At 51.9% G+C, this 57,671-nt stretch carries 52 protein-coding genes and 1 tRNA gene (1 of these 53 running past the window's edge); 19 read left to right on the top strand and 34 right to left on the bottom strand.

All coding sequences use genetic code 11. From position 1 onward, the window contains the following. The 27 genes from BT142_RS16270 to BT142_RS16150 all read right to left on the bottom strand — a co-directional run. Positions 1–156 carry part of the coding region annotated (locus tag BT142_RS16270; RefSeq protein WP_139275813.1) for a hypothetical protein on the bottom strand (this coding region is incomplete at its 3' end). Its footprint begins 33 nt before the window's first position, so 156 of the 189 annotated nt are shown. A gap of 475 nt (positions 157–631) precedes the next feature. Further along, on the bottom strand, positions 632–964 hold the full coding sequence (locus tag BT142_RS16265) for a NifB/NifX family molybdenum-iron cluster-binding protein (protein WP_072419234.1): 333 nt from the start codon (positions 962–964) through the stop codon (positions 632–634). Between the two features lie 52 nt (positions 965–1,016). Next, a complete protein-coding gene (locus BT142_RS16260) occupies positions 1,017–2,357 on the bottom strand; it encodes a nitrogenase component 1 (protein ID WP_072419233.1) in 1,341 nt (446 codons plus the stop codon). Between the two features lie 96 nt (positions 2,358–2,453). Then, a complete protein-coding gene (locus tag BT142_RS16255) occupies positions 2,454–3,920 on the bottom strand; it encodes a nitrogenase component 1 (protein WP_072419232.1) in 1,467 nt (488 codons plus the stop codon). A gap of 102 nt (positions 3,921–4,022) precedes the next feature. Then, positions 4,023–4,880, bottom strand: a complete 858-nt coding sequence (gene nifH, locus BT142_RS16250) for a nitrogenase iron protein (protein ID WP_072419231.1) — start codon at positions 4,878–4,880, stop codon at positions 4,023–4,025. A gap of 38 nt (positions 4,881–4,918) precedes the next feature. Further along, positions 4,919–5,800: a radical SAM protein gene (locus BT142_RS16245; RefSeq protein WP_072419230.1), complete on the bottom strand. Its 882-nt coding sequence runs from the start codon at positions 5,798–5,800 to the stop codon at positions 4,919–4,921. Further along, positions 5,776–6,147 (bottom strand): NifB/NifX family molybdenum-iron cluster-binding protein, encoded by a 372-nt coding sequence (locus tag BT142_RS16240; RefSeq protein ID WP_072419237.1) that lies wholly within the window; start codon positions 6,145–6,147, stop codon positions 5,776–5,778. The genes BT142_RS16245 and BT142_RS16240 overlap by 25 nt, the downstream gene beginning before the upstream one ends. Before the next feature lie 10 nt (positions 6,148–6,157). Beyond that, positions 6,158–7,066 (bottom strand): PLP-dependent cysteine synthase family protein, encoded by a 909-nt coding sequence (locus BT142_RS16235; RefSeq protein ID WP_072419229.1) that lies wholly within the window; start codon positions 7,064–7,066, stop codon positions 6,158–6,160. A gap of 1 nt (position 7,067) precedes the next feature. Beyond that, a complete protein-coding gene (locus tag BT142_RS16230) occupies positions 7,068–8,225 on the bottom strand; it encodes a trans-sulfuration enzyme family protein (protein ID WP_072419228.1) in 1,158 nt (385 codons plus the stop codon). Between the two features lie 120 nt (positions 8,226–8,345). Beyond that, the gene (locus BT142_RS16225) at positions 8,346–9,419 is read right to left on the bottom strand and encodes a LacI family DNA-binding transcriptional regulator (RefSeq protein WP_072419227.1); all 1,074 of its coding nucleotides are present in this window, start codon (positions 9,417–9,419) and stop codon (positions 8,346–8,348) included. A gap of 215 nt (positions 9,420–9,634) precedes the next feature. Next, positions 9,635–10,540 (bottom strand): ornithine carbamoyltransferase, encoded by a 906-nt coding sequence (argF, locus tag BT142_RS16220; protein WP_072419226.1) that lies wholly within the window; start codon positions 10,538–10,540, stop codon positions 9,635–9,637. A gap of 21 nt (positions 10,541–10,561) precedes the next feature. Further along, a complete protein-coding gene (locus tag BT142_RS16215; RefSeq protein WP_072419225.1) occupies positions 10,562–11,740 on the bottom strand; it encodes an aspartate aminotransferase family protein in 1,179 nt (392 codons plus the stop codon). A gap of 80 nt (positions 11,741–11,820) precedes the next feature. Continuing rightward, entirely contained in the window at positions 11,821–11,946 is a 126-nt protein-coding gene (locus BT142_RS19935) for a hypothetical protein (protein ID WP_278277336.1), read from the bottom strand. Between the two features lie 32 nt (positions 11,947–11,978). After that, positions 11,979–12,101: a hypothetical protein gene (locus BT142_RS19930; RefSeq protein WP_278277337.1), complete on the bottom strand. Its 123-nt coding sequence runs from the start codon at positions 12,099–12,101 to the stop codon at positions 11,979–11,981. A gap of 19 nt (positions 12,102–12,120) precedes the next feature. Beyond that, entirely contained in the window at positions 12,121–12,693 is a 573-nt protein-coding gene (locus BT142_RS16210; RefSeq protein ID WP_072419224.1) for a hypothetical protein, read from the bottom strand. 14 nt (positions 12,694–12,707) lie between these two features. After that, positions 12,708–13,565 carry an acetylglutamate kinase gene (gene argB, locus BT142_RS16205; RefSeq protein ID WP_072419223.1) on the bottom strand — a complete coding sequence of 286 codons (858 nt, stop codon included), beginning with the start codon at positions 13,563–13,565 and terminating at the stop codon, positions 12,708–12,710. An 11-nt stretch (positions 13,566–13,576) separates the two neighbouring features. After that, entirely contained in the window at positions 13,577–13,906 is a 330-nt protein-coding gene (locus BT142_RS16200) for a putative quinol monooxygenase (protein ID WP_072419222.1), read from the bottom strand. Between the two features lie 9 nt (positions 13,907–13,915). Beyond that, positions 13,916–14,761 carry a hypothetical protein gene (locus tag BT142_RS16195; protein ID WP_072419221.1) on the bottom strand — a complete coding sequence of 282 codons (846 nt, stop codon included), beginning with the start codon at positions 14,759–14,761 and terminating at the stop codon, positions 13,916–13,918. Further along, positions 14,761–16,044, bottom strand: coding sequence for a bifunctional glutamate N-acetyltransferase/amino-acid acetyltransferase ArgJ (gene argJ, locus BT142_RS16190; protein ID WP_072419220.1), 1,284 nt, complete (start codon positions 16,042–16,044; stop codon positions 14,761–14,763). The genes BT142_RS16195 and argJ overlap by 1 nt, the downstream gene beginning before the upstream one ends. 65 nt (positions 16,045–16,109) lie before the next feature. Then, the gene (locus tag BT142_RS16185) at positions 16,110–16,502 is read right to left on the bottom strand and encodes a hypothetical protein (protein ID WP_072419219.1); all 393 of its coding nucleotides are present in this window, start codon (positions 16,500–16,502) and stop codon (positions 16,110–16,112) included. Positions 16,503–17,059: 557 nt separating this feature from the next. Continuing rightward, on the bottom strand, positions 17,060–18,004 hold the full coding sequence (gene argC / locus BT142_RS16180; protein WP_072419218.1) for an N-acetyl-gamma-glutamyl-phosphate reductase: 945 nt from the start codon (positions 18,002–18,004) through the stop codon (positions 17,060–17,062). Between the two features lie 54 nt (positions 18,005–18,058). Beyond that, positions 18,059–18,523: a hypothetical protein gene (locus BT142_RS16175; RefSeq protein ID WP_072419217.1), complete on the bottom strand. Its 465-nt coding sequence runs from the start codon at positions 18,521–18,523 to the stop codon at positions 18,059–18,061. Then, positions 18,510–19,895, bottom strand: a complete 1,386-nt coding sequence (gene argH / locus BT142_RS16170; RefSeq protein ID WP_072419216.1) for an argininosuccinate lyase — start codon at positions 19,893–19,895, stop codon at positions 18,510–18,512. The genes BT142_RS16175 and argH overlap by 14 nt, the downstream gene beginning before the upstream one ends. 61 nt (positions 19,896–19,956) lie before the next feature. Beyond that, a complete protein-coding gene (locus tag BT142_RS16165) occupies positions 19,957–20,397 on the bottom strand; it encodes a pentapeptide repeat-containing protein (protein ID WP_072419215.1) in 441 nt (146 codons plus the stop codon). Between the two features lie 25 nt (positions 20,398–20,422). Beyond that, the gene (locus BT142_RS16160; RefSeq protein WP_072419214.1) at positions 20,423–21,649 is read right to left on the bottom strand and encodes an argininosuccinate synthase; all 1,227 of its coding nucleotides are present in this window, start codon (positions 21,647–21,649) and stop codon (positions 20,423–20,425) included. Between the two features lie 360 nt (positions 21,650–22,009). Next, entirely contained in the window at positions 22,010–24,790 is a 2,781-nt protein-coding gene (locus tag BT142_RS16155) for a leucine-rich repeat protein (RefSeq protein ID WP_072419213.1), read from the bottom strand. Positions 24,791–25,137: 347 nt separating this feature from the next. After that, positions 25,138–26,661 carry a sodium:solute symporter family protein gene (locus BT142_RS16150; RefSeq protein WP_072419212.1) on the bottom strand — a complete coding sequence of 508 codons (1,524 nt, stop codon included), beginning with the start codon at positions 26,659–26,661 and terminating at the stop codon, positions 25,138–25,140. A gap of 242 nt (positions 26,662–26,903) precedes the next feature. Here BT142_RS16150 and BT142_RS16145 point away from each other — a divergent pair. Then, a tRNA-Met gene (locus tag BT142_RS16145) sits at positions 26,904–26,980 on the top strand. 88 nt (positions 26,981–27,068) lie between these two features. Here the strand turns inward: BT142_RS16145 and BT142_RS16140 are convergent. Next, complete coding sequence (locus tag BT142_RS16140; protein WP_072419211.1) at positions 27,069–27,335, bottom strand: hypothetical protein; 267 nt, start codon at positions 27,333–27,335, stop codon at positions 27,069–27,071. 379 nt (positions 27,336–27,714) lie between these two features. On the opposite strand from BT142_RS16140, the gene BT142_RS16135 reads away from it, so the two are divergent. The 3 genes from BT142_RS16135 to BT142_RS16125 all read left to right on the top strand — a co-directional run bounded on the left by BT142_RS16135 (position 27,715) and on the right by BT142_RS16125 (position 30,683). Further along, entirely contained in the window at positions 27,715–28,614 is a 900-nt protein-coding gene (locus BT142_RS16135; protein ID WP_072419210.1) for a hypothetical protein, read from the top strand. A 7-nt stretch (positions 28,615–28,621) separates the two neighbouring features. Beyond that, entirely contained in the window at positions 28,622–30,031 is a 1,410-nt protein-coding gene (locus BT142_RS16130) for an alpha-L-fucosidase (protein WP_072419209.1), read from the top strand. Positions 30,032–30,152: 121 nt separating this feature from the next. Beyond that, positions 30,153–30,683, top strand: coding sequence for an amidase domain-containing protein (locus BT142_RS16125; RefSeq protein ID WP_242872017.1), 531 nt, complete (start codon positions 30,153–30,155; stop codon positions 30,681–30,683). 33 nt (positions 30,684–30,716) lie between these two features. Here BT142_RS16125 and rfbD read toward each other — a convergent pair whose 3' ends face one another. From rfbD to rfbA, 4 genes are read right to left on the bottom strand one after another with little or no spacing between them, the layout of a single operon-like run. After that, positions 30,717–31,613: a dTDP-4-dehydrorhamnose reductase gene (gene rfbD, locus BT142_RS16120; protein WP_072419208.1), complete on the bottom strand. Its 897-nt coding sequence runs from the start codon at positions 31,611–31,613 to the stop codon at positions 30,717–30,719. Further along, positions 31,613–32,641, bottom strand: coding sequence for a dTDP-glucose 4,6-dehydratase (gene rfbB / locus BT142_RS16115; protein WP_072419207.1), 1,029 nt, complete (start codon positions 32,639–32,641; stop codon positions 31,613–31,615). The genes rfbD and rfbB overlap by 1 nt, the downstream gene beginning before the upstream one ends. 11 nt (positions 32,642–32,652) lie before the next feature. Continuing rightward, positions 32,653–33,204 carry a dTDP-4-dehydrorhamnose 3,5-epimerase gene (gene rfbC / locus BT142_RS16110; protein ID WP_072419206.1) on the bottom strand — a complete coding sequence of 184 codons (552 nt, stop codon included), beginning with the start codon at positions 33,202–33,204 and terminating at the stop codon, positions 32,653–32,655. Positions 33,205–33,216: 12 nt separating this feature from the next. Next, a complete protein-coding gene (gene rfbA, locus BT142_RS16105; RefSeq protein ID WP_072419205.1) occupies positions 33,217–34,104 on the bottom strand; it encodes a glucose-1-phosphate thymidylyltransferase RfbA in 888 nt (295 codons plus the stop codon). Positions 34,105–35,123: 1,019 nt separating this feature from the next. Here rfbA and BT142_RS16100 point away from each other — a divergent pair. Further along, positions 35,124–36,278, top strand: a complete 1,155-nt coding sequence (locus tag BT142_RS16100) for a hypothetical protein (RefSeq protein ID WP_072419204.1) — start codon at positions 35,124–35,126, stop codon at positions 36,276–36,278. A gap of 416 nt (positions 36,279–36,694) precedes the next feature. Then, a complete protein-coding gene (locus BT142_RS16095) occupies positions 36,695–37,849 on the top strand; it encodes a hypothetical protein (protein WP_072419203.1) in 1,155 nt (384 codons plus the stop codon). Positions 37,850–38,155: 306 nt separating this feature from the next. Here the strand turns inward: BT142_RS16095 and BT142_RS16090 are convergent, their stop codons facing one another. Both BT142_RS16090 and BT142_RS16085 read right to left on the bottom strand, forming a co-directional pair. Further along, the gene (locus tag BT142_RS16090; protein WP_072419202.1) at positions 38,156–39,310 is read right to left on the bottom strand and encodes a glycosyltransferase; all 1,155 of its coding nucleotides are present in this window, start codon (positions 39,308–39,310) and stop codon (positions 38,156–38,158) included. Positions 39,311–39,329: 19 nt separating this feature from the next. Further along, on the bottom strand, positions 39,330–40,337 hold the full coding sequence (locus BT142_RS16085) for an acyltransferase family protein (RefSeq protein ID WP_072419201.1): 1,008 nt from the start codon (positions 40,335–40,337) through the stop codon (positions 39,330–39,332). A gap of 568 nt (positions 40,338–40,905) precedes the next feature. Between BT142_RS16085 and BT142_RS16080 the strand changes: the two genes are divergently transcribed. The 13 genes from BT142_RS16080 to BT142_RS16015 all read left to right on the top strand — a co-directional run. Next, complete coding sequence (locus tag BT142_RS16080) at positions 40,906–41,625, top strand: sugar transferase (protein WP_072419200.1); 720 nt, start codon at positions 40,906–40,908, stop codon at positions 41,623–41,625. A 160-nt stretch (positions 41,626–41,785) separates the two neighbouring features. Next, positions 41,786–42,925 (top strand): polysaccharide pyruvyl transferase family protein, encoded by a 1,140-nt coding sequence (locus BT142_RS16075; RefSeq protein WP_072419199.1) that lies wholly within the window; start codon positions 41,786–41,788, stop codon positions 42,923–42,925. Between the two features lie 22 nt (positions 42,926–42,947). Continuing rightward, entirely contained in the window at positions 42,948–45,269 is a 2,322-nt protein-coding gene (locus tag BT142_RS19745; RefSeq protein ID WP_242872018.1) for a Coenzyme F420 hydrogenase/dehydrogenase, beta subunit C-terminal domain, read from the top strand. An 86-nt stretch (positions 45,270–45,355) separates the two neighbouring features. After that, positions 45,356–46,528 (top strand): glycosyltransferase family 4 protein, encoded by a 1,173-nt coding sequence (locus tag BT142_RS16060; RefSeq protein WP_072419198.1) that lies wholly within the window; start codon positions 45,356–45,358, stop codon positions 46,526–46,528. Between the two features lie 23 nt (positions 46,529–46,551). Then, positions 46,552–47,370, top strand: a complete 819-nt coding sequence (locus BT142_RS16055; RefSeq protein ID WP_072419197.1) for a glycosyltransferase family 2 protein — start codon at positions 46,552–46,554, stop codon at positions 47,368–47,370. Positions 47,371–47,386: 16 nt separating this feature from the next. Then, complete coding sequence (locus BT142_RS16050) at positions 47,387–48,343, top strand: glycosyltransferase (RefSeq protein ID WP_072419196.1); 957 nt, start codon at positions 47,387–47,389, stop codon at positions 48,341–48,343. Between the two features lie 320 nt (positions 48,344–48,663). Beyond that, entirely contained in the window at positions 48,664–49,707 is a 1,044-nt protein-coding gene (locus BT142_RS16045; RefSeq protein WP_242940042.1) for an EpsG family protein, read from the top strand. A gap of 15 nt (positions 49,708–49,722) precedes the next feature. Further along, entirely contained in the window at positions 49,723–51,222 is a 1,500-nt protein-coding gene (locus BT142_RS16040) for a lipopolysaccharide biosynthesis protein (RefSeq protein ID WP_072419194.1), read from the top strand. A 20-nt stretch (positions 51,223–51,242) separates the two neighbouring features. Continuing rightward, positions 51,243–52,442: an ATP-grasp domain-containing protein gene (locus tag BT142_RS16035; protein ID WP_072419193.1), complete on the top strand. Its 1,200-nt coding sequence runs from the start codon at positions 51,243–51,245 to the stop codon at positions 52,440–52,442. After that, a complete protein-coding gene (locus tag BT142_RS16030; protein ID WP_072419192.1) occupies positions 52,443–53,402 on the top strand; it encodes a hypothetical protein in 960 nt (319 codons plus the stop codon). Next, complete coding sequence (locus BT142_RS16025; protein WP_072419191.1) at positions 53,399–54,661, top strand: ATP-grasp domain-containing protein; 1,263 nt, start codon at positions 53,399–53,401, stop codon at positions 54,659–54,661. Before BT142_RS16030 ends, BT142_RS16025 begins: the two co-directional genes overlap by 4 nt. Continuing rightward, positions 54,648–55,775 (top strand): DegT/DnrJ/EryC1/StrS family aminotransferase, encoded by a 1,128-nt coding sequence (locus BT142_RS16020; RefSeq protein ID WP_072419190.1) that lies wholly within the window; start codon positions 54,648–54,650, stop codon positions 55,773–55,775. The genes BT142_RS16025 and BT142_RS16020 overlap by 14 nt, the downstream gene beginning before the upstream one ends. A 490-nt stretch (positions 55,776–56,265) precedes the next feature. After that, positions 56,266–57,671 (top strand): autotransporter outer membrane beta-barrel domain-containing protein (locus BT142_RS16015; RefSeq protein WP_139275812.1); only part of this gene is annotated, 1,406 nt, incomplete at its 3' end.

Here is a 57,671-nt window from a genome sequence, read left to right as displayed (position 1 = left end):
GATATCCTCGGGCACAGCGCCGTTCCACTTGCTCTGTATCGTGTAATCTTCTTTGGAATAGATCTCGTCTATCACATTGCCCAGTACTCTGACCGGTGAGCTTTCTTCGATGTAGATCTCATAATTTATGTTAAGACGTACTTGACAATTTCTCATTTTTATGGTACAATCCTTTCGTGGGTTATTTTTTTCGCAATTAAATTATACCACAAAACGAAGAGCTTAGCTATACCTTTCGGGGTTCGCTAAGCTCTTTTTCTTTCTTTTTGGGGTGCAACAGCCCCTTCCCCCAAACCCCCTCACTAAAACTTTTAATACTTTTTGGCTTTTGGGTGTTTCTTCATTAGTTTGTGCAGGTCGGGAAGTTTGTGATTCTATTTTTCAATAGTTCGACCCTTGCCAAAAAGACGTTCAAAAGCGTTTCACGCATCATTTGCGGTATTTTTCAGACGGTCTCTCTTGAAACGTCAAGAGCCTATCTACTAAAACACAACTATCGTCCAACATATTAAAAGTCTTTGGAAGGGGGTCTGGGGGAGAACCTTTCTTCAGAAAGGTTTCCCCCAGCAAAAACCCGCACTCAATGGAGTAAAAAAGCAAAGCCCGAAACGCGTCTCGGGCTTTGCTTTTTTCAGATTATTTTGTCTGCTATGAACTTTTGGAGTACTGCGTCGATGGGGCCGCTGACCTCGAATACGCGGACGTTTTTGGCTATGAGGTATGCAGCCGCGCCCTCGCCGATCTTCTGGACGAGGAGAGCGTCACAGTCGGATAGAAGTTCGATTATCTTATCGAAGCGAGTGGTATCGTGACCGAGGCTTTGCTGGCAGACCGCCACAGCGTCGCGGACTTCGAGAAACTTAAAGTCGGTATCGGTAAGTTCGTACACGCGGAAGAATTTTGCGTGACCGAAATGTTCGTTAACGGTAAAGCCGTCGCCTGTTGCAATAGCAACTTTAGCCATAGTATCATTCCTTTCAAAAAGAGCTGTCGGACGTGCGACAGCTCTTTGGTCATTATTTATATGTTGCGAGTGCCGTGTTGTAGATATCCTCGATGACCCTGAGTCCGCCCGTGTAGCCGACGTAATTTGTGGTCAGCACGATACGGTAAGGAGTCGGACAAGCGATGGAGAGGAAGTCCGCATTGATCTCTGCGGCGAGTTCCTTATCCCAGCCGCTGCCGAGGATAAGACCTCTGCCCTTGTGTTCGAGACCTCTGATAACGTCCTGCATAGCGCCTGCGTCGGGGTCGAAGTAAACGGGTATCTCACGCTTGTCGGAGGTAGCCTTGATGTCTGCCTCGATCTGTTCCTGATACTTCTTCGGAACGTTGTCCACGATGAACTGTTCCTTCGGAACGACGCCTGTCTCGTGAAGCAGGAATCTTGTCAGACCCACAACATAGCCCGAGTCGTGCAGGATATGTACGTAGGAGGGAAGTCCGTAGCGGAACTCCAGCAGGAAGGTCGCGAGGTTGTCGAGCTCTTCGTAGTAAGCCTTCTCCTCTTCCTCGATGAACTTTCTTGCCTTCTTTTCGTCGATCTCGGCGCCCTGTTCGAGAGCGAAATCAACAACGCCGTTCAGGAAGCGTGTGGTCTCGTTGGCGCCGATGGGCAGATAGCCGAACTTGAAGTAGGGCTGACCGTAGCGTCTCTCCAGATTCTTGACGATGGGCTCGCCGTACCAGGGGGAAACGAACACGTTGAAGTTAGCCTTCGGGATGGTCTGCCATTCCTTTACGCCGCCCGAATGGGGTCCGAAGAGGATGTTTACCTTGAGTCCGAGACCTTCAAGAAGTCTCTTGTATTCTTTGAGGTTGCCCTTCCAGAACTGATCCTGATAGGGGATGGATGCGATGACGTTTACGAGGTTCTTCTCGCTGCGTGCGGGGTTGTCGTCCTCGAAACGGCTGACATACTGGTCTATGATAGCGTTGACAACAGCCGAGTGGGAAACATAGTTGTTCGACTTGAAGCCCGAGGTCTCAACGTGAACGATGGGTCTGTCCTCTTCATAGAGGAACTCATCGGTAACGCTTGCAATGTCGTCACCCACGATGCCTGCTGTACAGCCCGTAACTACGACCTGCAAGTCGGTGTCAAGCACCTTGTAGGTGTTTTTGATGATGTTGCGCAGTCTGTCGGTGCCGCCGAAAACAACTTCCTTCTCGCTGAAATTGGTGCAGGGTGCGGTCTCGCCGCCTGCATAGCCCGACGAACGCTCGAAGAAGCCCTTTATCATTACTCCGCAGCCCGGACCCGAATGAAGTATCGGCACGGCGCGGGGGATAGCTACTACCGTCTGTAAAGCGCCTATCGCGCAGGTGTAGCGTTCCTGTTCAATTAATCCTGCCATAAGTATTTTCTCCTTATTATTTAACAGATAAAAGATGAGAAACAAGAGATCAAAGTATATTTCTTATTTTTTATTTCTTATATCCTATTTAAAAAGTTATTTTCCGAGGAAGGTGTAGGGCTCCTGTTCAAGCCACCACTTTGTGTAGGGGTTGGACGAATGCTGAGCCAGATTCTTTACGAACTCATCGTTCTCGATGGTCTCAAGGATGCGCTCGCCGTAGTTTACTAAGCCTTCGTAGCCCATTCCGAAATGCTCGTCGCCGATAAGCAGCGAGGGGATTCCGAGCTTAGCGCCCCACAGGGTCATGCCGCCGTGACGTGCAAGCAGGATGTCGGGCTTGATGCGGTTGAGCACGTTCACCAGCTCAAACTCCTGCTTGTTGCAGACGTTGTAGTTGGGAACATCGCCGTAATCCTCAACGGTGTGTCTTAATGTATCGGCACGCTCGTCCTCGTTATCGTATTCGGGGTCGTGGTGGAATATCGCAGCACCCTGCGGCTCCATGCCGAGCTCCTTGAGCAGAGCCAGCAGCGAGTGTCCGTGGGAAGCGCCTGCGGTAACGTAAGCGGTCTTGCCCTTGAGCTTCTCACGCAGAGCCTCTATCTTCGGCAGGTATTCTTCCTTCTTGCGTGCGAGGAACTCCTCGACTTCCTTCTCCTTGCCGATGATCTGACCGAGCTCTCTGAACCAGCGGTCGGTCTGTGCGATGCCGTAAGGGGGCGAATTGCGGATCTCGGGCACGCCGAAGGACTGCTCCAGTGCCGCGCCGAGATAGCTTCCGAGTGTCGAGCAAGCCTGAATGGTCAGTGCCGCCTCGCTCGAATAGCTCAGGCTGTCAACAGTCGCGAAGGGAGTGATGTAGTTGGGCTCGTAGCCGAACTCCGCGAACCACTCTCTGAAAATATCGCTGCCCCAGAAGTTGATGACATTGATGATGTTTCTCTTCTGTCTTGCGGGCTTGATGATCTTTCTTGCGATGCCGTGATAGCCTGCATCGAAGCCCGATGTCCACATCTTCGAGCGGAAGCCTTCGCAGAATACCGCAACAACGGGTATACCCAGCTCCTTCTCGGCGTTGTTGGTAACGCTCTCAACGTCGTCGCCGATGATACCTGCCGCGCAGGTGGTGATAACGAATATCGCCTTCGGCTTAGCACGCTTGTAGACCTCGTGGATAGCAGCGTCGAGCTTCTTGCCGCCGCCGTAGATGGTGTCCTTTTCTTCAAGGTTTGTGGAGAAGATCTTTCTCTGGGTGGGGTGTTCGAGCTGTCTGAGATAAGCGTTCACGCGGTAGGTGAAAGCGAACTCATGCAGGCAGGTAGAACATCCTACAGGACCGTGGGAGATGATCGCCGCATCCTGTATCAGCGTCAGTGTGCAGGCAGCGTTGGAAGTACCGCAGCCTAAGCACTGGCTGAAGGAGCGGTTCTTGTCTTTCAGCTTTCCGCAGCCCGAGCAGGCACTGACAAGCTCCTTAGCCGTGCCCTGAAAGCCCGTGATCGAACCGAGACGTATCTCACGTATCTCGACCTCAGGAATATCCAAATTTACTTTACTCATAATAAACTCCTCTTTATTAAAGAAATAAGAAATCAGAAATCAGATAGCAGAGATCAGAAAGCAGGAATTATATTTATTATTTCTTATTTCTGATTTCTTATCTCAGATGCGGTAGTCGTTCTCAATGTTCTCCATCAGACCGTACTCGAAAAGGATCTCTTCAAGTCTCTCCTGAGTCATCGGCTTCGGGATAACGAACATATCGTTCTGCTCGATCTTCTCTGCGAGTGCTCTGTACTCGTCAGCCTGTCTGGACTTCGGGAAGTGCTGGATAACGGTCTTCTTTCTGATCTCGGCACGCTGAACGTCGTTGTCACGCGGTACGAAGTGGATCATCTGAGTGCCCAGCTCCTTAGCGAATGCTCTTACGAGCTCTGCCTCACGGTCAACGTTACGGCTGTTGCAGATGATGCCGCCGAGACGAACGCCGCCCTGACGAGCGTATCTTGCGATACCCTTCGAGATGTTGTTAGCAGCGTAGAGAGCCATCATCTCGCCCGAAGCTACGATGTAGATCTCCTTAGCCTTGCCCTCACGGATAGGCATCGCGAAACCGCCGCAGACAACGTCGCCGAGTACGTCGTAAAATACATAGTCAAGATCCTCGGTGTAAGCACCAAGTCTCTCCAGCAGACCGATCGAGGTGATGATGCCGCGTCCTGCGCATCCTACACCCGGCTCAGGGCCGCCCGACTCAACGCACTTTGTGCCCAGGAAGCCTTCCTTGAGGATAGCGTCGAGCTCGATATCGTCTTCGCCCTGATCTCTAAGAGTGTCGAGAACGGTCTTCTGATGCAGACCGCCGAGAAGCAGTCTGGTGGAGTCTGCCTTAGGGTCGCAGCCTACTACCATTACATTGTTTCCGCGCTCAACAAGTCCTGCTGTCAGGTTCTGAGTAGTTGTGGACTTACCGATACCGCCCTTACCGTAGATAGCGATCTGTCTTAATTCCTTAGCCATTTTACTTTACCTCATTTCATGTATTAAAAAAATTTTGATCATCCGTGTGAGAATGTATCTTTTCTCGAAAGTCTTTGCAGGTCGATGTAGATCTGCTCGCCGTAGTCCTTGCCGCCGGGGATACCCACCGCGTCGGCGCGGCATCTCTGACAGTGTCTGAACACGTCGATGTACTTTGAAGCCTTGAGTATCACCCTTTCCAGCTCCATGCAGTCTGGTTCGCGGCAGTCCTTCAGCTTGTGATTCGGTATCAGAGGGATGATGTTGTATATCGAAGCACCTGCCTCTGCGACCGTTCTCGCAACTTCCTCGATGTGGTCGCCGTTTATCTCGGGAACGAACACCGTGTTGACTTTGAGTGTAACGCCTGCCTCGCTCACGAGCCTTATGCCTTTGAGCTGCTGCTCGATGAGTATCTTTGCGGCTTCGATGCCCGTGTAGTGTTTTCCGTGCCAAACGATGCCGTCATTGAGCTGCGCCTCTATCTTCGGGTCAACGGCGTTTACCGTGACCGTCAGCGAATCGACGCCGACGTCTATGATCTCCTGTGCCTTCTCGGCAAGCAGCAGACCGTTCGTACTCATGCACTTGACAAGGTCGGGGAACTCTTTCTTTATCAGTCGGAACGTCTCCAGCGCGTAGGGGCTTGCCAGCGTGTCGCCGGGACCCGCTATGCCCGCAACGTGTATCTCGGGACAGACTTCCAGAGCCCTGCGGATAGCATCTATCGCTTCCTCGGGGGTGATGACCGTTCTGCTGACGCCCGGACGCACCTCGTAGTTGTTGAAACTGCGCTCGCAGAAGCGGCATTCTATATTGCAGCTCGGACTTATCGGAAGATGGATTCGTCCGCTGCCGTTCTTCTCGCCTCTGGCAAAGCAGGGGTGTTTAGTTGTCAGTTCTTCGTATGAGATAGCCATTTATCCACCTCCCATTGTTTTTCTTCTATGAGCAGACATATCGCCTGCTCGGTGCCGAGCGCTATCTGATACACAGCTATGCCGTGTTCCGAGATGTATTTCCGCGCTCCGGGACCAACGCGCTGTGCAACTATCGCCGACACGTCAGAGAGCGTATCAAGTATCGCCGCAAAAGCGTCGATCTCATGATAGCCGCCGTGACACGCCCTGTTGACATCGCGGAAGCCCGTTATCTCACAGTCCTCGGTCTCGGTGTCGAGCTCTGCGATGTAGAACCGCTCGGCCGCTCCGAAATGACTGTCGATGCTTGCTCCGTCAGAGCTTGCAAGTGCAATCTTGTAGATCATTATATCACCGTTACCCAAAAAGTCCAGTGCTGAAATATCTGTCTCCTCTGTCGGGGAGGACCACCACGATATTTCCGCTTTCGAGGGTACGTGCGAGCTTTATTGCCGCCGCCATAGCAGCGCCCGAAGATGAACCCGCGATGATGCCCTCGTTCTTCGCGAGGTCGCGCACTGTGGAGAATGCTTCCTCATCGTTTATCTTGATGACCTTATCCACAAGTGTGATGTCCATAGTATCGGGAATGAAGTCGTTGCCGATGCCCTCAATGTTGTAGTCGAAATGTTCTCCTCCGCCGATGGTCGAGCCCTCGGGATCGGCAAGCACGCCCTGAACCTTCGGGTCGTGTTCCTTCAAGTATCTCACGATGCCCGAGTAGGTTCCGCCGCTGCCTGCGCCTGCGACCAGATGTGTCACCTTGCCGCCGATGTCCTTCCATATCTCTCTGCCCGTTCCTTCGTAGTGAGCGAGCGGATTGTTCGGGTTCTTGAACTGTTCGAGGGATATGGAATCGGGTATCGTCGCTTTCAGCTCTTCAGCCTTGCGTACAGCCCCGAGCATACCCTCGGCACGCGGAGTGTTTATGACCTCCGCACCGAGCGCTCTCATAAGAGCCTGCTTTTCTGCGGAGAATTTTGTGGGCACTGTGAATATCACCCTGTAGCCTCTTCCGAGTGCTGCGAACGCTATTCCCAGTCCCGTGTTTCCTGCGGTAGCCTCGATTATCGTACCGCCCTTTTTAAGTTTGCCCTCTTTCTCGGCTGCCTTGACCATATACTCACCGATGCGGTCTTTGACGCTTCCCGAGGGGTTATACATTTCCAGCTTTGCGTAGATATTGACGTTGGGGGAGACCCCCATATTTTTCAGTCTCACGAGCGGGGTGTGCCCGATGAGCCCGTGCATATTTTCATACAGCATTTTATTTTACCTCGCTTTTCTCGATCGCCTGTTCAATATCGGCGAGAATATCGTCTATGCTCTCGATACCGATCGAAAGTCTTATCAGCCCGTCGGTGATACCTACCTTGCGGCGGATATCTTCGGGGATGGAAGCGTGGGTCATGCTCGAAGGATGGCATACGAGCGATTCAACACCGCCAAGGCTCTCAGCCAGCGTCACCAGCTGCAAGCTCTCGAAGAACACGTTAATATCGTAGTTGTCCTTGAGCTCGAAGGAGATCATCACGCCGCCGTTCTTAGCCTGACGCTTGTTGACCTCGTAGCCCTTGTCGGTCGGAAGTCCCGGGTAGTGAACGCTCTTGACCGCGCTGTGTGTGCTGAGGTATTTCGCAGCGGCTTCGGCGTTTGCAACGTGTCTGTCGAGACGAACGCCCAGCGTCTTGATGCCGCGTATCAGCAGGAAGCTGTCGAACGGAGGAAGAACGCCGCCTGTCGAGTTCTGGATGAAAGCGATGCGCTCTGCAAGTTCCTTCGTCTTTACCACCGCGAGACCTGCAACGACGTCGCTGTGTCCGCCGAGATACTTGGTAGCCGAGTGTACCACGATGTCTGCACCCAGTTCAAGCGGTCTCTGGATGTACGGTGTCATGAAGGTGTTGTCCACGATCACGAGCAGTCCGTGCTTGTGAGCCGTTTCCGCCACCGCTCTGATGTCGGTAATGGTCATCAGCGGATTTGCGGGGCTCTCGATAAGTACCGCCTTGACATCGGGAGTGATATCCTTTTCAAAGGACTCGATGTTCTCGGTGTCCGAGATGGTGTAGTTGATATTGAAGTGGTTGAATATCTTGTCGAGCAGTCTGAATGTGCCGCCGTAAACGTTTGAGGAGATAAGCACTCTGTCTCCCGAGTTCAGCAGGCTCAGCACTGCGGTCTCTGCCGCAAGTCCGCTTGCGAAAGCGAAGCCTGCGTAGCCGCCTTCAAGTTCTGCGATGAGTGCTTCGAGAGCTTCTCTTGTGGGGTTGCCCGTTCTCGAATACTCATAGCCCCTCATCTTTCCGAGACCGTCCTGCTTGAAGGTCGAGGTCTGATATATCGGGACGTTCACCGCACCTGTGCGCTCGTCAATGGATATACCGCCGTGTATGAGGGCTGTTTCAATATTTTTATAACTCATGTTCATACTTCCTTTCATATTTCTCATATCTGCTTAGTATGATTTATGTCGTGACTATATTGTAACTCATATCCGTCGGTTTGTCAACAGTAAAATGTGATAACGTTATCACGGCGTGTCTCAGATGTAGTATTCGGGTTCTGTAAGCTCCCTGAAGGTGCGGCAGCTTTCACGAATAATGAGCGTTCCCTCGACTTCAAGCCGCGAAACTATCTTGTGACCGCCCTTTATGCGGTCAAGAAGCAGCATCAGAGCGAACTTTACCATCTCATTTTTCGGCAGTGCGATCGTTGTCAGCATCGGCTTGGTATACTGGGCGGCATCGATATCATCGCTGGAGATTATCGAGGGGATATATCCTCGCGCCCTTCGCTTGCCCATAGCCTTTATCATACCGACCGCCAAGATATCGTTCGCACAGTAGATGCCTGTAGGCGGGTCTGCCAGCGAACTGAAGTACTCCATCGCGGCGATACCGTTGGCCTCATTCGGCGTTGTGTCGTAGATGTAGTCGATATCGGGAGCAAGATGCTGGGTCGCCAGCGCCGCCTGATATCCCGTGAAACGCGATTCGTTGTGACAGTCGCCGACGTAGCCTATCTTCGTGTGTCCGAGCTTTGCAAGGTGCGCCACAGCGTTCTGTGCTATCCTGCCGCCGTCGCAAAGCACCTCATCCACCTCGTAGTTGGTCGAGTTGCGGTTGATGGACACGATGTTCTTTTCCCTTGTTTTGAGCTGTTTGAGCGCCCTGCCCGTGACCTTCCCGATAATGATAAGTCCGTCCGAGCGTCTCTCACTGTCCGAGTAGAGACTGTCAGTCAGCTTTTGCAGCTTGTCGGTCTGGTTGTATTTCTCGTCCGAGAATTCGGCGCAGTGCCACACGTTCCCGACGATACATCCGCTGTTACGCAGTTCTTTTTCGAGTATCATCAGCAGCTCGTCGTAGAAGGGGTCGGCAGCTTCCTTCGCGAACCTTGTCAGCAGGATGTTGATGTGGAAGATCCTGTCGTCGGTCTTGCCGCCCGCCCTCAGCGAGCGTGCGCTGGCGTTGGGGATGTAGCTTATCTCCCTTGCCGCTTCGAGGACCCTCTGTCTAACCTCTTCATTCGAGCATTTATGATTCGGGTCACTGAGTATCCTGCCGACTGTGGATACCGATACACCTGTCATTTTTGCGATCTGTTTCAGCGACATGATATCACCTCTCATATTGAATCTATATTTCATACATGAATACTATGTTTTACTTTGATGATTATACCACTGTATCTCCTATCTGTCAAGTAGGGAATTGTAAACTTTTTTTATCCGCTCAGCCCTCCTGACCCCCGAAAATACACAAAAAAAGCCCCCTCACGCACTTTTTTTGAGCGTCAGGGGGTAAAAATATTTTTTATAACGTTATCACTTTAGCCCATTACCTTGACCATAACAGCCTTCTGAGCGTGGAGACGGTTCTCAGCCTCGTCGAAGATCTCGTCAGCGTGAGCCTCGAATACCTTCTCGGTGATCTCCTCCTCACGGTGAGCGGGCAGGCAGTGCTGAACCATAGCGTCGGGCTTTGCAACAGCCATCACGTCGTCGTTGATCTGGTAGCCTGCGAATGCCTTCTTGCGCTTCTCGGTCTCAGCCTCTTCGCCCATGGAAGTCCACACGTCGGTGTAGAGCACATCTGCGTCCTTAGCGGCAGCCTTGATGTCGCTCGTCATGATGAACTTGTCGCCGTACTCCTTCGCGAATTCGAGTACCTTGGGATCGGGCTGATAGTCGTCGGGGCAGGCGATAGCAACAGTCATGCCTACCTTCAGGCCGCCAACGATCAGGGAGTTAGCCATATTGTTTCCGTCGCCGATGTAGCAGAGCTTCATACCGTCGAGTCTGCCCTTGTGCTCGCGGATGGTCATGAGGTCAGCAAGCACCTGACAGGGGTGGCAGAAATCGGTCAGACCGTTGATGATCGGGATAGAGCCGTAGCCTGCCAGATCTTCAACTTCCTTCTGCTCGAAGGTACGGATCATGATGCCGTCGAGGTAGCGGGAGAGCACGCGTGCGGTGTCCTGAACAGGCTCGCCGCGTCCGATCTGAAGGTCGCGGTTGGAGAGGAACAGAGCCTGACCTCCGAGCTGGTACATACCTGTCTCAAAGCTCACGCGTGTACGGGTCGAGGACTTCTGGAAGATCATGCCGAGGGTCTTGCCCTTGAGTATCTTGTGCTCGATGCCGTTCTTGTTCTCATACTTGAGCTGATCTGCGAGGTTGAGTATCTCGATGATCTCCTCTTTCGAGAGGTCTAAAAGTTTCAGTAAATGCTTCATATCCATTCATCCTTTCGGGGTTTATTTCAGTATTTCTGCGAGGATAGCCAGACCCTTGTCGATCTCCTCATAGGAGATGTTCAGCGGCGGCAGGAAACGCAGCTTATCCTTTGCGGTGAGTATCAGCAGACCGTTGTCAAGGCACTTCTTTGCGATGTCGTGTGCGTCGCCGCTTTTGAGCTGCACGCCGATCATCAGACCCATGCCGTCAACGTGGTCTACTGCGTCCATCTCGCCCAGCTTCTGCCAGAAGTAGTAGCCCTTCTGAACCACGCTGTCGAGGAAGCCGTCGGACAGCACCGTTTCGAGCACAGCGTTGCCGCCTGCGCAGGCGATGGGGTTTCCGCCGAAGGTGGAGCCGTGAGTTCCGGGAGTGAGAACGTTTGCGCACTTCTCGCCCGCAAGGCACACGCCTATCGGCACGCCGCCCGCAAGACCCTTCGCGAGGGTGGTGATGTCGGGTTTCACGCCGTACTGTTCGCTGGTGAGCAGGCTGCCTGTTCTGCCGACGCCCGTCTGGACTTCATCGCAGACGGTGAGGATGTCATCCTTAGCGCACTCCTCGAAAATAGCGTTGACGAACTCCTTGGTCAGCGACACAACGCCGCCCTCGCCCTGTATCAGCTCGAACATTACCGCGCAGACCTTGCCCTTGTTCTCCGCGAGGACTTTCTTCAGGTCGTCGATATCGTTGGCTTCGGCGTTCACAAAGCCGGGCAGGAACGGGAAGAAGTAGTTGTGGAACACGTCCTGCCCCGTCGCCGAGAGGGTGCCCATCGTTCTTCCGTGGAAGCTGTTTTTGAGCGTCACGATGATGTTGCGCTCAGCGTCCTTGCCGTACTTGTCGAAGCTGTACTTTCTTGCGATCTTGATAGCGCACTCGTTAGCCTCAGCGCCGCTGTTGCCGAAGAACATCTTTGAGTAGCCTGCCGCCTCACAGAGTCTCTTCGCGAAGTCCGCCTGCACCTTTGTGTAGTAGTAGTTGGAAGTGTGCTGGATGCTGTGAGCCTGGTCGCAGACCGCTTTTACCCACAGTTCGTTGCAGTAGCCCAGACTGTTGGTGCCGATGCCCGACCCGAAGTCGATGTATTCCTTGCCGTCCTCAGCGACCGCAGTCCGTCCCTCGCCCTTTTCGAGCACGAGGTCGTACCTGCCGTAGCTGCCCATGACGTGTTCGTTGAATTGTTCTATGGTGTTCATTTTACTTTTCCTTTCGTTACGTCATTATATAATAGTTATCCTTACCGATCTTCTCTTTGATGAAGTCCGAAAAACCGTTTTCATCTCCGACCGAAAAGCCGCCCTTTCTGACTTTCGTAGGCGTTGTCAATAGCCTTTCCGAGCTGTCTCAGCATAATGAACGGCACAGCCGCCGCAAACAGCAGACCTGCCGCCATAAGTATCATCTTGTGTATCAGCAGCGCCGCAAGTCCGCAGACTAAGCACAGCGCGGTAACACTGAATAAGACGGCTTTTGTGTGCGAAGGTACTTCTTCTGCATCTCGGCGTATTCCTGCCTGCCCGATGTGGTGGTCTTGTTGACGAATACCGCTTCTGCCATTAAAAAGCCCCCCTTGAGATCATTCTTCCCTGCCTATCGAAAAACCTTTTCCGCGCATAAACTGTGCGAATTCCGTCTCGCGGCTGCCGAAACCGTTCCTGCCTATCTGATATTTTTTCTTAGCCGTATAAACGTAGTAGCTGTAGCCGTTGGCAGTGATCTTTATTATATCGGAAAAAGCCGCCGATTCGCAGATGCCGTTATGCTCGGCTTTTATCCCGTTTTCGTCTATCGTGTATTTGTACATGACGCGGTCATCGTTTTTATCCGCGCCGATACCCTCGTTTTTGCCGTGCTTCATGCGCATATATACGGCGGCGGTCAGATAGCTCAGCGGCAGACTTATCGCAAAGGTCACGCCGAACGCCCAGCGCGGATAGCCGATCGTCTTCACGGAATCCGCGGTTTTTACCGCAAACGCACCGCTCATGTAAAACAGCAGATTTACCAAAACCATGAAGATAAAAAACGAAACAGCCCAGACAAGCTCTTTCTCCCTGACCTTTTTTGCTCTCGACCTACTGCTTTCGTGCATGACATCATATGCCGTCTGTCCGTTTTCGCGGACGAGTGTAGTGTTTTCAAATCTCATGCGGTGTATATCCTTCAGATAAACTGTGTACCTGCGCCCTCATTTGACAGCAGTTCGATGAGTATCGAGTGAGGTATCCTTCCGTCGATGATGGAAGTCCTCTTCACGCCGCGTCGTACAGCCTCAACGCAGCAGTCGATCTTCGGTATCATGCCGCCGCTGATTATGCCTGTCTTTTTAAGGTAAGGCACATCGCTGACGTTGACCGACGGTATAAGCGTGGACGGGTCGTCCTTGTTCTCCAGCAGACCTGCGATATCGGTCATGAGTATCAGCGTTTCGGCTCTGAGGCAGGAAGCGATGCGTGCCGCAGCCGTGTCCGCGTTGATGTTGTAGCAGGTGCCGTCGGCAGAGGTAGCGACTGTGGAGATTATCGGAACATAGCCGCAGTTGAGCGCGTCGATGATAGGCTTTGTGGAAACGCTTTTGATCTGTCCCACGTAACCGAGATCGACTTCGCCCTCAAGCTTTTCAGCCATGAGTATCTGACCGTCGATGCCGCACAGACCCAGCGCTCTTGCGCCGTGCAGCTGCAAAGCGCTGACCAGTTCCTTGTTGACCTTACCTGCGAGCACCATCTTCACGATGTCGATAGTCTCGCTGTCGGTGTATCTCAGACCGCCGATAAATTTCGACTCGACGCCGACTCTTTTGAGCATCGCGTTGATCTCGGGGCCGCCGCCGTGTACCAGCACGACTCTGATGCCGACTTCGGTCAGCAGCACGATGTCTTCCATAACGGCTTCTTTGAGCTCGGCATTGGTCATAGCGTTGCCGCCGTACTTGACGACTACCACCTTGTCGTGGTATTTCTGAATGTAAGGAAGCGCGTCAACGAGTATCTGCGAGCGCATATCATTAGCGATTTTCATATTTCTTTCCTCTATTTCCTTATAAATGCCATGTCCGGCTCGGGAATGCCGCTGTCGGATATGTATCTTTCGATCCGCATATGCAGATCGTATTTTTCCCTTAATTTAGAGATGGTCTCCATCATGGGAGAAGCGTGGTGCGCGTCGATGGCCGCCTGATCGCGCCAGCTGTCGATGAGCAGCACCGTTTCGGGGTCGTTCATCGGCGTGAAGTATTCGTACCTCAGATTCCCGTCCTCAGCGCGTATCCGTGCGGCGGTTCCCAAGCGTTCCATTTCCTCGGCAAATGCAGCAGCGCTGCCGTTTTTGCCCGTATAGTATATGTTCACCGTAATACTCATGTCATCATCTCATTTCATCAGCTGGAACCCAACCACACCGCAGGCGATCACGACACCGCCTATCTTGCTCATGAGGGGCAGACTGCGTTTTTTGTCCGTCAGCGCCGCGATGAACAGCGAAATAAGTATCAGCGGCTGGATGAAGCTGTAATTCGCGAGGCTGCGTGAAGCGGTGTAATTCTCGCCCAGCAGACCCAGCGCGTTTGGCAGTTTTGCCGCTGCGACTATCAGCACGCCCTTCATCCCTTCGGGGCGTGAGATCATGTCTTTCGCCTTTATCCGAGCGAAGGATATGAACATCAGCACCGTCAGCGCAAGTATCAGTGTGATATTGTTCGGAAGGATGTCCTTCGTGGTGCGCATAGTCAGTCCGTAGCCGAATTTTGCCAGCAGATACAGTACAAGGAACATCCATATCTCCCTGTAGTTTATCTCGCTCCTGTCAGCCCTCGCCACCAGTGCCAGTCCTGCGAGAGTGACCAATATGAACATGATACCGAACAGACTCGGCGCCGTGCCGTAGAACACCACATCGGTGAAATAGCTCATGAACAGCGTCAGCCCGACCCAGCCTTTCAGCTCGAAAGGGGTCATGCAAAAGAGTATCTTCGGCAGCACCGAGAACTCAACGTATTTGCACAGGGTTATGAGCGCGACAGGTAGCAGCGCCATCGGCGTAATGTGAACTTCGGCCTTCATAAAGGGCATCAGTATCAGCAGGAAAAATATCGTTCCCGCCGACATGATGAAACTCAGCTCAGCGCCTGTCAGCTTCGCCTTGCTCACCGCGTACTTGTCGTTGAACGCGCACAGTGTGTAGCAAGCCACCACAGAGAGCATGACCGCGAAGGTCATTATGTCCTGTAATCTCCGTTGATCTTTACGTAATCGTAGGTGAGGTCGCAGCCGTAAGCGGTAGCCTTGCCCTCGCCCTCGCCGACGCTTACCTCAACGAGTATCTCATCGGCAGCAAGCACCTTTGAAGCCTCTTCTTCCGAGAAGGGGATGCCTGCACCGTTCTCGCAGACGTGTACCATGCCGCCGTCGGAAATGAACTTCACGTCAACTTTGTTTATATCGAACTCCGCGTCCGCATAGCCTACCGCGCAGAGAACTCTTCCCCAGTTTGCGTCCTCGCCGAACATCGCAGCCTTGAGCAGCGACGAGCAGACAACGCTCTTTGCGATAACGATCGCGGTGTCGAGATCCTTCGCGCCCGAAACGGTGCATTCGAGCAGCTTGGTCGCGCCCTCGCCGTCCTTCGCGAGCATCCTTGTCATGTTCACCATAACGATGTAGAGCGCCTGCTTGAACGCCTCGAAATCCGCGCCCTCAGCGGTGATCTCGGTGTTTTCTGCCATGCCGTTCGCCATCAGTGCGACCATGTCGTTGGTGGACTGGTCGCCGTCAACGGACAGGCAGTTGTAGGTGATCTTCACGACTTCGGAAAGCGCCTTTTGCAGCATCTCAGCCGAGACCGCGCAGTCGGTGGTCACGAAGTTGAGGGTGGTCGCCATGTTCGGGTGGATCATGCCGCTGCCCTTAGCCATGCCGCCGAGATGACACTCCTTGCCGCCGACGGTGAACTTTACAGCGCACTGCTTCGGGAAGGTGTCGGTGGTCATGATCGCCAGCGCCGCCTCGTCGTTGCCGTCCCTTGTCAGCGACTTCGCCAGCGAAGGAACGTTCTTCTCGAACGGCTCGATCGGCAGTACCTGACCGATAACGCCCGTCGAAGCCACGATGACTTCCTGCGGCTTGCAGCTAAGATTTTCAGCCGCGAGCTCACACATCCTCATAGCCTTCTGCTCGCCGTCGGCGTTGCAGGTGTTGGCGTTCTTCGAGTTGACGATGACTGCCTTAGCCTTGCCGCCCGTAGCCGCAAGGTTCGCCTTCGTAACGAGTATCGGCGCACCCTTGACCTTGTTCTGGGTGTAGACCGCAGCCGCGTTGCACTCGGTCTCGGACACGATCATGCCGAGATCGTTTTTCATCTTGATCTTGGTGTCATTTCCGTCATGAGTCGGGGACTTCTTTATCCCCGCATAGCAGCCGCCTGCCTTGAAGCCTTCGGCTGCGCAGACTCCGCCGTCGATATAGGCGTAGCCTTCGTAATCCTTGAATGTAATGTTTTTCATTTTACCCTACTCCTATAGTACACAAAATTGTACACTTGTGCGATCCTGACAGACCGCTGACTCTCTTACTTGTAGAATGCGCCCTTCGTGATGGCGATACCAACGTTGTAGAAGCTCTTTACTTCGTCCTCTTCGCCGTTGCACAGACGTCTGTAAACCTTCACAACGGGGTTGAGCTTTACGCCCGAAGCCAGTTCGAGGTCGATCATGGGGACCTTGGCGCCTTTCCACTCCCAGCCTGCTTCCGCCATGCCGTTTTTCAGCATGGTCTCGCCGAGATAAAAACCGAATTCTACTGCGATGCTTCGCCGTCTTCGCTCCGAAAGCGGCGTTTCCTGCGACGCAGCTTCGAGCATCTTGTCGAGCCTGTCGATGCTCTCGGGGGTATAGTCAAGGTCGGTGTCGTACAGTTCTTTAGCTTCCTTGACCGCGATCTCGCATATACGCTTTATATTCATAATACACTTATCCTTTCGTTTATGTTTCCGAACAGTGCTTTCTTTCTATTTCTTTTCCGGTTGTGTATTGCTTGTCCTGCCTTCCCGGATCCTTTGTGTGAGTGCCGGTTTTATTTGGGGAGACCTTTTTGCTTGGGGGAGACCCTTTTGAAAAAGGGTCTTCCCCCAAACCCCCTCACTAAAACTTTTAATACTTTTTGGCTTGTGGGTGGTTCTTCCGCAGGTAGTATTAGGTGGGAAGATTGTGATTCTTTTTCTCGTTAGTGCGCTCTTGCCAAAAAGACGTTCAATGGTGGTTTACACTTCAATTGCGGATTTTGTAAGATGGTATCTCTTGAAATGTCAAGGAGCTATCTATCCGACCGCATCAAACGAATAACATATTAAAAGTCTTTGGAAGGGGGTCTGGGGGAGAACCTTTCTTCTAGCCGTGCGAAACTAAGGTGGACGTGCGAAGCTAAGGTGGACGTGCGAAGCTAAGGCGGGTTTCCCCCAGCTAAACCCGCACTCATGTAATCCCAGGGAGCACAGGATAAGCAAAACACAACCGGACGGGGTTAGATCAGACTTGTTGTTTCATCGAGTCCGAGCATGATGTTCATGTTCTGGACAGCCGCTCCCGAAGCGCCTTTGCCCAGGTTGTCGAGGCGCGAGCAGAGGAGTATCTGTTCGTCACTGCCGAACACGAAGAGCTGCATATCGTTGGTGCCTTCGAGGGTATTTGCAGCGAGGAAACCGTCGGGCAGGGTGTCCTTGCCGCCGAGCTCCATTACCTTAACGAATCTCTGACCCTCGTAGTGAGCAGAGAGTATCTCGTGGATATCGGCAGGTGAGTAGGCTTTTCCGAGTGCCCTTGTTACCAGCGGCACGCTCACCACCATACCTGCGTAGTAATCGTCAACGATGGGGTTGAACATCGGCTTGTATTTCAGACCGCACACCTTCTGCATCTCGGGCAGGTGCTTGTGGGACTGAGTAAGCGCGTACTGTCTTGGTGAGTACATTTCTTTGGACTTGTCCGCGCCTTCAAGCGCAGCGATCATCTTTTTTCCGCCGCCGCTGTAGCCCGAGACCGCGTGTGCGGTGAGCGGATAATCCTCAGGCAGGACTCCTGCCTTCATCAGCGGGTAAACAAGGCTGATGAAACCGCTCGCGTAGCATCCTGGGTTTGCGACCCTCTTCGACTTTGCGATAGCCTCACGGTGAGCCGCGCTCAGCTCGGGGAAACCGTAGTCCCAGGCGGGGTTGGTCCTGTGAGCGGTGGAAGCGTCGATGATGCGTACCTTGTCACCTGCAAGCGAAACAGCCTCGACAGCCGCCGCGTCGGGCAGACACAGGAAGGTAACGTCCGATGCGTTTATCGCCTCGCGTCTTGCCTCGGTGTCCTTGCGCATCTCGTCCGAGAGTGTGATGATCTCGATGTCGTCCCTCTTTCCGAGACGCTCGAATATTTGCAGACCCGTAGTGCCTGCGCTTCCGTCGATGAATACTTTAGTCTTCATTTTATATCATTTCTTTCGTATATAACTTATTTTACACCGGAGCTTTTCCCGTTGTCATTTTTTCTTTTTTCCGTTGTCGATGATGGATCTGTAGTTCCTCTCGCGTTCTTCCTCCGCGAGCTTTTTCGCGTGGTCAACTGCGTACTGTGCCTTGTAAGCGCCCTCATCCCTGAACACGTTCCCCAGCGCGAAACCGAAGAATCCGCACACAAGGTTCGTGACGATGAAGTCGGGGCTCAGCGATCTGAACCCGAACCCGAAATACAGCACCAGCACCGCCGCCCCCATATAGCAGGGAAGCCACGGATTCAGTCCGCCGCGTTTCGAGTAGATGAAGCTGACCGTAAGGGTGACAGCGGGGAGCAGCATCATCGCGTAGGCGATGTGCAGTATCAGCGAGCCGAGAACGTTATCGAACAGCAGTTTCAGTCCCACAACGGGAATGAGCCAGACTGCCAGATATATCAGCGCCCTCTGATACGACTTCAGCGGTTTATCGTCTGTTTTATCCGATCTCACCGAGCTTCTCCTTCAGATGAGCAAGCTGTACCTTTACCGCGTCGGGAGCAGGTCCGCCCTCGCTCTTTCTCTGCATAACGCAGGTCTCAAGGCTTATCGCGTCGTAAACGTCGGTATCGAAGGTGTCGCAGACCGCCTTGTACTCTTCGATGGGAAGAGTTTCGAGGGTCACGCCCTTTTCGATGCATACGTGAACGAGCGTGCCTGTCGCCTTGTAAGCGTCCCTGAACGGCATACCCTTCTTTACGAGGTAATCCGCGCAGTCGGTAGCGTTGATGAAGCCCTTAGCCGCCGCCGCTCTCATGTTCTCGGGGAGAACGCGCATGGTAGCGAGCATCGGGATGAACGTTCTGAGGCAGAGCTTAACGGTGTCCACCGCGTCGAAGACAGCTTCCTTGTCCTCCTGCATATCCTTGTTGTATGCGAGGGGGATGCCCTTCATCATGGTGAGCAGGGTGTTGAGGTCGCCGTAAACGCGTCCCGTCTTGCCTCTGATAAGCTCGGTAACGTCGGGGTTTTTCTTCTGGGGCATGATGGACGAACCTGTAGCGTAAGCGTCGTCGAGCTCAACGAACTTGAACTCCCACGAGCACCACATGATTATCTCTTCCGAGAATCTCGAAAGGTGCATCATGAGGATGGATATCGCCGAAGCCAGCTCGATGCAGAAATCTCTGTCCGAAACGCCGTCGAGGGAATTTTCGCACACGCCGTCGAAACCGAGAAGTTCAGCTGTTCTCTGTCTGTCGATTGGGTAGGTCGTGCCTGCCAGCGCACAGCTTCCGAGAGGATTGTAGTTCATTCTCTTTGCCGTGTCGTCCAGTCTGCCGAGGTCGCGCATGAGCATCTGCGCGTAAGCAAGTACATGGTGAGCAAAAGTTATCGGCTGAGCCCTCTGCATATGAGTATAGCCCGGCATAACCGTTTCAAGGTTGCCTTCTGCAAGGGTGAGTATAGTCCCGATAAGCTCCTTTGTGAGCGCCTTTATCTCGCTGACTTCATCTCTGAGGTGGAGTCTGATGTCGAGTGCCACCTGATCGTTTCTCGAACGGGAGGTGTGAAGTCTCTTGCCCGTGTCGCCGAGACGCTTGGTAAGCTCGCTCTCGTTGAACATATGGATATCCTCAGCGGTCGGGTCGAATTCGAGCGCACCGCTTTCGATGTCTGCCAGTATGCCTTTGAGACCCTCGATTATCTTCTCGCTCTCGCTCTTGTCGATGATACCGCACTCGCCGAGCATGGTAGCATGAGCTATCGAGCCTTCGATATCGCTCTTATACATTCTCGAATCGAACTTGATCGAGGAGTTGAAATCGTTGACTCTCTCGTCTATCTGCTTTGTGAAGCGTCCTGCCCACATCATGTTTGCCATAATTTTTTCTCCTGTCAGAAAAACGCTAAGCGGCGGAAGTGCGTCCCCCGCCGCAGCGCAATTATTCTTTATCGCTCTTATGCTGTTCCAGCAGTTTTGCGATGTCTATCCCGTTGATCTTCATGCCGTCGATCTTGCAGTCGTTTATCTCGACGTTTGAAAGGTCGCAGTGAACGAACTGCGAGTTTTTCAGATCGGGGTTCTTGAATTCAACGTTGTTCATTATCGAACATCCGAAGCGCGAACCCGAAAGATTCACGCCGAGAAAGCCCGTGTTCACCATGTAGATGTCGGTGAACTTGCCGTTTTTCAGACTCACGTCGTTGAACTGTGTGTCGTCCATATTCACGTCGTTGAATACCGAGCGTTTCAGGCTTACGTTATTGAAACTTGCCCCTCCGAGGTTAACGTCCTCGAAGGTCGAATTAGGGAGGCTGTCATATGAGATCTCGACCTTTTTCTCCAGTGCAGGCTCGAAAATACCGTCATTCTTATCAGCCATATCAGCACCTCCTTGTGCGGAAAGCTCAGTTGCCGCGCTTCTGTTCGAGCTTGGCTCTTACCTTTATCGGCAGACCGAACAGATTGATGAATCCTGCGGAATCTGCCTGGTTGTATACGTTATCCTCGTCGAAGGTCGCTACCTCTTCATCGTACAGAGTGTACGGCGAAGTAACGCCTGCGTTGATGATGTTGCCCTTGTAGAGCTTGAGCTTAACGTCGCCGGTAACAGTCTTCTGGGTCTCGGTAACAAATGCGCTCATAGCCTCACGGAGGGGAGTGTACCACTGACCGTTGTAAACAACGTCTGCGAACTTGATGGAGAGGTACTGCTTGATGCGTGCGGTCTCCTTGTCGAGGGTGATGGTCTCAAGAACGTCGTGAGCGTGATAGAGGATAGTTCCGCCGGGAGTCTCATAAACGCCGCGGCTCTTCATGCCTACGAGTCTGTTCTCTACGAGGTCTGCGAGACCGATGCCGTTAGCGCCGCCCAGCTCGTTGAGCTTAGCTACGAGTGCGGGACCGTCCAGCTCAACGCCGTCAACGGAAGTGGGGATACCCTTCTCGAAGTGGATGGTAACGTAAGTGGGCTTGTCGGGAGCCTGGATCGGGGAAACGCCCAGCTCAAGGAAGCCCGGCTTCTCGTACTGCGGCTCGTTTGCGGGATCCTCAAGGTCGAGACCCTCGTGCGAGAGGTGCCACAGGTTCTTATCCTTCGAGTAGTTGGTCTCTCTGTTTATCTTCAGAGGAATGTTGTGAGCCTCAGCGTACTCGATCTCCTGCTCACGGCTCTTGAGATCCCAGATCCTCCAGGGAGCGATGATCTCCATATCGGGAGCGTATCTCTTGATAGCGAGCTCGAATCTTACCTGGTCGTTGCCCTTGCCTGTGCAGCCGTGGCAGATAGCGTCAGCGCCCTCAGCGATAGCGATCTCGGCGATCCTCTTAGCGATGATCGGACGAGCGAAGGAAGTGCCGAGCAGGTATCTGTTCTCGTAAACAGCGCCTGCCTGAACGGTAGGATAAACGTACTCCTCGATGAACTCCTTCTTGAGGTCCTCGATGTAGAGCTTGGAAGCGCCTGTCTTGATAGCCTTTTCCTCAAGACCGTCGAGCTCGGTGCCCTGTCCTACGTCGCCCGAAACAGCGATTACTTCGCAGTTATTGTAATTCTCCTTGAGCCACGGAATGATGATAGATGTATCAAGTCCGCCCGAATATGCCAAAACAACCTTTTTGATCTCCTTAGCCATTGGTGATTCCTCCAGTAAACAAGTAATAAGTTTTGCAGATAATGCGTTTATATAAACTATTATACACCGTTTTTTCGGTTTGTCAACCCTTTTTGCACAAAATTTAATAAAATATGCAAAAATTCCGTGCAAAACCTGCATAATCACCTGGAATATGCGCATATTCGGTGCAGAAACCGTATAATGGGTCTCCTGCAAATATCTGCATACTTCAATTATATCACTTTTTTTCACTAATTGCAAGGTTTTTCCGAGATTTTTTTTGTCAAAACCGCATATTTTCCGCATTTTCGGGCGTTATGCATCCGTATGCGAAAAAACGAGCCTGCTCGGGGTGAGCAGGCTCTGAAAACAAGCGTATTATTTAGCCGTGCAGGACTGTACTTCGGTGTAGGGACCGTAGCATCTTGCCCCGTCGATCATCTTGTACGCACGCAGTCTGAAATAGTAGGTCGTACCCGATTTGAGCTTTATGCACTGACGGGAGATGGTGTCGCTGGTCTGTGCGACGTGGGTGGTCACGCCCGTCTTGAAGGTCGGGTCTGCGGAGATCTGGAACTGATAGCCCGTAGCCCTCTTGTCCTTCTTCCATGTGATGACGATCTTCTGTGCCGTGAAGGATCTCAGGTCGGTGATGGTCTGTACTCCGGGAGCTATCTTGTAGTAGACCACCTGTCTGCCCGTGTAGTTCCCGATGCCCTTGACCGCGAAGTACGCCTTGCCTGTGGTGCTGTTGTTTCGGTAGGTGACGGTGTAGTCTGTACCCTTCGTGAGGGTCTTTCCGCCGAGCTTGACAATGGGTTCGGGCTCGACCGCCTTGCCCTCGTACCAATAGACCGACTTCGGATGGGTTATCTCTGCCTTTGCGATGTCGGTGGGCGGAGTGATGGTGAAGCTCTTTGAAACAACGTCATTGTAGTCGCCTTTTCCGCCGATGTAAACGTAAGCCGTGCCTGCGTTCACGTTGTTGACGTAGCTGACGCTGTAATCGGTGTTCTCCTTCAGCGTTTTGGTGCCGTCCTTGACGGTAACGGCAGGCTTTATCGGGCTGCCCGTGTATTCAAAGCTGGTGCCCGAGAGAGTCACGGTACACTTCGATATGCTCTTCTGCGGATTCCTGATGTTGAAGTTCGCCGACCTGGTGCCGAAGTAACCCTTGTAGTTTTCCGTACCCGTTATCGTGAGTGTCGCCGTGCCTGCGTTCACGTTGTTCTTGCAGGTGACGGTGTAGTCCGTGCCCTTCGTGAGGGTCTTTCCGCCGAGCTTTACAGTGATGTTCGGAACGATAGCCGAACCCGTTGCACTGTAGCTCGAACTGATGCCGCTTATCTCCGCGTCTGCCAGGTCGAGCAGGTACTTTATGCTGTACTTTTCGGCGTACTTATAAGCCGCCGAACCGTAGTTCGTGCAGATGGCCGCGCTGTAAACGTGGTCGCCGCTGCCTGTCCAGTACCAGCCTGTCCAGACGATGTCCTCGCCTATCGAGGTCACGCTCTTCGGGATGTAGACCCTTTCGAGGTCATGTATATTCGAGAACGCGCGCTTGCCGATGGTCTTTACCCCAGGCTCGATAACAACGGTCTTGAGCTCGGTCAGGTAAGCGAATTCGTATGCGGGGATGTCGGTGATGCCAGACTTTACCACAACTTTTGTCACCACATCCGCGAGCGGGCTGAACAGGGTGCCGCTCCAGTAGACATTCTCGGTGTCGCAGGCATAAAGGCTGCCCGTGCCCGAGATGGTCAGCACACCGTCCTTGCACTCCCACGTCGCGCTGTCGCCTGCGATGCGGTAGACCTTCTTCGAGGAAGCGCCGCTGTTCACGTCGATGCCGTAGAAATCGAGAGACGAGCCGTTCGATGTGTAGAACACAGCCTTTCCGCCGCTGACGGTCGGTCTGCAATCGGAGATCGACGCACGGGCGGTATATTCGCTGCTGAGCTTGTTGCCGCTGCCGTCAATGAACAGATAGTGCAGAACGTTCCCCGAGAGCGGGTCATTGACGTCGGCAGGGGTCTTGGAGGTGTTCTTTTCGCCCCATGTCACGAGGAAACGGTCGTCGCTTATCTTCGTGAGGAACACGCCCGTGAACTGCTTTGCGCCGCTGCTGTAGGAAGTCAGCCACTTTACGGAAGTCTTGCCCTTGCCCACCTCGTTTTTCGGGGTGACGGTAAGGTAGATGTTGTAAGGCGTGCTGTTGCTGTCATAGGATTCGTACTTCGACTGGTCGATTGAGGTGCCGATACCCAGCACGTTGTCCGCCGACAGCGCCATGTCGTTGACGGTCGCGTAGCAGGGGATAGCCCATGCGGAAGTTTGTACGCCGCCGTATTTGAATACCTGTTCGGTGTCGGAGATCTCGCTGTTGTAGAAGTAGCTTATCTTGCCGTTCTCGACGCACTTTATGAGCGTTTCGAGGTCGAAACGGTCGAGAGTCGTGCAGCGCGAACCCTCGCTCTGCTGATAGATGTACAGCCCCGTGCCGTCGTTTTTGATGTACTGGGCGAAGGAGTGCCACAGGTCGGCGTCGATTATCTTGCCCGTCATGCTGTCGGTGTCCACCATCATGAGCATGTAGCCCTGATGCCCCTGATTGTAGTTGGGGTCAACATACCCCTCATGCCCTGTTGTGATGAACAGCTTGCCGTTGTACTCGGTCATCTCGACGCAGCCGTAGTCGAAAGGATAACGCACATCAGAACCCCATATCTGATCTTTGTTGCCCGTTATCGAAGCCGCACCGAGCCTGTTCCAGCCAAAGTCGTACTTGATGACCCTGATGACTTCGGCATCGTCCTTCTCGTCGGTGTTTTCCTGACCCTCACAGAGATAGTAGGCATCGCTGCCCTTGAAGAAACCGCCCCACATCGGCAGTTCCATTTCGATGGTATCTCTGCTCATCAGCTTGAAGGACGGACTGTAGTACTCGACGTAAACCTTATGATCCGCGTAAAAGACCCTCATGTATCCGCCGTCGTCCATAGCTTCAAGAAACGAGTTCTTGATGAGCCACACGCTGCTGTTGTCCGCAGCCTTCGGATTTGTCTCCGCCGAAGCCTTCACGGGCTGCACCGCACAGATGATGAACACCGTCAGTGCGCACATGAATATGCTCAGCAGACTTCTCTTTGTCCTTGCCAATAAAATTACCCCCTATAATATAATTTAACGCACTGCTGCGCTGCCTATATTATATCACCACTCACCCACGATGTCAAGAAGTCTCCTGCGCTTATGGGGGGGCGGGTCACGCTTAATTCTGCGATTCGGGCATGGGCAAGCGTTTGCAAAAAATGAGTGTGCATAAAAAGCGGCGGGAGCAAGCCTGCGCCCTACATATCCAACCTGCCCCAAAGACGGTATCTCTTGAAGCGTTGATAGCCTATCTTCCCGACCACATCTAACAAACGACATATTAAAAGTCTTTGGAAGGTTCTCCCCAGGCAAAAAAACAGGACAAACTGCGCGGGGCAGTCTGTCCTGAGTTGTCAGTTTATGGTAGACATACCTGTGAAGATCTCTTCGACGTCGTTTTTGTCGGGTTTTGCGGTGAAGAGGCTCACTACGGGTACGATCATGATGCTGAACAGCATTGCGAAGGCGCCTGCGTTGATAGGCGAGTGGAGCGCGAGTCCGCCGAGAAAAGCGGTGCGGTGTCCGAAGGTGAAGTAGAACATATGTCCCACTGTGATGCCTACGCCGCAGATGAACGAAGTCCAGACTGCCGCCTTAGTCACCTTTTTCAGGTAAAGACCCCACATGAACGGTCCGATGAACGCGCCTGCGAGAGCGCCCCAGCTGATGGACATGAGCGTCGATATAACTGTAGTCGGGTTCTCAAGAGTCGCTATCGCGATACCGCACGAGATGGCAAGGAACACCGCCACGAACATTCTCATGACGAGCACTTCCTTCTTGCCTTCGAGCTTGCCTTTTGACATGGGCTTTATCATATCAAGGGTCAGTGTCGAGCTTGAAGTCAGTACCAGCGAGCTGAGGGTAGACATCGAAGCCGAGAGGACCAGCACGATGACCACGCCGAACAGTATCTCGGGCAGGGATTCCATCATGGTCGGAACGATGCCGTCGAAACCGCCTGTGGGAGTGCCGTCGGGCTGAACGGTCACGAACAGTCTGCCGAAACCGCCCTGGAAGTAGCATCCGCCAGCCACGATGAACGCGAAAATGGTCGAGATGACCGTGCCCTGCTTGATAGCCTGTTCGCTCTTGATGGTGTAGAACTTGGTGACCATCTGGGGCAGACCCCATGTGCCGAGAGAGGTAAGTATAACAACGCCCAGCAGGTTGATCGGGTCGGGTCCGAACAGCGAGTTGTATACGTTCTTATCGCCCTTGTACTCGATAGAGCCGAGCGCTCTGAGCGAAGCGGCAAGACCGCCGTTGTTGTCGAGGATGACCAGCACGCAGGCGAATATTCCTATCAGCATCACGATGCCCTGGATGAAGTCATTGAGAGCCGTAGCCTTGTATCCGCCGACGATAACGTAAGCCGCCGTGATGACGCCCATCACGATGATGCAGACTTCGTAGTTGACGTGGAACGCCTTCTCGAACAGTCTCGAAAGTCCGTTGAACGCCGAAGCGGTGTAGGGGATAAGGAATATGAAGATTATCACTGCCGAAGCGAGTTTGAGCCCTGTGCTTTTGTAGCGCTTCTCGAAGAATTCGGGCATCGTCCTTGCGTCGAGGAATTTCGACATCGAGCGTGTGCGTTTGCCGAGTACCAGCCACGCGATGAGCGAGCCGATGATGGCGTTTCCGATGCCGACCCACGTCGCCGAAACGCCGTAGTTCCATCCGAACTTGCCTGCGTATCCGACGAAAATTACCGCCGAGAAGTAGCTCGTTCCGTAAGCGAACGCCGTGAACCATGAGCCGAGCGACCTTCCGCCCAGCACGTAGTCAGACGTGTCGGAGTTTTTCTTTCGGTAATATGCGCCTATACCTATCATAAGTATAAGGTACATACCCAAAACGATCCACATTGTCATTATGCAATACCTCACTTTTATCCTTTTTGCTTTTTGCGCTTTACGCCGTTAAAGCAGAATGCAATAAATATTATACTACTTTTTCTCTGCTTTGTCAATAGTTTTTTGTTAAACACGGGAAAATTTATGTGGTTTTAACAAATATAATTTTTTTGGGCAAATACTATTGACAGACCTGAAATTTCGTGATATAATATTAAAGCAATCGGGAAACACAACGGTTCCTGAGAGATAAAAAATATCGCGGAGTGGAGCAGTTCGGTAGCTCGTCGGGCTCATAACCCGAAGGTCGTAGGTTCAAATCCTGCCTCCGCAACCAATAAAAAGACACGGTACAACGTTGCCTGACGTTGTACCGTGTCTTTTTATCTTTAATTCCCGCACCAAACGGGAAAACTCGCGGAATCTTATTCGTCCTCTTTGCAGTATTTCAGGAGCAGACCCGTCACAAGCCCTGCGTGTACTTCGGTGAGTATCGCCGCGTCCTGCTTCTCGAAATGCACTCTGTTTATGACCGTGTCCGCGCACACGCTTTGCTTTCCTATTGAGATGAACTTTCCGCAGGGCTTGATGTGAACGTCCCACCCCACTTCAAAGAATCCTGACGGCATAGCGGACATCTCGCTGTTCAGATGAGGGATCAGCTCGGCGGATCTTCCTTCTATAAGCTGCACGGCTTTCTCAGCGCTCGGGAGATCGTGATCCGCAGTCTCTTCGGCGCTGCCAGAGCGCTTCCGTTACAAAACCTTCATGGGAATATGATACAAATTTTGCAAAACCGCCTGAATGCCGAATCTGCCATTATACCCGCGTCCGCTCTTACATTATAAAATAAAAATCCCGCACGGTGCGAGCTCCTGTCCGCCTGCCCTCTGCGGAGGGATGCCCGTGTCTTTTTGCGGCTTCTCAAAAAAGAGATGGTACTATTGTTATAGCTATGTACTATCGTTTATTGACATTTCTGTCAATGTGTGTATAATGAGTGTTAAGTAAGGATACGCGGACAGGCATCTGTCACGCGTCAGCACACAGATCTGCACAGGGGGTAATTTTATGCTGTTTAAAAGAATAACTGCGGCGGTTTTCGCACTTTCTCTCGGGATGGCTGTGTCCGTTACGGCAAGCGCCGAGCGCGACCTCGAACCGACCGATCAGGTACATAAGTTCGACATCGGCTCCGATGCGGTCGGCGGCTCGGGCATCGAGACCGACGAGGAAACTGGGAGCGGACGCAACTGGATCAAGGTCATCCAGCCCTATAACACGCTCCAGCTGTTCAAGGACGTTCCCGATCAGGACGTTTCCGCCATCGCCGTCACCTTCGAGATCAGTGAGTGGTCGGGCAAGGAGTTCAACGTGGGCTGGGGCGCTCTGCTCACCTACTACGATGAGTCGGGCAACTGGTACGGTTTTGAGGATTTCAAGGGTATCTCCGACTACGTCATCAACAGCAACGGCGAATATACCGTTGTCTGCGATCTCGGAAAGCTCTGCCTGCGCGAGGAACAGCCCTACGGTCTCGCCATGATGCAGGCGCTCGAAATGGTCATCGACGGCGTTGATGAGGGCGACCCGACCACCATCGAGGTCAAGAGCGCACGCGTTTACTTCGCGGGCGAGCCTGTTGAGAGCGCCGTGATGCCCGACGGCACCGAGATACCCATCGAGACTGCTGCGATACTCACGGGCGAGGAGGACGAGACTTCGTCTGCCGACGAGTCCGCGGATTCTGCCGAAGCCGAAAGCTCCGCCGCCGATGTTTCTTCCGAAGCGGCAGGTTCTGAGGGGTCTGATGTATCGGCGGCATCTTCCGCAGCTGAGAGTACCGCTTCTGCCGCAAAGGACGAGGACAAGGACGAGGGCTCCTCGCTGAACTTCGGGGCTATAACTGCTGTATGCGGCGCGGTCATCGTTGCGGTGGCGGCAGTCATCGTTCTCCGCAAGAAGAAGTGAGCGGCGCATGATACTTGACGAACGACTGATAAAGACCGTCCCGAGCGAACGGCAGATAAAGCATCAGCAGCTCGAATTCTATGCCTTCATCCACTTCACGGTCAACACCTTCACCGACCGCGAGTGGGGCGACGGCAAAGAATCCCCCGACATCTTCGCTCCCTCGAAGCTCGACCCCGAACAGTGGGTGCTGTCGGTCAAATCCGCAGGGATGCGCGGTCTGATACTCACCTGCAAGCACCACGACGGCTTCTGCCTGTGGGACACGAAGCTGACGGCGCACAACGTCATGAACAGCCCCTGCGGCAGGGATATCGTCCGCGAGACCGCCGACGCCTGCAAAAAGCAAGGCATCAAGTTCGGTGTGTACCTCTCGCCCTGGGACAGGAATTCGCCCCTCTACGGGCGCGGCAGCGAGTACGATGACTTCTTCGTGGGTCAGCTGACCGAACTGCTGACGGGCTACGGCGAGGTTTTCTCCGTCTGGTTCGACGGAGCCTGCGGCGAGGGCGAGAACGGCAAGAAGCAGTACTACGACTGGGAACGCTACTACGCGGTCATCAGGCGGCTTCAGCCCGATGCCTGCATATCCGTCTGCGGGCCCGACGTCCGCTGGTGCGGCAACGAAGCAGGTCACACCCGCGCCGCTGAGTGGAGCGTCGTCCCCGAGCGTGCAAAGGACAGCGAGATCATATCCGAAAAGAGCCAGCACGAGGACAGTGAGGAGTTCCGTCAGCGTGAGGTCAACGCCCGCGATTCCGACCTCGGCAGCCGCGATATCCTTCGCGGCGAGGAACGGCTGATATGGTATCCTGCCGAAGTCAACACTTCCATCCGACCGGGATGGTTCTGGCACGAGAGCGAGAACGACAAGGTGCGCCCCCTCGCCGAGCTTGCCGACATCTACATGAAATCGGTCGGCGGCAACGCGACCTTTCTTCTGAACGTGCCCCCGACGAATGAGGGGCTCATCCACGAAAATGACGTGAAGCGGCTCTACGAGCTGGGCGGATTCCTGCGCAGGACTTTTGCCGAAAACATCCTGCCGTCCACCGCTCTCTCCTGTGAGAACGCCGCCGGCGGTCACGGCATCGAAAACGTTCTCGAAGACAGCTATGACAGCTTTTTCATGCCGACTTCGCCGCGCACAGAGGTGACGCTCACCTTCGGGAAGCCCGAAAAGCTCGGCTGTCTCGTGCTGAAAGAGAATATCCGCATGAGCCAGCGTATCGAGAGCTTTGCTGTTGAAGTCCGCGAAAACGGCGTTTTCCGCAGGGTATACAGCGGTACGGTGGTGGGCTACAAGCGCATCGTCCCGCTCGGAGGCGTCGTGACCGACTGCATCCGCATAAGCATAAGCGATTCACGAACCCAACCGACGCTCTCGTTTATCGGGGCCTATCGGCAGGGTCAATGATAAATTCTCCTCTCCCTGTGATGGTCTGACGATCATCAACTTTCCAAGCCGTATCCGATGTTTTCGCGAAAGCGATGGCATCGGATATTTTTTTCGGGAATAATTATCCTCTCGCCGTAATATGATAGACGGGGAGGGGATAGCCTATGTCGGTAACATCCTGCATTACGTCATGACCGAGTATCTGCTTGACAGGTCGGCTGAGGTCGCCTATGCGCGCCGATGGGCGTTTTCGCACGCTCCTGCGTTCTATGACTTTGAAGAACTCGGCGGCGACTGCACTAATTTCGTGTCCCAGTGTCTGTACGCAGGCGGCGCTGTGATGAATCTCACCCGCGATACGGGCTGGTACTACCTTTCGCTCCGCGACCGTGCGGCGGCGTGGACGGGGGTGGGATATTTCTACCGTTTCATCGTCGGCAACAAGGGGGTCGGGCCTTTCGGGCATACCGTGCCGCCCGACGAAGCCGAGGTCGGGGACGTTATCCAGCTGAGTACGAACGGCATTTTCCATCACAGCCTGCTGGTGGTCGATGTTCGGGGCGGTGTACCGTTCGTTGCGGCGCATTCGTCAGCCGCATTCAACCGACCGCTGACGACCTACCGTTACGGCGGCATCCGCTGCCTGAGGATCACGGGTGCGAGAAAATGAAAAACGCGCAGACGGTCTGCGCGTTCTATTGTTTCAGTTTTCAGCCGCGAGGACTTTGAGGTAACGCCACAGAGCATCCTGCCAGGTCGGCAGCGGCTCGAAACCGTTATCTACGAGCTTCGACTTGTCGAGCCGCGAGTTGAACGGACGTGCAGCCTTACTCAGCCCGTACTCCGCAGTAGTCACGGGTGTGACCTTCGTATCATACCCCGCCTGCCTGAATATCTCGCAGGTGAAGTCGTACCAGCTGATGTACCCGCCCTCGTTGGTGGCGTGATAGTAGCCGTACTTGTCGCTCTCCGCCATATCAACAAGCAGCCTTGCGAGGTCGTAAGTGTAGGTCGGCGTGCCGATCTGGTCGCTGACAACGCGTACTTCGGGGTACTTCTTGCCAACGTTCAGCATAGTCCTGACGAAATTATTCCCGTTCACGCCGAACGCCCAGGCAATGCGCACGATGAAATACTTTTCCAGTGTGTTCGCCACCGCAAGCTCACCCTCCAGCTTGGTCTGACCGTAAACGCCGAGCGGAGCGTAGTCCTTGCAGTCGGGCTGCCACGGTTCTGTACCCTTTCCGTCAAAAACGTAGTCGGTGGAGATCTGTATCATCTTGCAGCCGAGCTTCTTGCAGACGTTCGCGATGTTCTGCGGACCGTCAACATTGACAGCACGGACCTTCGGGATATTCTCCTCGTCCTCGGCAGCGTCAACTGCCGTCCATGCGGCAGGGTGAATGACCACATCGGGGTTGACTTCGGATATCACTTTTTCGACTGCCGCCGGATCGGTAATGTCCAGTTTTCTGTACTCGATATCCTGTTCAACGCTGTCGAGAATATCCGACCCGACCGCCTCATAACCGCGCTTTTTCAGCTCGTTCATCACGTCAAACCCCAGCTGTCCGCCGACACCCGTAACAAATGCCCTCATCACACCGTACCTCTGTTTCCGTACATTTTCTCGTAGTAGTTCTGATACTCGCCCGAGATAATGGTCTCCCACCACTCGCGGTTGTTCAGGTACCAGTCGATGGTCTTCTTGATGCCGTCCGCGAACTTGGTCTCGGGCAGCCAGCCGAGCTCGTTGTGTATCTTGGTCGGGTCGATAGCGTAGCGCATATCGTGACCCTTTCTGTCCTCGACGTGGGTGATTAGGCTCTCAGGCTTGCCGAGCTCCTTGCAGATCAGCTTCACGATGTCGATGTTCTTCATCTCGTTGTGACCGCCGACGTTGTACACTTCGCCCACGCGCCCCTTGTGGATTATCAGGTCGATTGCGCGGCAGTGATCCTCAACGTACAGCCAGTCGCGGACGTTCAGACCCTCACCGTAAACGGGCAGAGGCTTGTCAGCCAGCGCGTTTGCGATCATCAGCGGGATCAGCTTCTCTGGAAAGTGATAGGGTCCGTAGTTGTTGGAGCAGCGGCTGATAGTCACAGGCAGACCGTAGGTGCGGTGGTAAGCCATTACCAGCAGATCAGCGCCAGCCTTCGACGAAGAATAAGGCGAAGAGGTGTGTATCGGGGTCTCCTCCGTGAAGAACAGATCAGGACGGTCAAGCGGCAGGTCGCCGTATACCTCGTCGGTGGACACCTGATGATAACGCTGAATACCGTACTTTCTGCAAGCGTCCATCAGCACCTGTGTGCCGAGAATGTTGGTCTGCAAGAAGATCTCGGGGTTCTCGATGGAACGGTCAACGTGCGATTCAGCCGCGAAATTGACCACGATATCCGGCTTTTCCTCCTCGAAGAGCTTGTAGATCGCCTCGCGGTCGCAGATGTCGATCTTCACGAAGCGGAAGTTCGGATTCTGCATAACGGGTTCGAGGGTAGAAAGATTGCCCGCATAGGTCAGCTTGTCAAGGCACACGATGCGGTAGTCGGGGTAGGTGTCGAGCATATGGAACACGAAGTTCGAGCCGATGAAGCCTGCGCCGCCTGTTACAAAAATAGTCATGTTAATTCTCCTTAAAATTCGATCTTGGATTCTTTGAGCGAGGGGTGGACTTTGTCCTTTTCGCTGAGGATTATCTCGCCCGCGTCGGGCCATTCGATGCCGATGGCGGGGTCGTTCCACATTATACCGCCCTCGTCCTCGGGGTGGTAGACGTCGTCGCACTTGTAGGTGAACTCGGCGTAGTCGCTCAGCACGAGGAAGCCGTGGGCGAATCCGCGGGGAATCATGAACTGCCTGTGGTTCTCGTCCGAAAGCAGAGCGCCGACCCACTGTCCGTAGGTCTCGCTGCCCTTTCGCAGATCGACCGCCACGTCAAAGACCTCGCCTTTCAGCACCCGCACAAGCTTAGCCTGCGGGTGGGTCTTCTGGAAGTGAAGCCCGCGAAGAACGCCCTTTCGGGAGCTGGACTGGTTGTCCTGAACGAAGTTGTAGTCAAGTCCTGCCGCCTTGAAGTCAGACTCCTTGTAGGTCTCCATAAAGTAGCCGCGGTTGTCGCCGAAGGTCTTGACATCGATTATGTAAACGCCCTTTATCTTGGTCTCGTTGAATGTAAAATTGCCCATTTCACGCGCTCCTTAGTATTTTATCCTGCCCTCGGCAACCTTTTTCAGATGTGCGCCGTATGGGGATTTTCCGTATTTTTCGGCGGACTTCATCAGCCCGTCCTTGGTTATCCAGCCGTTGATGAAAGCTATCTCTTCGGGAGCGGAGATCTCGATGCCCTGACGGTTCTGAACCATCTGCACGAAGTTCGTCGCTTCCGCAAGGCTGTCCATCGTGCCGGTGTCGAGCCACGCAAAGCCACGCCCCAGAAGCTGAACGTCCAGCAGAGCGTCGTCTAAGTACATCTCGTTGAGGGTGGTTATCTCCAGTTCGCCGCGGGCGGAAGGCCTGACCTGATTCGCACGAGCGCTCACGCCCTGCGGGTAGAAGTAAAGCCCCGTCACCGCGTAATTCGACTTAGGCTCGGCAGGCTTTTCCTCGATGGAGATAGCCTGACCGTTCTCGTTGAACTCCACCACGCCGAAGCGCTCAGGGTCGGGAACGTAGTAGCCGAATACCGTCGCACGCTTGTTCTGCTCCGCGTCCTTTACAGCCGCACGGAGAAGCGTTCCAAAGCCGTTGCCGTAGAAGATGTTGTCGCCCAGCACCATAGCGCAGGCGTCGTCACCGATGAACTCCTCGCCGAGAATGAACGCCTGAGCCAGTCCGTCGGGGGAGGGCTGCACCTTGTACGAAAGATTCACACCGTACTCCGAGCCGTCGCCGAGAAGCCTCTCGAAGTTAGGCAGGTCGGTGGGGGTGGAGATTATGAGTATGTCCTTGATGCCCGCAAGCATGAGGGTCGAAAGCGGATAGTAGACCATCGGCTTGTCGTAAACGGGCAGGAGCTGCTTTGACGTAACCATCGTCAGCGGATAAAGTCTTGTGCCGGAACCGCCGGCTAAAATAATGCCTTTCATAAGAAAACCTTGATCTCCTCGTCTGTATATTGAAGTGTCCCTGAAAAACTCTTCGTTTCTTCTGTATAAAACAGATATTTTTGCCTATAAAACCTATTATACTATATTGTCTCTGCTTTTGTCAACCTATTTTTTATGGAATAGAATAGCATAAAAAATGAAGAAATACCGTATCAAAGCCGCATCAGCCCCGTGCCGCGATGCGGTGAACTTGGTCAAACCAGATATTCAAAAACCATAATTTGCATGAAAAATATGGTATAAATATCGCTGGTGGAAAATCATGGTAAAGCTCATATTGTACAATTAGGACGAAAACCTCAAATAAAGTTTGGCTATTTTTCCGATTGAAACCGTTCTGTATTCGTGATATAATTTAGTAGGTCGGTAAACAAGACCAAAGACAGCGGCGGTGGTATAGGCGCTGTCGCCTGAAAAAGCTAACCAGACACTCCATTTTAATAATCAATGTTAAATTGATGAAAGAACAGCAGTTTCTTCGGGGACTGCTGTTCTTTCATTTTGTGCGGAAAAAAACAGGGCGGTGAAGTGCCTGTGGATGAGTTTATTTATGGTGTATATATAATAAAATTAAATCACTGCCTAATGACCTGATAGCAATTATTGAACAATATTCGCTCATTTATCTTATTTGCGCATTCTGACGCTTTGCAAACGCAGGTGTAAAACTCTCCAATATACTGCAAGAATGATTTTTGCTAATATGAATATTTGGATAAGTTTTAAGATTTTAGCAAAAGACTATGGTACAATGTTAACATGATTATCTTATATAAATATAAATTATTTAATATCCACAAAATGAATATGTAAAGTTTGTTAAAAATTCCTGTTGCAAACGTTTAAGTTTGGTGCTATAATGTTGTCAACCGATTACGGATGAGACGGTAAATACAGCAAAAAACAGTACACGCCGCATCGCCCGTCATCGGTCTACGCATAATGTATCGGGGAACGCCCTCGGTAAAAACATTGTTTTTTAAATGGAGGTTTTGACAATGAAGATGGCAAAAATGGCAGGCAAGTGTGCAGCAGTTCTCAGCGCTATGGCGATCATCGGTTCCGCGACCGCAGTAGCAGCTCCCGCAGCTTTCGCAAAGCTCGACACGGGCATCGTTGCAAGCGCTATGGAGGATTTCCAGTACAAGGGTACTTATTTCACAGGTGACCTGTACTGCGCAGCAGGACAGAATTTCGAGATGGAAGTAACTCTCGGCTCTCAGGACAAGGAGTACGGCCTTGACGGTTTCACCTATGAGTGGTACTACAGCACTGATAAGGTTACAGGCACCAACATCATCAGCAAGTTCAACTGGACCAAGCTCCCTTACACCACCAAGAAGGTAAGCATAAAGATGAGCGAGTCCCTGAACGGCGCTCACATCTACGCTGTCAAGATCAACAAGGCTACAGGCGAGAGGACCGAGACCCCGATGAGAACCGTTTGCTGCAAGGCAGTAACTTCTCAGCTCGGCACCGCTTCCGTTGAGACCGTTGACGGAAAGACCTATGTTACCGTTCCTTTCAAGCTGAGCGGCCTTATCGATCAGCAGATCTCCGCTCTGACCATCTCCCTGACAGTTGACAAGGATGTATTCGAGGATGTTGAGTTCGATTCTGCTGTAAGCGGCTTCAGCGGTATTGACAACTATATCGCAAGCACAGGCGAGTACAGAAACTCGATCTTCAATGCTACCACTCCTGCTACCGTAGGTTCCGATAACCTTATCGGTGAGTTCGTTCTCACTGTAAAGGACGGCGCTAAGTATCAGGGTTCCAAGCTGAATCTCGACCTTGAGAGTGCAATACTGACAGGCGACGACATCAGCGGCAACCTCGTATACGGCACTACTCCCGTATCCGTGGCTATCAGCACCGCTTCTTCTGCTTCCAAGTATCCCGTAGTTACTGCTAAGACCGCTAAGAACGCATTCAAGCTCGACTGGACTGCTGTTGACGGCGCTGAGAAGTACTGCGTAGCATACTACACCGCAGGCAAGTGGAAGCTCCTCGCACAGGGCAACGTTCTCACCTACAGCAGAACAGGCGTTCCCGCAGGTACCTACAAGGTAGTCGTTGGCGCTAAGATCAACGGCGCATGGGATACCAGCAACATCAACGCAAGAGCTGTTACCCTGACTATCCCCGGCTAAAAGACTCTCCAATTTTTAATATTACGGAAGACCGACAGTTTCGTTTTGTAACTGTCGGTTTTTTGTGCAGATATATCAAAACTTATTGCTTATTCGAGTGATATATGATGTATTTTTGCAATAATTGATTACTGGAAAATAACTATATAATATTTTGTCTATCCGATAAGGTGAATTATCCGACCGAAGGTTTACAATTTAAAAATATTTTGTAGCAGACTCATAAAAATAATGCACAAAGTTTGTGGGATTTCCCGATTGAAACCGATTAAGATAAATGTTATAATGAATTCAATCCATACGAGGGGACGATACTATCATGTAGTGCGCCGCCCCGTATCGAGTCAGTTTGTATTATCGGCATGGCATTTGTCACGATAATAATGTTATAATATTAAAGATGGAGGTCATAATTAATGAGAATGACAAAAATGGCTGGTAAGACCGCCGCAGTTCTTAGCGCAATGGCTATCGTTGGTTCTGCTGCTGCAACAGTAGCTCCCGCTGCATTCGCTAATGTAACAAACGGCATCGTAGCAAGCGCTGCTGAAGATTTCCAGTACTCCGGTACTTATTTCACCGGCGATCTTTACTGCGCAGTAGGCGACACTTTCACAATGGAAGTTACTCTCGGCAAAGAGGATAAGCAGTACGGCACTGACGGCTTTACCTATGAGTGGTACTACAGCACCGATAAGGTAAAGGGCACCAATGATATCAGCAAGTTCAACTGGACCAAGATGAACTACACAACCAAGAAGGTAAGCATCAAGATGACTCAGAACCTCGATGGCGCTCACATCTACGCTGTAAAGGTAAACAAGTCCACCGGTGCAAAGACTTCTACCCCGATGAGAACTGTAAGCGCTACAGCTGTAAAGTCCAAGCTCGGTACTGCCACCGTTAAGACTTCCGGCAACACTACAAAGGTTTACGTTCCTTTCTATCTGACCGGCTGCATCAGCCAGCAGATCTCGGCTGTTACCCTTTCTTTGAAGGTTGACACCAACGTATTCAGCGGCGTTTCGTTCAACAACGCAGTAAGCGGTCTCAGCGGTCTTGACAACTTCATTGCAAGCAAGGGCGAGTACAAGAACGCTCTCTTCAATGCTAATACTCCCGCAGTGATCGGTTCTGACAACCTCTTCGGTACTTTCGTTCTGACCGTTAAGGACGGCGCTAAGTACGAAGGCTCCAAGGTTACCCTTGCTCTTGAGACTGCTTCCCTGACAGGCGACAACATCAGCGGCGATATCGTTTACGGTACCACCCCTGTAACTGCTGCTATCAGCACTTCTTCGTCCACTTCCAAGTACCCTGTAGCTACCGCTACCACTTCCAAGAATGCATTCAAGCTTGACTGGACTGCTGTTGACGGTGCTGATAAGTACTGCGTAGCTTACTACAGCGCAGGCAAGTGGAAGATCCTTGCTCAGGGCAACGTTCTGACCTACAGCAGAACAGGCGTTCCCGCAGGTACCTACAAGGTTGTTGTTGGCGCTAAGATCAACGGCAACTGGGATACCAGCAACATCAACGCAAGAGCTATCACCATGACTATCCCCGGCTGATAAAAGCTCTGCTCAATATTGGATATCACATCGGCAGTTCCTTCGGGAGCTGCCGATTTTTTTGCACAAAAAAGACATCCCCCACACAGGAGATGTCTTTAAAATCAAACATAGTATTCGTTTGTGTAAGGGCGCAGTCGAGCGATGCTCACCCCTACATAAGTGTCGAGAGCCTATCTTCCCCTTCCTATCAAAGTTCGCCATATTTAAAGGCTTTGGAAAGGGGGCCGCCTTAGCTGCGCACGGCAAGGGGAGAACTTTTCTTCAGAAAGGTTTCCCTCAGTTCAAACCCGCACTCACGAAAGCTCAAAGCGCCTCGATCATGTCGATGATGCGGGTGCGGAAACGGTCGTAGGTGAAGTTTTCGAGGACGCGCTCTCTGCCTGCGTTTCCGAGCTTTTCTCTCAGCTCGGGGTCGGACGCCAGCTTTTCGAGAGCCTTTGCGTAGGCGCGGCTGTCGGAGTTTGGGCACTCAAGACCCGTCACGTCCTTGACGTTGACGTAGTTCACGCCGCTTCCTTCGATGGTGAACGTTACCGCAGGCTTGCCGAAGTACATACCCTCAGCCAGCGCGATACCGAAAGCCTCGTTCTTCGTTATGGACGGGAAACAGAAAACATCGCACGCCAGCAGGCAGGCGATAAGCTCGGAATCGCTGATCTTTCCGAGAAAATGCACCTTGCTGTCGCCGGAAGCTTCCTTTATCAGCGAACCTGTCAGCTCGCCCTTGCCGCCGATGAGGATCGCGAACCTGTCGTCGAGATACCTGCTCGCCTCCACCAGCTTGATGAAGCCCTTGTAGGGGATGTGCCTGCCCAGTCCGAAGCAGATGATCTTGCCCTTGTACTTGTTGCGGATCTTATGCGCCAGTTTTTCGATCTCGGGTGTCACTTTCAGACGCTCGTTGTTGATGCAGTTGGGTATTACCGTACACTTGTCCCTGAAACGTGTGAGGAACGGGCTGCCCTTGATGTAATTCGGGCTGGTGGCGATGACCTTGTCCGCCCTTTTCAGCAGTTCGATATTCTGCATATAGAAGAATTTCGAGAGCACCTTCTGCTTTGTGATGTCAAGATGCCAGTAGACCACCAGCTTGAAGTCCATTTTTTTGTACATCAGAAGCATCTGCGACACAAAGGGATTCGGGTAGTGGAACACGACGATGTCGGGTCTGTAGCTCTCCATGACCTTTTTCAGCTCGTTGAAGTAGGTCACCGAAAGCGCCTGCGAAGCCAGCTTTACCGCCGTTCCGCAGCGTATCACCTCGACGCCGTCGATCATGTCGTGAACGGTCTCGCCCCTGTGGGTGGTGACGCCGTCGGTGGTCGAATCCTCGTTGAAGCAGATTATCTTCTGCTGATACTCTTCCCCTTTGAGTGCGGCTGTGATGTCCGCCGCGACCTCTTCGACGCCGCCGATGAACGGGAAATAGTACTTCGATATATGCAAGATCTTCTTCAATTCTATTGCCTCCAGAATGTTATTTGAGCTTTGACTCAATTCCCTTAGCCTTTTTTAGCATCGGCTCCTCGACGAATCTTGTCAGCAGATAAGCGAGAGCCAGACTTGCCGCGAATTTTATGATTATGAACACGATGAGCTTTGCAGCCGAATCGTTCGGGTCGAAAACCTTTTCGAGCAGGATGTGCGGGATGTCCGCCGCCAGAAAGAACGAGAACCCGACACTTCCGAGCCTGTTCATGGTTTCCACCGAAACGCTGGACCTGTCCGCCAGGATGAACAGCAGGATACCTGCGGCGTAGGCGGCGATGTAGCCCACAGCCTCGCTCCTGTAGGAGAGTATCACGCTCGGGATGAATGTCACCGCGAAAACGATAAGGTGCTTTGAAATGCCCCTGACATCGCCGCAGTCGCGGTACTGCAATCCGATGAGCGATAAGAGTATCAGCAGTCCGAAAGCCGTCGGCATATTCTTGTGTGTGACGAACCTCAGCACCGATAACGCGAGGGTAAAACCGCACCCTGCGAGAAACAGGACGTCAGCCCTGCGCAGCTTGTTCGTTCCGTCCCCGTCGAAGAAATCGGCGGGAAGCACCGTCAGCATCAGGAAAAAGCAGACCTGAATGGGCATCATCCAGCTCGTGCCGATGATGCAGTCGGTACCGAGAAACTCGTTGAACAGCGTCATGTTCAGCACAAGATCCCTGAGATAATTCATGAATCCTGCGTTCCAGGCGAGTATCTTCACCACGTAGGTCGCGATGAGTATCAGCCAGAAAACGGGATACATCCTCACGAAGCGGTTAAAAAGGTACTGCTTCCTCGAACGCCTTTTCCTCGACGAAACGGCGAGGTACCCCGTGATGAGGAAGAACAGCGCAACGCCCGTCCTTCCGATGGCGAAGCTCACCGTATGCGGGAAGGGTATCGGCAGATGCGCCGTGAAAACCAGCAGCGCCGCAAAGCCCCTCAGCGTCGAGATCCATTGGAAATTCTTATCTTTTGTGTTTTTTGTCTGTGCAGTCATTTCCCCTTATTCTCCTTGACCTGCGTCAGAATTAGGCGATCTGACGAAAAAAATTACCGCCCGTGAGTCAAAAAAAGCGCAATTTCCGAAAAGACGGCCGCACGTCATCAACAGGGCATAATATATACATTATCCTTAATATTTTACTACATTTAATAGAATATGTCAATTAAATCATGCTGAATATTGCTGCGATAACAATATCAATTCAAAAAGAGTATACATACTTAGGGAATATTCCGAAATCGTCAAATCGCCGAAAATTTCGGGTACAATATGCATATTTTTATCGATTAAGTTGCTTTTACCCTTATTCTTCCATGCGTTTTCAGTATTATTTTTATGAAATTGTGCACAAACCGTTTCAATGGGTTTACGAAAATATATAATATAGATATTATCGTCAAAATAAATCCCGACTTCTTATTTATAGTGATGAAATGGTGTAAAATCATTGACTTTTCTGTTCGGATGTGGTATAATATCTTTGATGAAGTATAATATTTAACAAATTATGTACTTCGTCGGGTTCTTTATGGAAATTGACTTGTGAACTTAGAGGATAAAAATGACTACTGTAAACGCACAAATCGACACAAACGTCCTGACAGGCAATATCGACCTGTTACCATTCGGCGAAAAATCACTGTCGGAGAGCAAAAAGGCTGTCCCTTCAAACAGTATTTACCGCAGTAAGCCCGCATATGAGGCAGTGAAGAGAATCAGCGATATCGTTTTCTCTCTGCTGGCTATCACCGTACTGTCACCGCTGATGCTGGTGGTGATGATACTTATCATGGTCGAGGATTTCGGCAGCCCTGTCTATACTCAGGACAGAGTCGGCAAGGACGGAAAGCTTTTCAAGATATATAAATTCCGCTCCATGTGCAAAAAAGCCGATAAAAAGCGCGAGGAACTGATGGATAAGGACGAATGCAACGGCGCTACCTTTAAAATTAAGGACGACCCCCGCATCACAAAGATCGGACATATCATCAGAAAGACCTCCATCGACGAACTGCCCCAGCTGATAAACATCCTCAAGGGCGAGATGTCGATCGTCGGACCGCGTCCCTTTATCCCCAGAGAACAGGCAAGGCTTCCCGAGGACAGGCTTCTCGTGAACCCGGGACTCTCCTGCTACTGGCAGGTGGGCGGCAAGAATACCCTTACAAAAGAACAGCAGATAGAACTTGACAGAAAATACATCAGGGAACGTTCTGTTACTGTCGATATTAAAATTATTATAAAAACTATTTTTTTCGTACTCAGGATCGGAAATTCCTGAGTCATTATCAAGATCCGGTGCGCAGGTCCGCTGAGATTGTGCACCGTTTTTTTATGTGATCGATGACCGCCCGAGAGACCATAAAAAGTCCGTCGGGATATACGATTTTTTGGGGATGAAGCTCGAAAATTTATGCAAAATGCTTGTTAGGAGAACCGCTATGAAAAAAGTAGCTGTGGTCGTTTGCCCGAATATAAGAAATTTCGGAAGCGTGTTGCAGTCATATGCGACCCAGAAGGCTGTTACAAAGCTCGGCTATGACAACGAATATATCAAATACGTGAAAACAAAAAAGACCGCGTATAAATACCTCATCCAGCTCCTCATCCCGTCCATCATGGCGGAACGCTGGTCTTTCGTCAAGAGAAAGATGTTCCAGAGGAAGAACAGGGAGCTGATAAGCAGGCGAAACAAGGCTTTCGACGCGTTCGTGGATAAGTATATGACAGCGTCGCCGAAAATAGTCGGCTACGATGCGCTGAAACGCGCAGGTAAAAACTACAGCATGGCAGTACTCGGAAGCGATCAGGTCTGGAACCCCATCAACAGCGGTTCGGATTTCTATACCCTCAACTGGCTGGATGACAGCACCAAGCGCGTCGCATATGCGCCAAGCTTCGGCGTTTCGCAAGTGCCCTTCCTGCTGAGCGGCCACTACAAAAAATTCCTCGCGAAGTTCGACCACATCTCCGTCCGCGAGATAAGGGGCAAGAAGATAGTGAAACAGCTGACGGGCAAAAAAGTCCCCGTTGTCTGCGACCCGACCCTCCTCTTCACGGCGGATGAATGGGACGAGATACAGCCCGAATCGCCCGTGGCGGAGGGGAAGTACATCTTCTGCTACTTCCTCGGCAACAGGAACGAACCCCGCAAATGCGTGCTGAAACTCGCGAAAAAGACAGGGCTCCCCATCGTGATGATGCCCTTCTTCGGCGAGATAGCCGAGTACGACAACAAGCTGAACGCGAAGTTCGTGGACAACCCCGATCCTTCGCACTTCGTCAGCGCGATAAAGAACGCCGAGTATGTCTGCACCGACTCCTATCACGGCACCGTTTTCTCGATACTCTACCGAAAGAACGTGCTTGTGTTCAGAAGGCACAGCGCCGACAGCGGCAAGAACACCTTCTCCCGTCTTGAATCCCTGCTTTCCATCGCAGGCATGAAAGACCGCATCGTCAACGATGTCTGGGAGGACAGGTTCCTTACCGATACCATCGACTACGAACAGGTGCATAAGAATATCGCAAAGCTGAGAAAATATTCATGGGATTATCTTTCGGAGTCCCTGAAAAACTAACCACAATTGGCGGAACATTATAATGGATATTTTAGAACGAGTTAAAAAAGACTGCTGCGGCTGTTCTGCCTGTATGAACGCCTGTCCGCGCAGCTGCATAACCATGAAGCCCGACAGCGAAGGCTTTCTGTACCCGTCCGTCGATGAGGACAAGTGTGTCGGCTGCGACAAGTGCGCGAAGGTCTGTCCCGTCCTCAACAGCGGCAGACCCGATAATCAGCCGAAGGCGTATCTGGTCAGAAACAGGGACGCTTCCCTGAGAAAAAGCTCGACTTCGGGCGGTTTCTTTGCGGCGGCTGCCGAGTATGTGCTTGAACAGGGCGGCTGTGTTTTCGGCGTGGGATTCGATGAAAACTTCGCGGTCAGACACAGCTTCATCGAAAGCATGGACGATATAAAGAAGTTCAACCGCTCGAAATATGTTCAGAGCGAGGTTGGCTTTTCCTACCGCAAGGTGAAGGAATTCCTCGAAAGCGGCAGAAAAGTGCTGTTCACGGGAACTCCCTGTCAGGTCGAGGGTCTGCTGAATTATCTGGGCAGAGACTACGACGGACTTTACACGATGGATATAATCTGCAAGGGCGTGCCCTCTCCGAAATTCTGGAGCAAGTACCTCGCCTGGCAGAAAAAGAAGAGCGGAAAAGACATCCGTGAGGTGCGCTTCCGCGAAAAGACTTACGGCTACGGCAGCACTACCATGCGCGTGGTCTACTCAGACGGCACCGAATACGACGAACCCTACGACGTTGACCCAATGCTGCAATTCTACAGCAAGGAAATGATATCCCGCCCGTCCTGCTACAACTGCCATGTCAAGGGCAAGCACAGACGCAGCAGCTTCACGGTGGGCGATTACTGGTACGTCAGCGGCGCCGCCCCCGAAATGGACGACGGCATCGGCGTTTCGCAGGTGCTTGTGAACAACGAAAAAGCCGCCGCCGCATTTGAAAATATTAGAAAACACCTCGATACGGTACAGCTCGATTTCGATAAAGACAGCGCGATAAACGGCGGCATGATGGTGGCTTCCGCGAAGCCATCTCCGCGCCGCGACGAGATGTTTGCCGACCTCGACAAAATGTCGGTGGGCGAACTGCAAAGGAAATATTTCCCCTCGACATTCAAGCTGAAAAACAGCATAAAAAGACAGATACGCCCCCTGATGTACAAAACGGGCGTGCTGAAAATGTACAAAAAGCGCATGAGAAAAAAGCAGAGCGAGCAGGGAAGCAGGCAGAACGCCGCCCCGATGAAAAGAGTCTCGGTCTACACAAGGGGCTTCACCCACGCGGCGAGCTACTACAGGATATTGCAGTATACCGAAAAGCTCGGAAATGTACGGATAACGAACCGATTCACTGTCACGGACAAGATGTTCCGCAGGTATTCCGATTCGCCGACACTGCTCTGCAAGATAGAATATCATCTCATGATATTCTTCCGCAATCTTTGGAATTTCTCACGCGATATCATCGAAAAGCCCGACACCGTCGTCATTTCCCGTGCGGCAGTGCCGAAGGTGTGCGTGTTCCCGATAGACCTCATGTATGAGCACATCCTCAAAAACTCGAAGGTCGTATGGGACTTCGATGACGATATTTTCGGCATAAACGAGATAACGAGGGCTGAATCGCTCCTTCTGCGAAGATACAGCGACAAGGTCATCGTCACCAGCGACTACCTTAAAAATATGCTCGGCAAAAGATGCCGCAAAAAGGTCAGCCTTCTGCCCACCACCGACGGCGATTTCCGCATCGCGGACAAGACCTCGCTCAACGTAAAGCGGCAGAGCACCTTCGCAGAACAGATAAACGTCCTGTGGGTGGGCTCTTCTTCGGGGCTCAAGCATATCAGGAACGTCGTTTCCGCACTCGACAATGCGGCTAAGGAAGTCCGCGAAAAGACGGGCAAGAAGCTGACGCTGACCGTCATCTGCAACCTGCCCCTCGAAGCCGAGACAAAGTACCTTGAAATAAAGAACATCCTCTGGGCGAGAGACATCGTTCTTGACGAAATGCTCAAAGCCCACATCGGCATCATGCCGCTCCTGAACATCAAACGCTCGATGGGAAAGGGCGGTTTCAAGCTGGTGCAGTACATGGCGGTGGGTCTGCCGTCTGTCGCTTCCGATGTCGGTATCAACAACACAGTCGTTGCCGACGGCGAGACAGGTGTCATCGTCGATGACAAGGAGAACACCGACGGCTGGGTGGATGCAGTCCTGAAACTGTCCCTCGACTACAACGAATGGGAAGCCTACAGCCGCGCCTCCCTCAAAAAATGGGAAGAGGATTTTTCCTTCGACCGAAACCTTGACTTCTGGCAGAAAACACTGTCCGAATAATCAATACCCATCTCCGATGCGTGCTTTTGGGCGAGGAGCCCATCTGCACCCAAAGAAATGCGGAGAGGGTAAAGGAGTTACTGAAAATGAATCTGGTTTTTATTCACGACGGGCCTTTGTTCTATGACAAGGACGGCAACTACTACGAGTTTGCCTACCACGAGCTTTACGAGAGGTACTCGTATCTTGCGGACAACATCACCTTTCTCATACGCACAAAGCCTGTCGAGGGAAAGACTTTCACGCTTGTTCCGCCGCAGATAAAAGTCATCAGCGTGCCGAACTTCAAAAGCCCGAAAACAATACTTGTCAACAAGCCGAAAGCTGAGAAGATAATCGAAAAATGCGTCCGTGAGAACGACTATTTCGTACTGAGGACGCAGAGTTCGATAGCACAGCTGGCGGTCAAATACATCAAAAAATACAACAAGCCCTACATCGTCGAGAGCGTGGGATGTTCATGGGACAGCTACTGGAACCACGGACTGCTCGGAAAAGCGGTGGCGCCGTATATGTACTGGAAAACCCGCAGCATCATCGCGGGTGCGAAGTACGTTTACTACGTTACGGGCAGGTTCCTGCAAAAGCGTTACCCCACAAAGGGCAGAACGGTCAGCTGTTCAAACGTGGTCATCGACGAGCCGCAGACTGCGACTCTCGGAAAGCGCCTTGAAAAACTCGGCGGTTTCGACCCGAAGAAAAAGCTGGTGCTTGGCACGGCGGCGGCGCTCGATACCCGATATAAGGGTCAGGAGTACGTTATCCGTGCGATAAAGCCGCTGGTCGAGAAAGGCTACGACGTCGAGTACCGTCTTGCGGGCGGCTACAACGGCGCAAAGCACGACTATTTCCTGCGCGACCTTGCAAGAGAACTGGGCGTGTCGGACAGGGTGAAGTTCGTGGGGAACCTCTCCGCGGACAAGATGCCCGAATATTACGACTCCCTCGACCTCTACGTGCAGCCGAGCAAACAGGAAGGTCTGCCGAGAGCGGTCATCGAGGCGATGAGCCGCGGATGTCCCGTCATCGGAACGAGCATCGCAGGCATCCCCGAGCTTATCCCGAAGGTCTGCCTTTTCAGAAAGGGCAGCACTGATGAGGTGATAAGCGCCGTGGAAAGAGTAATGAAAACCGATCTGAAAAAGCTCGCAAAAAGGAACTTTGCGAAGTCACGTGAGTTCAGCAGGGAAAAACTCATAAGAAAGCGTGAGGCTTTCTATGACATCTTCCTCGCCGAATACGGAAATGGCAGGCACTGATCGGTCAAAGGATGGTTTGAGTTATGGAATATGCCGCAGGGATAGTGCTTTTCAATCCCGATACCGAACGACTTAAAGAGAATATCTCGGCGATAGCTCCGCAGGTCAGGGATGTGATACTTGTGGATAACGGCTCGGAAAATCTCACGGAGATAACCGCGCTCACCGCAGAGTACAGCAATATCACTTACGTCAGGAACGATAAGAACGAGGGAATAGCCAGAGCACTTAACCAGATAGTGGACAAGGCTGAGGAACTCGGTGTTTCATGGGTGCTGACTCTCGATCAGGATACCGTCTGTCAGCCCGATATTATAGAGCGATACGATGAGATGGTAAGACGCGCAAAGGATAACGTCGCTATCATCACTTCAAAATACCGTGACCGCAGCGTTGAGGTCGATTTCGGCATCTCGGGGGAGTATGAGAAGGTAAGATTCTGCATAACCTCGGGCGCACTCAATAACATCAGGTGCATAAAGGCCGTCGGCGGCTTCGACGAAAAGCTGTTTATAGATATGGTCGATTACGATATCTGCTACGCCCTCACAGGCAGCGGATATAAGATCGTCAGGATGAACTACACAGGATTCCTGCACGAGGTCGGCAGAAGCGTTACGAAAAAATTCTTCGGCAAGGAGATCATAATCTTCAATCATTCTCCTCTCAGAAAGTACTACTGGGTGCGCAACAGCATCTACCTGAAACGGAAGTATCACCTCGGTCTGAGTGCCGACAAAAGGATCGTCAACCGTTTTGTACAGACGCTGCTTTACGAGGATAATAAGGCGGCAAAGCTGAAGAGTATGCTCAAAGGAGCGGTGGACGGATACAGATTATAAAGGAGTGATCGTAAGGATGGCTGCCGTTGTAACAGTCGGCGTGCTGAGTTTCAATCACGAAAAATGGCTCAGAAAATGTATAGAGAGCATCTGCACACAGAAAACGGATCATGAATTCATCGTCCTTATCCATGAGGACTGTTCCACTGACGGCTCACGGGCGGTCGTGCAGGAGCTACAAAATAAATATCCCGATAAGATACGTACTATAATCCAGCAGGAAAATCAGTACAGCAAGGGTATAAATATAGTGCAGAAATATGTCATCCCAGAAGTAAAGACAAAGTACTTTGCTATATGCGAGGGCGATGATTACTGGTGCGATGAACATAAACTGCAAAAACAGATAGACTACCTTGATAAGCATCCCGAATGCAATCTCTGCTTCCATAACGCGAACGTTGTGGATACCGACGGGAATTTTATCAAGACATTCTATCCGCGCAGGATGTGGAACGATAACGACCTGTATGCGGCGCTCGAAAAGCCTGAGGGCGCAGACCTCTCGGTGGCGGATCTGCTCAGGCTCGATTTCACGCCGACGGCTTCCATCGTCGGCAGGACGGAAAATCTGCTCCCCGTGCTGGGCTTCTCAACGTCTCTCGACCTTGTGGTGAGACTTGTGACGACCTATGGCGGCTGCGCACACTACTTTAACGAGGTGATGAGCGCCTACAGAACAGGCAATCCGAATTCGGCGTCGGGTTCGATAAGAACTTCGCCCGAAAGACTGAAAAAGAACTTCTACGACCGCCACGTCGGTCTGCTGAAAGAATTCGATGAGTTCACGGAAGGAAAGTATCATAAGGATATCGAACATATGATAAAACGCAAGGAACTTATCTACTATCAGCACCTTGACGACCTCAGGGGTATGAAGTCATCAGGCGTTTTCAACGAGCTTCCGCTGAAAGCAAGGCTCAAATATGAGGTCAAGTACAAACTTCCGTTCCTGGCAAAGCTCAGGAAATAATATATATTTCGCCTTTCGGCTTGATATGGGGATCATCTGAGACCTGACGCACAAGCCTATGCAAAAAAGGCTTGGTCTGGGCGTCAGGTGTGTTTTCCTTGAGAAAAACGGTTTTTAGGAAAAGTTAATGATACTGTATGAAGGGTGACAGCAGTCGCCGCTTCGGGACAGATGTTGAAATATATGATAGTTTTAGGAGAGTATAAATGAGTATTGGGGAAAGTACAGCTCTGTATCTGTTCGTCTTTCTGATCTCTTGTCTGGCTACGGACCGTGCAGAAAAGAAATTCGACAGCAATAAAAAAAGGAAGGCTGTTGCATTGTCCGTTCTGGCCGTGCTGATACCGTCGGTACTGGCAGGTGTCCGCGGCGATACAGTCGGAAGAGACGTTCTTGAGTACGCAGTACGAACTTTTGAATATGCGGATTCTTCAGCAACATTTGCTGAAATGAAAGAATTATCCAAAGAACCTACGGGCTATATGCTGCTTGCATATCTGACCTCACGGCTCTTTCACGATACGGGATTCTTCTTGTTCGGATCACAGCTGCTGGTCATCACGCCGATCTATATATCGGCGTACAAAAACCGCGAAAATGCGCCTATGTGGCTGACAATGTTCGCGTATTTCTGTATGTTCTACAACAATTCCTTAAATCTGATGAAGCAGAGCGTTTCGTGTGCCTTCATACTGCTGTGCTACTTCTATATAAAGGAAAAACATTATATCAGGGCGGCGCTGTGCTTTGCCATAGGCGTATCCTTCCACTTCTCGGCGGTGTTCGGACTTGTATTCATCTTACTGTCGATGTTCGTGAAGAGAAGGAACGACAACACCTCAAAGATAATCCTCATCGTTGTGTACCTGCTGGGTATCATGCTGATGAAGAATATCAGTATGTTCCTTATCGACAACGCACTGCTTCCCGAAAAGTACACACTGAATATCTACGCTGTGTTCGATCTTGAAAAGGACGCTTATCTGCGACTTGTCGGCTTCAACAAGCGTGTATTCTACGACTGGGTATACAGAGTGCTGTTTACCGCTGCGCCTATTTACTTCCTCAGAAGAGTCAAGAAGGATTTCGATGAGAATATCAAGATAATCACTATCCTGGGTCTTGTATTCTATACCTACGTTCTTTTCGCATTCAGAACGGCATACGGTTCGAGAATATCCAACTACTGCGACTACTTCATGATAGTGATGGTGCCGATGCTCGTGAATGCCTTCAAACGAAAGACCTTCCAGCAAAAGGTGTGCTCGAATACCGCCGTCGTTGTTTTCCTTGGAATGTACTGGCTGGTGCTGTTCATGATATGCGGCTGGTCAGCGTCAAACTTCTTTGTATTCAGATTTTAAAGAAGGAGATCAGATTTGAAAGAAAGTCAACAGTCCGAGAAATCGGTAGTAATAAAATCTCTTGTATTCAAGTTTTTTGAACGTATCGGCTATAACGGCATAGCCTTCATTGTCAATCTTGTGCTGGCACGAAAGCTCGACCGTGCAGATTACGGTCTGATCGCTATGCTGACTATATTTATCAGCGTATCTCAGGTGTTTGTTCAGAGCGGTCTGAATACCGCTCTCATACAGCGCAAGGATATAACCGAAAAAGACTATTCGTCAGTATTTCATGTAAGTATGATAATAGCAGTGTTACTGTATATCATACTGTTTATCTCCGCTCCTCTGATAGCATTGTTGTTTGATATGCCCAAGCTGAAATCCCTGCTTCGGGTACTCGCGCTCGTGCTTATCCCGGGTGCATTCAACTCCATACAAAATGCAAGGATAGCGCGAGAGATGCGCTTCAAAGAACTTATGTTATGCACTTTAGGCTCGGTCATCATATCGGGAACGGTAGGCATAATAATGGTATACACGGGATTCGGAGTGTGGTCTCTCGTAGGTCAGCAGCTTGCGAGCCGTCTTGCGATCTGCGTACTTCTGCTTACGATAGTCAAGTGGAGACCTAAGTTCGTGCTTGAATGGGACAGAGCCGAGGAACTTTTCACCTTCGGCGGCAAACTGATGTTCTCATCCCTGATAGATGTTATCTTCCGCGAAATGCAGAGTTTCTTCATTGGAATAAAATACAATTCAGATACACTTGGCAGCTATACACGCGGCAAACAGTTCCCCGACATCATCATCAACAACGTCAACGGCTCGATACAGAGCGTAATGCTCCCAGCCCTCTCGAAACACAACGGCGATAGCGAAAAAGTCAAGAGCATGATGCGAAGATCTATCGTTACCAGCTCGTTCCTTATATTCCCTATTTGTATGGGTCTTGCGATGATCTCACAGCCGATGATACACCTCGTGCTCACCGACAAATGGCTGCCCTGCGTGCCCTATCTGCGCGCTTACTGCTTCGTGTACGCGTTCTGGCCGATACACACCGCAAACCTTCAGGCGCTCAACGCTCAGGGCAGGAGCGATATGTTCCTGAAACTCGAAGTGATAAAGAAGACGTACGGTCTCATCGCACTGCTGATAACGGTATTCTGCTTCCATACGCCGCTGGCTATCGTGTTGGGTCAGTGCTTCACCACCGTGCTGTCCTGCTTCGTGAACGCCTCGCCGAACAAGATACTTCTCAACTACGGCTATTTTGAACAGATGCACGATATTCTCCCTTCTCTGGGAATATCTGTCCTGATGGGCGCGGCAGTCTACAGCATCACCTTCCTGAAGATCAGCTCGCCGCTGATGCTTCTTCTCCAGATAGTTACAGGTATCACAGTGTATTTCCTGCTTGCTAAGCTGTTCAGGCTGGAATGCTTCACCTACATCCTCAATATGTGTAAAAAGATCTGGAAAAAGATCAAGGGTGCGAATACTGACGAATCTGTAAACACAAAAGAATAAACTGAAAAGAGGAAATCAAATTGAAAAAGCTTCTTTTGCTCGGCGGCTCCGCCCAGCAAGTGATCGCGATAGATACCGCGAAAAGGCTCGGATACAGTACCGTTCTCTGCGATTATCTCCCCGATAATCCCGGTCAGTACCACGCGGATAAGTTTTACCTCGTCAGCACCACCGACCGTGAGGCGGTATTGAAGGTCGCCGAGGAAGAAAAGGTCGATGGCGTCATCGCGTACTCTTCCGACCCCGCCGCACCGACCGCGGCATACGTCGCCGAGAAACTCGGTCTGCCGACCAACCCCTTCAGGGCTGTTGACATCCTCTGCAATAAGGACAAGTTCAGGGAATTTCTCTCCGAAAACGGTTTCGACTGCCCGAAGGCGGCAGCCTTTTCCGATAAGGAGACCGCACTCGCCGCCCTCACGGACGGCAGCGCCGAATATCCCCTAATAATCAAGCCCACCGATTCATCGGGCAGCAAGGGCGTGACGATAATGCGCTCGGCTGAGGGCGTCGGCGAAGCGATAGATTTCGCATTCTCCTTCTCGCGCTGCGGCGAGATCATCGCCGAGACATTCATCGAGAAGAAACACCCCTACCTCATCGGCGGAGACATCTTCGTCTACGGCGGCAGGGTGATAATATGGGGTCTTATGAACTGCTTCCGCGAGAACGCGCAGTTCCCCCTCGTTCCGTCGGGCAAGATCTACCCCGTGTCCCTCGACGACCGCGATCTGCAAAGGGTCAAGGACGTTTTGCAGGACATGGTGACAAAGCTCGGCATAGTGAGCGGCTCGATGAACGTCGAGCTGGTCATCGGCAGGAACGACAAGGTCTACCCCATCGACATCGGCCCCCGTGCGGGCGGAAATATGATACCCATCCAGCTGAGCCATATCTTCGGCGTGGATATCGTCGAGATGTCGGTGAAGTGCGCTATGGGAGAGTCCCTTGAGGTCGAGCCGCAGGTGAAACTGCCTTACTGTGCGACCTACGTCCTGCATTCCGACAGGGACGGCATCTACAAAGACATCGAGTTCTCCGAAACGCTGGAGAGCCATATCTTCAAGAAGTGCCTTTACGACAAGGCGGGGGACAAGGTCGAGCATTTCGACAACGCCGCCAAAGCGCTGGGCATCATCTTCCTGCGGTTCGACAGCGAAGATGAGATGTTCGGCATCATGAACGACATGAAAAAACACATCAGGGTGGTTTTGGAATAAATGAAGGAAATAGGCGGATACATTGAATTTGAAAGCTACTTCGGTTCGGTATACCATGAGGGCGCGGTGGCGCTCAACTGCGGCAGGAACTGCCTTGCATACCTTATCGAAGTGCAGGCCGTAAAAAGAATAAGACTGCCTTACTTTCTCTGCGGTTCGGTCACGGGCGTCTGCCGAAAGTACGGCGTTGAAACGGACTTCTACCGCATCGGCGAGGATTTCCGTCCGATAACAGACTTCGAGCTTCGCCCCGACGAGTGGCTGTACATCGTCAACTACTACGGACAGCTTACCAACGAAGAAGCCGCCGAGTACAAGCGGAAGTACGGGCGCGTCATTTTCGACAACGCCCAGAGCTATTTCCAGCGCCCCGCCGAAAATGTTGACACGATATACACCTGCCGCAAGTTCTTCGGCGTGCCCGACGGCGGATTTGTCTACACCGCAAAACATCCCGACCGCGTGCTCCCGACCGACGAATCCTTCGAGCGCATACACTACATCCTCGGAAGGTACGAGAGGACGGCAGGGGAGTTCTACAAGGAATCGGCTGACAACAACCACTCCTTTGCCGATGAACCTATAAAGAAAATGTCGAAGCTGACCGAGAATCTGCTCAGGTCATTCGACTATGACCGCATAATCGCCCGCAGGACAGAGAATTTCAGGTACCTGCATGAGCGTCTCGGCGGCATGAACAGGCTGAAACTGCGCGTTCCCGAAGGTGCATTCATGTACCCCCTCTATCTGGAAAACGGCGCAGAGGTCAGAAAGAGATTACAGCAGATGAAGATATTCGTCCCGATGCTGTGGGGAGATGTGCTGGAGATATGCGGCGAGCACAGCCTTGAATACAGCTACGCCAAGAATATCCTTCCCCTGCCCACAGACCAGAGATACGATAAGAATGACATGGAATATATGATCGCAAGATTGACCGAAAACGGAGGAACACTATGAATGATCTTAAAGGAAAAAAACTGCTCATCCTCGGCGCTTACAGCAACGAGATCGAGATAGTTGAAACGGCAAAGAGAATGGGCGTCTACACCATCGTGACCGATACTCATACCGACTGGTCGCTCGCACCTGCCAAGGAATATGCCGATGAAGTCCATAACATCAGCTATTCTGATTACGACGCGCTCGAAAAACTCTGCCGCGAGAACAATATCGACGGCTGTATAGCAGGCTTCAGCGAGACGAGAGTGCAGTGTCTGACGGATTTCTGCAAGCGTATGGGCTTCCCCTGCTACACCGAAGGCGCAGACCTCGGCACCATCTTCGATAAGGCGAAGTTCCACGAGGCGTGCAAGAAGTGCGGCATCCCCGTTCCGGGTTCCTACAGCATCGACGACGAGATCGATGAGTTCCCCGTTATCGTAAGACCTGTTGATGCAGGCGGCACTCAGGGAACAAGGATATGCTACAACATTGACGAGGTCAGGGAAGCATATGAGGTCGCCCTCAGCTTCTCGAAGAGCGGCCGCGTCGCCATTGATGAATACCTGAACGGTCAGGAGGGCGCGTACTGGTATTTCGTACACAACGGCATCGTTTCCCTTGCGAACAGCGCCGACAGAATGATGTACGATTTCGGCGAGGGCAAGCTGAAACAGCCCGTTGCCAACTGCTACCCCTTCAGACACCTGGACAAGTTCGTGGAGAAACAGGATGAGTCCTTCAAGAAGCTCATCACCATGCTCGGCATCAGGAACGGTTCGGTGCTGATACAGGGCATAATAAAGAACGATTATTTCGTTCCGATAGAGATGGGCTACAGATTCGACGGCTCGCTGTCCTTCCATTTCCCGGGCTATATCAACGGCGCGGACGACATGGAGATGATGATAAGATTCGCACTCACAGGCAGCATGGGCGATGACGAAGAGATCAGCAGACGCGAGACCCCGTATTTCGACAAGACGGGCGTGCTCATCCTTCTGCTCCTCACCAAGGGCACGATAACCGAGATCTCGGGTCTTGACGGCATCAGGGACGAGAAGTGCGTTTTTCACGTTTTCCAGAAGATGAACGTCGGCGCGGAATGCAAGGAGACATCCTCATTCTCGCAGGTATTCGCACGCATCTATATGTGCTCCGAGGATAAGTCCGAATTGCTGAACACGATCAATAAAATATACGATACCGTAAAAGTTCTTGACGAGAACGGCAAAAATATGCTTATAGGAAGATATGACGCAGATGAACTTAAATGAAAAAAATCTCAACGAAAAAATACTCGTGACACGTTCCTCGATGCCCGATTTTGAGGAGTACTGCGAGGAGATAAGGGATATCTGGGATACCCGCTGGCTCACGAACATGGGCTCAAAGCACAGAAAATTGCAGGAAGAGCTGAAAAACTATCTTGGAGTCGAGAAGCTCGACCTTCTTACGAACGGTCACATGGCGCTCGAACTCTCGATGCAGGCGCTCGGGCTGACGGGCGAGGTCATCACAACGCCGTTTACGTTCGCTTCGACCACCCACGCCATCGTCAGAAACGGTCTGACTCCCGTGTTCTGCGATATCGACCCCGAGAACTTCACGATCGACACCTCGAAGCTTGAGGCGCTCGTTACCGAAAAGACCTCGGCGATCGTTCCCGTCCACGTTTACGGCAACGTCTGCAACATCGAGGAGATTCAGCGCATCGCCGACAAGTACGGTCTGAAAGTCATCTACGACGCGGCGCACACCTTCGGCGAGACCTACAAGGGCAGGGGAATCGGCTCATACGGCGACGTTTCCTGTTTCAGCTTCCACGCCACGAAGGTCTACAACACCGTCGAGGGCGGTGCGGTCTGCTTTAAGGATCAGGCGTTCGGCGACGCGATATATGACCTGAAAAACTTCGGCATCCACGGTCCCGAGAAGGTTGAGTCGGTGGGTGCGAATGCGAAAATGAACGAGTTCTGTGCGGCGATGGGCATCTGCAATCTCCGCCACGTTGACGCCGAGATCGAAAAGCGCCGTGCCGTGACAGAGCGCTATCACGAGAGGCTCGATGGTGTCAAGGGCATCCGTCTGAACAAGGTCGGAAAGGACGTAAAGCCGAACTACGCGTACCTTCCCGCGGTATTCGACGCCGAGCAGTTCGGCTGTGACCGCGACCGCGTGTTCGCCGTTCTCGCCGAGAACAACATCCTCGCGAGAAAGTATTTCTACCCGCTGACCAACACATTCGACTGCTTCGCGGGCAGGTTCGACCCGAACGACACCCCTGTAGCGCTGTCGATCAGCAAGTCAGTCCTGACCCTCCCCCTCTACGCCGACCTCACCACCGAACAGGTAGACCGCATCTGCGATATCATTATCTCCTGCAAGTGAGTGCGGGTCTTACTGGGGGAGAACCTTCCAAAGATTTTTAATATTGTCGTCATTTGGATGTGGTTTGGGAGATAGGCTCTCGACATTTAAATAGAATATCTTTATATTAAGGTGGGGACTTGCTCCTCACCTTTTTTGCAAACTTTTTGTGGTTGACAGCAGCGGCAGTTCCTTCGGGGGCTGCCGCTTTTTTAAGGGATCGTGAACTTGGTTTTTGTGATTTTTCGGCTAAAAGCGCGTAATATTGTCGATTTTGAGAGAAATTGAGTTGATGTGCTAAAATCAACAAATATCGTGTATTCGTTTGTAGAAAATTAACAAAAAAGTCGTCAAAATAATAAAATATTAAAAAATAGCTTGAAAAATTGAACTTGTTGTGATATAATTGTTAACATGAGGGAAAACATTACCAAACGGTAATAGTTTTCTAACAAGTACAGTTAAAGAAGTGCAGAGCGCTTCAAAAAAATCTGAATAAGGAGGAATTCTTATGAAACGATCTTGGAAAAGAGTAACAGCAGGTATCATGGCACTGTCGATGGTGTCGGGTGCGGTGCCTTTTGAGCCTATCTCGCAGGCGGTAACGAGCTTGACGGCTCTGACGGCGAGTGCGGTGGACGCAACGGTCGTCGAAACTATCGAACAGCTTAAATCAGCCGTTGGAGAAGAAGGATCAGGCGGCTTGATTCAGCTTGGCGCAGATATCAGTTCCGAGTCATATGTGGATTTCAGAAAAGCATCGACACTTGATCTCAACGGACACCATCTTACCTTATTATGTTTAGACGCTAATGCCAACTTAGTAATTCAGGATTCTGTCGGGAACGGAAAGCTGACAATAACTGATTACGGCTATGGATTTGGCGTATGTGAAAGCAGCTCAGTGACTATTGAAAGCGGTGCGATCGAGTTTACAGATTCAGTGTCACACGGCTTTAAAGTATTTGACAGTGATGGTTCCTTAACCATCAACGGCGGCACGATCACGAGCGCAAGATATTCGATCTATAGAGATGACGGCGCTGTAACGATCAACGGCGGCAGCATTACAGGTGGATTTGGTGGTGAAGGTGATGGCACTCTGTCCATCACCGGCGGTACATTCAGCTTTGATGTGACGAGCCTTGTTGCTGAGGGCGTTCCGGTCGAGCATATCGGCGATGTCTGGGCTGTCGGGGCTTCTGTCGTCACAAATATCGATGAGCTTAAAACAGCCGTTGGAGAAGGCGGAACAGGCGGCTTGATTAAGCTTGGCGAAGATATCATCAGTTCCAATTCAAAAGTGGATTTCAAAAAAGCATCGACACTTGATCTCAACGGACACAATCTTACCTTAAAATATTTAACCGCTCGTGCCGACTTAGTAATTAAGGATTCTGTCGGGAACGGAAAGCTGACAATACCTGATGGCGGCTATGCAATTATAGTATATGGGGACAGCTCAGTGACTATTGAAAGCGGTGCGATCGAGTTTGCAGATATATATTCATCCGGCATTAGAATATATACCAATGATGGTTCCGTAACCATCAACGGCGGCACGATCACGAGCGCAGGAAATTCGATCAGTAGAGGTTACGGCACTGTAACTATCAACGGCGGCAGCATTACAGGTGGATTCGATGGTGATGCTGAAACTAATGACACTCTGTCCATCACCGGCGGTACGTTCAGCTTTGATGTGACGAGCCTTTTGACTGATGGCTATACAGCAACAAAGGACGGGGATTTCTGGGTCGTAGAGCAGCAGACCAAAACCTCTATCGAAAACGCCACCGTCACAATGGCGACCAACTCCGCTGACGTTGCATCGGTAGTTGTCGGCGAGACCACGCTGACCGAAGGCACAGATTACTCTGTTGCTTACAAGCAGGGCGAGACCGACCTCGACGAGGC

The sequence above is a fragment of the Ruminococcus sp. YE71 genome, from assembly GCF_900119155.1.
Taxonomy (GTDB): domain Bacteria; phylum Bacillota; class Clostridia; order Oscillospirales; family Ruminococcaceae; genus YE71.
This window is presented reverse-complemented; position numbering and strand designations above follow the sequence as displayed.

Bases quoted from the DNA above. Each gene is read 5' to 3' on its own strand.
- BT142_RS16265 (WP_072419234.1), bottom strand. From the start codon at position 964: ATGGCTAAAGTTGCTATTGCAACAGGCGACGGCTTTACCGTTAACGAA.
- BT142_RS16260 (WP_072419233.1), bottom strand. From the start codon at position 2,357: ATGGCAGGATTAATTGAACAGGAACGCTACACCTGCGCGATAGGCGCT.
- BT142_RS16255 (WP_072419232.1), bottom strand. From the start codon at position 3,920: ATGAGTAAAGTAAATTTGGATATTCCTGAGGTCGAGATACGTGAGATA.
- nifH (WP_072419231.1), bottom strand. From the start codon at position 4,880: ATGGCTAAGGAATTAAGACAGATCGCTATCTACGGTAAGGGCGGTATC.
- BT142_RS16245 (WP_072419230.1), bottom strand. From the start codon at position 5,800: ATGGCTATCTCATACGAAGAACTGACAACTAAACACCCCTGCTTTGCC.
- BT142_RS16240 (WP_072419237.1), bottom strand. From the start codon at position 6,147: ATGATCTACAAGATTGCACTTGCAAGCTCTGACGGAGCAAGCATCGAC.
- BT142_RS16235 (WP_072419229.1), bottom strand. From the start codon at position 7,066: ATGCTGTATGAAAATATGCACGGGCTCATCGGGCACACCCCGCTCGTG.
- BT142_RS16230 (WP_072419228.1), bottom strand. From the start codon at position 8,225: ATGAGTTATAAAAATATTGAAACAGCCCTCATACACGGCGGTATATCC.
- BT142_RS16225 (WP_072419227.1), bottom strand. From the start codon at position 9,419: ATGTCGCTGAAACAGATCGCAAAAATGACAGGTGTATCGGTATCCACA.
- argF (WP_072419226.1), bottom strand. From the start codon at position 10,540: ATGAAGCATTTACTGAAACTTTTAGACCTCTCGAAAGAGGAGATCATC.
- BT142_RS16215 (WP_072419225.1), bottom strand. From the start codon at position 11,740: ATGAACACCATAGAACAATTCAACGAACACGTCATGGGCAGCTACGGC.
- BT142_RS19935 (WP_278277336.1), bottom strand. From the start codon at position 11,946: ATGATACTTATGGCGGCAGGTCTGCTGTTTGCGGCGGCTGTGCCGTTC.
- BT142_RS19930 (WP_278277337.1), bottom strand. From the start codon at position 12,101: ATGGCAGAAGCGGTATTCGTCAACAAGACCACCACATCGGGCAGGCAG.
- BT142_RS16210 (WP_072419224.1), bottom strand. From the start codon at position 12,693: ATGAGATTTGAAAACACTACACTCGTCCGCGAAAACGGACAGACGGCA.
- argB (WP_072419223.1), bottom strand. From the start codon at position 13,565: ATGAAAATCGCTAATGATATGCGCTCGCAGATACTCGTTGACGCGCTT.
- BT142_RS16200 (WP_072419222.1), bottom strand. From the start codon at position 13,906: ATGAGTATTACGGTGAACATATACTATACGGGCAAAAACGGCAGCGCT.
- BT142_RS16195 (WP_072419221.1), bottom strand. From the start codon at position 14,761: ATGACCTTCGCGGTCATGCTCTCTGTGGTGGCTTGCTACACACTGTGC.
- argJ (WP_072419220.1), bottom strand. From the start codon at position 16,044: ATGAAAAACATTACATTCAAGGATTACGAAGGCTACGCCTATATCGAC.
- BT142_RS16185 (WP_072419219.1), bottom strand. From the start codon at position 16,502: ATGAATATAAAGCGTATATGCGAGATCGCGGTCAAGGAAGCTAAAGAA.
- argC (WP_072419218.1), bottom strand. From the start codon at position 18,004: ATGAAGACTAAAGTATTCATCGACGGAAGCGCAGGCACTACGGGTCTG.
- argH (WP_072419216.1), bottom strand. From the start codon at position 19,895: ATGGCAAACATGATGTGGGCAGGACGCTTCACAAAGCAGATAGACGAG.
- BT142_RS16165 (WP_072419215.1), bottom strand. From the start codon at position 20,397: ATGGCTGATAAGAATGACGGTATTTTCGAGCCTGCACTGGAGAAAAAG.
- BT142_RS16160 (WP_072419214.1), bottom strand. From the start codon at position 21,649: ATGGCTAAGGAGATCAAAAAGGTTGTTTTGGCATATTCGGGCGGACTT.
- BT142_RS16150 (WP_072419212.1), bottom strand. From the start codon at position 26,661: ATGACAATGTGGATCGTTTTGGGTATGTACCTTATACTTATGATAGGT.
- BT142_RS16135 (WP_072419210.1), top strand. From the start codon at position 27,715: ATGCTGTTTAAAAGAATAACTGCGGCGGTTTTCGCACTTTCTCTCGGG.
- BT142_RS16130 (WP_072419209.1), top strand. From the start codon at position 28,622: ATGATACTTGACGAACGACTGATAAAGACCGTCCCGAGCGAACGGCAG.
- BT142_RS16125 (WP_242872017.1), top strand. From the start codon at position 30,153: ATGATAGACGGGGAGGGGATAGCCTATGTCGGTAACATCCTGCATTAC.
- rfbD (WP_072419208.1), bottom strand. From the start codon at position 31,613: ATGAGGGCATTTGTTACGGGTGTCGGCGGACAGCTGGGGTTTGACGTG.
- rfbB (WP_072419207.1), bottom strand. From the start codon at position 32,641: ATGACTATTTTTGTAACAGGCGGCGCAGGCTTCATCGGCTCGAACTTC.
- rfbC (WP_072419206.1), bottom strand. From the start codon at position 33,204: ATGGGCAATTTTACATTCAACGAGACCAAGATAAAGGGCGTTTACATA.
- rfbA (WP_072419205.1), bottom strand. From the start codon at position 34,104: ATGAAAGGCATTATTTTAGCCGGCGGTTCCGGCACAAGACTTTATCCG.
- BT142_RS16100 (WP_072419204.1), top strand. From the start codon at position 35,124: ATGAAGATGGCAAAAATGGCAGGCAAGTGTGCAGCAGTTCTCAGCGCT.
- BT142_RS16095 (WP_072419203.1), top strand. From the start codon at position 36,695: ATGAGAATGACAAAAATGGCTGGTAAGACCGCCGCAGTTCTTAGCGCA.
- BT142_RS16085 (WP_072419201.1), bottom strand. From the start codon at position 40,337: ATGACTGCACAGACAAAAAACACAAAAGATAAGAATTTCCAATGGATC.
- BT142_RS16080 (WP_072419200.1), top strand. From the start codon at position 40,906: ATGACTACTGTAAACGCACAAATCGACACAAACGTCCTGACAGGCAAT.
- BT142_RS16075 (WP_072419199.1), top strand. From the start codon at position 41,786: ATGAAAAAAGTAGCTGTGGTCGTTTGCCCGAATATAAGAAATTTCGGA.
- BT142_RS19745 (WP_242872018.1), top strand. From the start codon at position 42,948: ATGGATATTTTAGAACGAGTTAAAAAAGACTGCTGCGGCTGTTCTGCC.
- BT142_RS16060 (WP_072419198.1), top strand. From the start codon at position 45,356: ATGAATCTGGTTTTTATTCACGACGGGCCTTTGTTCTATGACAAGGAC.
- BT142_RS16055 (WP_072419197.1), top strand. From the start codon at position 46,552: ATGGAATATGCCGCAGGGATAGTGCTTTTCAATCCCGATACCGAACGA.
- BT142_RS16050 (WP_072419196.1), top strand. From the start codon at position 47,387: ATGGCTGCCGTTGTAACAGTCGGCGTGCTGAGTTTCAATCACGAAAAA.
- BT142_RS16030 (WP_072419192.1), top strand. From the start codon at position 52,443: ATGAAGGAAATAGGCGGATACATTGAATTTGAAAGCTACTTCGGTTCG.
- BT142_RS16025 (WP_072419191.1), top strand. From the start codon at position 53,399: ATGAATGATCTTAAAGGAAAAAAACTGCTCATCCTCGGCGCTTACAGC.
- BT142_RS16020 (WP_072419190.1), top strand. From the start codon at position 54,648: ATGAACTTAAATGAAAAAAATCTCAACGAAAAAATACTCGTGACACGT.